The organism is Enterobacter cloacae complex sp. IR5384 (genome assembly GCF_049237265.1).
Classification (GTDB): Bacteria; Pseudomonadota; Gammaproteobacteria; order Enterobacterales; family Enterobacteriaceae; genus Enterobacter; species Enterobacter cloacae.
This window is the reverse complement of sequence record NZ_JBMKHJ010000015.1, coordinates 56223-113261: the sequence shown is the minus strand read 5'-3', so window position 1 is coordinate 113261 and position 57039 is coordinate 56223. Positions and strand designations below refer to the sequence as shown.

The 57039-nt window shown below is 54.8% G+C and carries 49 protein-coding genes and 4 pseudogenes (1 of these 53 cut by a window edge); 34 read left to right on the top strand and 19 right to left on the bottom strand.

Annotated features, from left to right (window positions below):
- The 3 genes and pseudogenes from ACOTX3_RS14310 to ACOTX3_RS14300 form a co-directional block, all read left to right on the top strand.
- A pseudogene (locus ACOTX3_RS14310) lies at window positions 1–116 on the top strand (primase-like DNA-binding domain-containing protein); its annotated part reaches 400 nt to the left of the window's first position; the annotation flags it as partial.
- A 93-nt stretch (window positions 117–209) separates the two neighbouring features.
- Complete coding sequence (locus ACOTX3_RS14305) at window positions 210–1307, top strand: hypothetical protein (RefSeq protein ID WP_058678407.1); 1098 nt, start codon at window positions 210–212, stop codon at window positions 1305–1307.
- Window positions 1308–2218: 911 nt separating this feature from the next.
- Entirely contained in the window at window positions 2219–2533 is a 315-nt protein-coding gene (locus ACOTX3_RS14300) for a hypothetical protein (protein ID WP_058678408.1), read from the top strand.
- Here ACOTX3_RS14300 and ACOTX3_RS14295 read toward each other — a convergent pair.
- The 6 genes from ACOTX3_RS14295 to ACOTX3_RS14270 all read right to left on the bottom strand — a co-directional run bounded on the left by ACOTX3_RS14295 (window position 2530) and on the right by ACOTX3_RS14270 (window position 7910).
- Window positions 2530–3339 carry a DUF4225 domain-containing protein gene (locus ACOTX3_RS14295; protein WP_058678409.1) on the bottom strand — a complete coding sequence of 270 codons (810 nt, stop codon included), beginning with the start codon at window positions 3337–3339 and terminating at the stop codon, window positions 2530–2532. The genes ACOTX3_RS14300 and ACOTX3_RS14295 overlap by 4 nt on opposite strands.
- A 234-nt stretch (window positions 3340–3573) precedes the next feature.
- Window positions 3574–4320 carry an SAM-dependent methyltransferase gene (locus tag ACOTX3_RS14290; protein WP_058678410.1) on the bottom strand — a complete coding sequence of 249 codons (747 nt, stop codon included), beginning with the start codon at window positions 4318–4320 and terminating at the stop codon, window positions 3574–3576.
- A gap of 10 nt (window positions 4321–4330) precedes the next feature.
- A complete protein-coding gene (locus ACOTX3_RS14285; protein WP_013095761.1) occupies window positions 4331–4588 on the bottom strand; it encodes a YjhX family toxin in 258 nt (85 codons plus the stop codon).
- A 398-nt stretch (window positions 4589–4986) separates the two neighbouring features.
- Complete coding sequence (locus ACOTX3_RS14280; protein ID WP_058661767.1) at window positions 4987–5658, bottom strand: hypothetical protein; 672 nt, start codon at window positions 5656–5658, stop codon at window positions 4987–4989.
- A gap of 218 nt (window positions 5659–5876) precedes the next feature.
- On the bottom strand, window positions 5877–7091 hold the full coding sequence (locus ACOTX3_RS14275) for an L-dopachrome tautomerase-related protein (protein WP_058678411.1): 1215 nt from the start codon (window positions 7089–7091) through the stop codon (window positions 5877–5879).
- A 24-nt stretch (window positions 7092–7115) separates the two neighbouring features.
- Window positions 7116–7910 (bottom strand): SDR family NAD(P)-dependent oxidoreductase, encoded by a 795-nt coding sequence (locus tag ACOTX3_RS14270; protein WP_023620951.1) that lies wholly within the window; start codon window positions 7908–7910, stop codon window positions 7116–7118.
- Window positions 7911–8009: 99 nt separating this feature from the next.
- Here ACOTX3_RS14270 and ACOTX3_RS14265 point away from each other — a divergent pair, with 99 nt between their 5' ends.
- Window positions 8010–8909 carry a LysR family transcriptional regulator gene (locus ACOTX3_RS14265; protein WP_029882445.1) on the top strand — a complete coding sequence of 300 codons (900 nt, stop codon included), beginning with the start codon at window positions 8010–8012 and terminating at the stop codon, window positions 8907–8909.
- Window positions 8910–8925: 16 nt separating this feature from the next.
- Window positions 8926–9435 (top strand): hypothetical protein, encoded by a 510-nt coding sequence (locus ACOTX3_RS14260; protein WP_058678412.1) that lies wholly within the window; start codon window positions 8926–8928, stop codon window positions 9433–9435.
- A gap of 31 nt (window positions 9436–9466) precedes the next feature.
- Here ACOTX3_RS14260 and ACOTX3_RS14255 read toward each other — a convergent pair.
- The 4 genes and pseudogenes from ACOTX3_RS14255 to ACOTX3_RS14240 all read right to left on the bottom strand — a co-directional run bounded on the left by ACOTX3_RS14255 (window position 9467) and on the right by ACOTX3_RS14240 (window position 14979).
- Window positions 9467–11250: pseudogene (locus ACOTX3_RS14255) on the bottom strand (diguanylate cyclase).
- Window positions 11251–11370: 120 nt separating this feature from the next.
- Window positions 11371–12480 (bottom strand): AI-2E family transporter, encoded by a 1110-nt coding sequence (locus tag ACOTX3_RS14250; protein WP_013095768.1) that lies wholly within the window; start codon window positions 12478–12480, stop codon window positions 11371–11373.
- Window positions 12481–12598: 118 nt separating this feature from the next.
- Window positions 12599–13780 carry an amidohydrolase gene (locus ACOTX3_RS14245; protein ID WP_058678414.1) on the bottom strand — a complete coding sequence of 394 codons (1182 nt, stop codon included), beginning with the start codon at window positions 13778–13780 and terminating at the stop codon, window positions 12599–12601.
- A gap of 11 nt (window positions 13781–13791) precedes the next feature.
- Window positions 13792–14979, bottom strand: coding sequence for an MFS transporter (locus ACOTX3_RS14240; protein ID WP_058678415.1), 1188 nt, complete (start codon window positions 14977–14979; stop codon window positions 13792–13794).
- A 127-nt stretch (window positions 14980–15106) separates the two neighbouring features.
- Between ACOTX3_RS14240 and ACOTX3_RS14235 the strand changes: the two are divergent.
- From ACOTX3_RS14235 to tauD, 7 genes and pseudogenes are all read left to right on the top strand, one after another.
- Window positions 15107–16013 (top strand): annotated as a pseudogene (locus ACOTX3_RS14235) (LysR substrate-binding domain-containing protein).
- Between the two features lie 237 nt (window positions 16014–16250).
- Complete coding sequence (mmuP, locus tag ACOTX3_RS14230) at window positions 16251–17651, top strand: S-methylmethionine permease (RefSeq protein ID WP_013095772.1); 1401 nt, start codon at window positions 16251–16253, stop codon at window positions 17649–17651.
- The gene (mmuM, locus tag ACOTX3_RS14225; protein ID WP_013095773.1) at window positions 17638–18570 is read left to right on the top strand and encodes a homocysteine S-methyltransferase; all 933 of its coding nucleotides are present in this window, start codon (window positions 17638–17640) and stop codon (window positions 18568–18570) included. The genes mmuP and mmuM overlap by 14 nt, the downstream gene beginning before the upstream one ends.
- A gap of 177 nt (window positions 18571–18747) precedes the next feature.
- Window positions 18748–19710, top strand: a complete 963-nt coding sequence (gene tauA / locus ACOTX3_RS14220) for a taurine ABC transporter substrate-binding protein (RefSeq protein WP_058678417.1) — start codon at window positions 18748–18750, stop codon at window positions 19708–19710.
- Window positions 19711–19720: 10 nt separating this feature from the next.
- Complete coding sequence (tauB, locus tag ACOTX3_RS14215) at window positions 19721–20488, top strand: taurine ABC transporter ATP-binding subunit (protein ID WP_045901747.1); 768 nt, start codon at window positions 19721–19723, stop codon at window positions 20486–20488.
- On the top strand, window positions 20485–21312 hold the full coding sequence (gene tauC, locus ACOTX3_RS14210; protein WP_058678418.1) for a taurine ABC transporter permease TauC: 828 nt from the start codon (window positions 20485–20487) through the stop codon (window positions 21310–21312). Before tauB ends, tauC begins: the two co-directional genes overlap by 4 nt.
- A complete protein-coding gene (gene tauD, locus ACOTX3_RS14205; RefSeq protein WP_038982868.1) occupies window positions 21309–22157 on the top strand; it encodes a taurine dioxygenase in 849 nt (282 codons plus the stop codon). Before tauC ends, tauD begins: the two co-directional genes overlap by 4 nt.
- 105 nt (window positions 22158–22262) lie before the next feature.
- On the opposite strand, the gene ACOTX3_RS14200 is transcribed toward tauD, so the two are convergent.
- The gene (locus ACOTX3_RS14200) at window positions 22263–23963 is read right to left on the bottom strand and encodes a lysophospholipid acyltransferase family protein (protein ID WP_038418777.1); all 1701 of its coding nucleotides are present in this window, start codon (window positions 23961–23963) and stop codon (window positions 22263–22265) included.
- Between the two features lie 127 nt (window positions 23964–24090).
- Entirely contained in the window at window positions 24091–25065 is a 975-nt protein-coding gene (hemB, locus tag ACOTX3_RS14195; RefSeq protein ID WP_013095798.1) for a porphobilinogen synthase, read from the bottom strand.
- Window positions 25066–25516: 451 nt separating this feature from the next.
- On the opposite strand from hemB, the gene ACOTX3_RS14190 reads away from it, so the two are divergent.
- Window positions 25517–28291: an autotransporter outer membrane beta-barrel domain-containing protein gene (locus ACOTX3_RS14190; protein WP_058678419.1), complete on the top strand. Its 2775-nt coding sequence runs from the start codon at window positions 25517–25519 to the stop codon at window positions 28289–28291.
- A gap of 87 nt (window positions 28292–28378) precedes the next feature.
- Window positions 28379–29002: a helix-turn-helix domain-containing protein gene (locus ACOTX3_RS14185; protein WP_013095800.1), complete on the top strand. Its 624-nt coding sequence runs from the start codon at window positions 28379–28381 to the stop codon at window positions 29000–29002.
- Here the strand turns inward: ACOTX3_RS14185 and ampH are convergent.
- Window positions 28999–30165 carry a D-alanyl-D-alanine-carboxypeptidase/endopeptidase AmpH gene (ampH, locus tag ACOTX3_RS14180; RefSeq protein WP_127869137.1) on the bottom strand — a complete coding sequence of 389 codons (1167 nt, stop codon included), beginning with the start codon at window positions 30163–30165 and terminating at the stop codon, window positions 28999–29001. The genes ACOTX3_RS14185 and ampH overlap by 4 nt on opposite strands.
- A gap of 204 nt (window positions 30166–30369) precedes the next feature.
- On the opposite strand from ampH, the gene ACOTX3_RS14175 reads away from it, so the two are divergent.
- From ACOTX3_RS14175 to ACOTX3_RS14165, 3 genes are all read left to right on the top strand, one after another.
- Window positions 30370–30903 carry an isochorismatase family protein gene (locus ACOTX3_RS14175; RefSeq protein WP_029882454.1) on the top strand — a complete coding sequence of 178 codons (534 nt, stop codon included), beginning with the start codon at window positions 30370–30372 and terminating at the stop codon, window positions 30901–30903.
- Between the two features lie 115 nt (window positions 30904–31018).
- Window positions 31019–32239 carry a peptide antibiotic transporter SbmA gene (gene sbmA / locus ACOTX3_RS14170; protein ID WP_013095803.1) on the top strand — a complete coding sequence of 407 codons (1221 nt, stop codon included), beginning with the start codon at window positions 31019–31021 and terminating at the stop codon, window positions 32237–32239.
- A gap of 14 nt (window positions 32240–32253) precedes the next feature.
- Window positions 32254–33351, top strand: coding sequence for a DUF1615 domain-containing protein (locus ACOTX3_RS14165; protein WP_013095804.1), 1098 nt, complete (start codon window positions 32254–32256; stop codon window positions 33349–33351).
- Here ACOTX3_RS14165 and ACOTX3_RS14160 read toward each other — a convergent pair.
- Window positions 33348–33650 carry a DUF2755 family protein gene (locus tag ACOTX3_RS14160; RefSeq protein WP_013095805.1) on the bottom strand — a complete coding sequence of 101 codons (303 nt, stop codon included), beginning with the start codon at window positions 33648–33650 and terminating at the stop codon, window positions 33348–33350. The two genes, ACOTX3_RS14165 and ACOTX3_RS14160, sit on opposite strands and share 4 nt — an antisense overlap.
- Before the next feature lie 247 nt (window positions 33651–33897).
- Between ACOTX3_RS14160 and ACOTX3_RS14155 the strand changes: the two genes are divergently transcribed.
- Window positions 33898–34134: a DUF2754 family protein gene (locus ACOTX3_RS14155; RefSeq protein WP_020686357.1), complete on the top strand. Its 237-nt coding sequence runs from the start codon at window positions 33898–33900 to the stop codon at window positions 34132–34134.
- Here the strand turns inward: ACOTX3_RS14155 and ddlA are convergent.
- Window positions 34131–35231: a D-alanine--D-alanine ligase gene (gene ddlA, locus ACOTX3_RS14150; protein ID WP_058678420.1), complete on the bottom strand. Its 1101-nt coding sequence runs from the start codon at window positions 35229–35231 to the stop codon at window positions 34131–34133. The two genes, ACOTX3_RS14155 and ddlA, sit on opposite strands and share 4 nt — an antisense overlap.
- A 102-nt stretch (window positions 35232–35333) precedes the next feature.
- Between ddlA and ACOTX3_RS14145 the strand changes: the two genes are divergently transcribed.
- From ACOTX3_RS14145 to adrA, 5 genes and pseudogenes are all read left to right on the top strand, one after another.
- On the top strand, window positions 35334–36017 hold the full coding sequence (locus ACOTX3_RS14145; protein ID WP_058678421.1) for an extensin family protein: 684 nt from the start codon (window positions 35334–35336) through the stop codon (window positions 36015–36017).
- Between the two features lie 169 nt (window positions 36018–36186).
- Complete coding sequence (locus tag ACOTX3_RS14140) at window positions 36187–37401, top strand: multidrug efflux MFS transporter (RefSeq protein ID WP_013095809.1); 1215 nt, start codon at window positions 36187–36189, stop codon at window positions 37399–37401.
- A gap of 211 nt (window positions 37402–37612) precedes the next feature.
- Complete coding sequence (iraP, locus tag ACOTX3_RS14135) at window positions 37613–37873, top strand: anti-adapter protein IraP (protein WP_013095810.1); 261 nt, start codon at window positions 37613–37615, stop codon at window positions 37871–37873.
- A gap of 292 nt (window positions 37874–38165) precedes the next feature.
- Entirely contained in the window at window positions 38166–38486 is a 321-nt protein-coding gene (gene psiF / locus ACOTX3_RS14130; RefSeq protein ID WP_013095812.1) for a phosphate starvation-inducible protein PsiF, read from the top strand.
- 103 nt (window positions 38487–38589) lie between these two features.
- Window positions 38590–39692, top strand: a pseudogene (gene adrA / locus ACOTX3_RS14125) (diguanylate cyclase AdrA).
- A 17-nt stretch (window positions 39693–39709) separates the two neighbouring features.
- Here adrA and proC read toward each other — a convergent pair.
- Complete coding sequence (gene proC / locus ACOTX3_RS14120) at window positions 39710–40519, bottom strand: pyrroline-5-carboxylate reductase (RefSeq protein ID WP_013095814.1); 810 nt, start codon at window positions 40517–40519, stop codon at window positions 39710–39712.
- Window positions 40520–40615: 96 nt separating this feature from the next.
- Here proC and ACOTX3_RS14115 point away from each other — a divergent pair, with 96 nt between their 5' ends.
- The 5 genes from ACOTX3_RS14115 (at window position 40616) to ppnP (ending at window position 43255) form a co-directional block, all read left to right on the top strand.
- Entirely contained in the window at window positions 40616–41077 is a 462-nt protein-coding gene (locus ACOTX3_RS14115) for a YaiI/YqxD family protein (protein ID WP_013095815.1), read from the top strand.
- Between the two features lie 142 nt (window positions 41078–41219).
- The gene (gene aroL / locus ACOTX3_RS14110) at window positions 41220–41744 is read left to right on the top strand and encodes a shikimate kinase AroL (RefSeq protein ID WP_058678422.1); all 525 of its coding nucleotides are present in this window, start codon (window positions 41220–41222) and stop codon (window positions 41742–41744) included.
- A gap of 44 nt (window positions 41745–41788) precedes the next feature.
- On the top strand, window positions 41789–41980 hold the full coding sequence (gene yaiA, locus ACOTX3_RS14105; RefSeq protein ID WP_013095817.1) for a protein YaiA: 192 nt from the start codon (window positions 41789–41791) through the stop codon (window positions 41978–41980).
- Between the two features lie 238 nt (window positions 41981–42218).
- Complete coding sequence (locus ACOTX3_RS14100; RefSeq protein WP_013095818.1) at window positions 42219–42896, top strand: AroM family protein; 678 nt, start codon at window positions 42219–42221, stop codon at window positions 42894–42896.
- Window positions 42897–42967: 71 nt separating this feature from the next.
- Window positions 42968–43255 (top strand): pyrimidine/purine nucleoside phosphorylase, encoded by a 288-nt coding sequence (gene ppnP / locus ACOTX3_RS14095; RefSeq protein ID WP_013095819.1) that lies wholly within the window; start codon window positions 42968–42970, stop codon window positions 43253–43255.
- Window positions 43256–43301: 46 nt separating this feature from the next.
- On the opposite strand, the gene rdgC is transcribed toward ppnP, so the two are convergent.
- On the bottom strand, window positions 43302–44216 hold the full coding sequence (gene rdgC, locus ACOTX3_RS14090; RefSeq protein WP_013095820.1) for a recombination-associated protein RdgC: 915 nt from the start codon (window positions 44214–44216) through the stop codon (window positions 43302–43304).
- 123 nt (window positions 44217–44339) lie between these two features.
- On the opposite strand from rdgC, the gene mak reads away from it, so the two are divergent.
- Window positions 44340–45251, top strand: a complete 912-nt coding sequence (gene mak, locus ACOTX3_RS14085; RefSeq protein WP_058678423.1) for a fructokinase — start codon at window positions 44340–44342, stop codon at window positions 45249–45251.
- A gap of 99 nt (window positions 45252–45350) precedes the next feature.
- Here the strand turns inward: mak and sbcC are convergent, their stop codons facing one another.
- Together sbcC and sbcD are read right to left on the bottom strand one after the other, a co-directional pair.
- Window positions 45351–48482, bottom strand: a complete 3132-nt coding sequence (gene sbcC / locus ACOTX3_RS14080; protein ID WP_058678424.1) for an exonuclease subunit SbcC — start codon at window positions 48480–48482, stop codon at window positions 45351–45353.
- Window positions 48479–49684, bottom strand: coding sequence for an exonuclease subunit SbcD (sbcD, locus tag ACOTX3_RS14075; RefSeq protein WP_038418788.1), 1206 nt, complete (start codon window positions 49682–49684; stop codon window positions 48479–48481). The genes sbcC and sbcD overlap by 4 nt, the downstream gene beginning before the upstream one ends.
- 187 nt (window positions 49685–49871) lie before the next feature.
- Between sbcD and phoB the strand changes: the two genes are divergently transcribed.
- The 5 genes from phoB to malZ all read left to right on the top strand — a co-directional run bounded on the left by phoB (window position 49872) and on the right by malZ (window position 57015).
- The gene (gene phoB / locus ACOTX3_RS14070) at window positions 49872–50561 is read left to right on the top strand and encodes a phosphate response regulator transcription factor PhoB (RefSeq protein ID WP_010428026.1); all 690 of its coding nucleotides are present in this window, start codon (window positions 49872–49874) and stop codon (window positions 50559–50561) included.
- Between the two features lie 21 nt (window positions 50562–50582).
- A complete protein-coding gene (gene phoR, locus ACOTX3_RS14065) occupies window positions 50583–51878 on the top strand; it encodes a phosphate regulon sensor histidine kinase PhoR (RefSeq protein WP_029883416.1) in 1296 nt (431 codons plus the stop codon).
- Between the two features lie 409 nt (window positions 51879–52287).
- A complete protein-coding gene (brnQ, locus tag ACOTX3_RS14060; RefSeq protein WP_013095826.1) occupies window positions 52288–53607 on the top strand; it encodes a branched-chain amino acid transporter carrier protein BrnQ in 1320 nt (439 codons plus the stop codon).
- An 81-nt stretch (window positions 53608–53688) separates the two neighbouring features.
- A complete protein-coding gene (gene proY / locus ACOTX3_RS14055; protein WP_058678425.1) occupies window positions 53689–55062 on the top strand; it encodes a proline-specific permease ProY in 1374 nt (457 codons plus the stop codon).
- 138 nt (window positions 55063–55200) lie between these two features.
- Entirely contained in the window at window positions 55201–57015 is a 1815-nt protein-coding gene (gene malZ / locus ACOTX3_RS14050) for a maltodextrin glucosidase (protein WP_058678426.1), read from the top strand.
- Window positions 57016–57039 lie beyond the last annotated feature (24 nt).

Below are 57039 nucleotides of genomic sequence, written 5' to 3'. Positions count from 1 at the left end.
ATGGGCTGCAGTACGAGAAGCGGCGGACCAATCAGGGAATGCAGACCAATCTGGCACTTAGAGAAGAATGCAATGCTGACTGGCTACCGAAGTGCAGTCTCGAAATCACAAAATAGGTATTTAAACCGGTGGAAGCCGGTTTTTTCTTGACATATGAATAAGCTAATCTTCAAATATCTGACCGCAGAATATAATTTAAGAGGTTGTGGATGAAAACTGTATTTGTGCTTGGCGCTGGATTTTCAAAAGAAGCTGGCGCGCCTATGCAGGCGGAAATAATGGGTGAGATATTTAAAATACACCAAGAGGATTCAAACTATTTTAATGGTTCAGATTTTCAGCTTTTTGAAAACTTACTTACTGAACAATTATATTATAAACGTGAGCAATTTAAAGATGTTCAGATTGAAGATATGTTCACTCCTTTAGACCGGTGCTTGGCGGATAATATCCAGTTTAGAGGTCTGTCTATTGAGCAAATGACAAAGACAAGGGATGCTGTTTTTAATATCATTGGTTTGGCCATTAGGAGGATCTTGGAAAGAAAAGGGAATAGTAAGGAATATATTGACCACTTTGCTGAGTATTTAGTGAGGACATGTAGCGAGAGGCTGGGTGGTAATTATAGACAGCATGATCCTGTAAGCGTTATTAGTACCAACTGGGATATTCTACTAGATAATTCATTGTATGATTATATCCAAAGGAACTACCACGGACGTGCAGTTGTTGATTATTGCTGTTATATAAGCTCCTTAGAAGAAAGGGACGAAACGGTAAAGCCGGGTCTAGAAATGTTAGGAGCAGGTGGTTTTAATGTGAAACTGCTGAAGATTCATGGTTCACTTAACTGGCTACAATGTTCGCGATGCATGCGCCTTTATGTCGGGTTTAATAAAAAAATAGGGGTTGCGAGAGGGGCAACATGTAGGCATTGTGATAAAAATCATGACGCAGTAAATAAAGAGAATAGACTGATATCAAATCTTATTATGCCTACCTTTCTCAAGGATCTATCAAATCCTCAATACAAAATAATTTGGCAGAACGCTGGTATTGAATTATCTGAAGCTGACAAAATAATCTTCATAGGTTATTCGTTGCCGAATGCCGATTTTGAAATGAGACAACTTTTATCTCGAATGATTAAACGAAGTGTTAAAATTGAAGTCGTAACATATGAAAGAGATAAAGAAAAAGAAAAGGATATAAAAAAATATTGGCAGGCATTTTTTGGTGAGCGTGAGGTTAAAGTTCATTTATGTGGTGCCAGTCAGTTCATTGAGCAATCCTTATATCTTGAATAAATTTAATAGGTTAAGGATGGGGCTAACTTCACAGCCCTGTTCTTTTGGAATAGGTTAAATTTAGGAAAAGATAGTTTTGACCTATCATAAATTTTATGCGAGTGGACCACAAACCCGGCGAATGCTGGGTTTTATTATGGTCTAAGATCAAATGTAGGGTTTGCTGTTCACTCTTCACTTAACGGTTAACTTCTATCATATTGATATTTCATATAAAAATATGATGGTGAATAGTATGTACGCTTTTCATAAGAAAAAGTATTTTGTTGTGCGATGAGGTGGACGAGTTTTGAACGCTTCCGCCAATGTGTATAGCCATGTGTATAGGATTATTTGTCGACAAGAATAAATTCTTGAAAAACAATGAGTTAAGTTGATTTGATTTGTTTGTTCCTATTATCTGACCAACAGTTGCCGCTATGGTTAACTGTGGCTATTCAGGGATGTCAGCACGTAGCGGCCTGTAGGCCTGTAGTTGTAAAGCTCGAACAGGTACAAAGTGTGAACACTCCCCACGAACCGCTATCAACTCAAAGCTGACGACGTTGCCAACGTCTCTAAACTATCCCGAAACAGATTTATCACACGTATTTAAGCCCGATGTGTGGCCTGTGAGCCACGTAAACAGGTGAATAGTGGTAAACGTACCTGCACACAATACGCAGGCAGCGCTTCGCTCACGCTCCGAAAGGTACACGAGCACCCTGATAAGGTGTGATCCTTCTGAACACTGATGTAGTCGCTACGCTCCGCTTGTTGCTTGCACCACTAACGGGGCTTTATGGCTTCTATTGTCTGAAATCTGATACATTGCGCAAACATCAAGTGGATTGCTGTAAAGTTCATCAGTATGATTATTTTCACAATCAGCGGTTGAGAAAACACTTCTGGGAGCTAAGGGACGAGACGATATGAAAGTGACTGATGAGGCTTTGTTACGTTCAGGGTTTACGCAGCCCGAATTGCAGAAGATAAAAAGCAATATTGAAAAATATGGAGGAACGCTTGGAGAGGCCATAAATGACCTCGCCAGACGATTTGTTACCTTGGCGGGAGTGGTGGCTGTTTGTACCTTTATCCTATTACTACTTATTGTCTTCAGCTCACCTGATAGAGTAATTGCATGGGGGCTGGCGATGATCTTTGGGGTTGCCATTATGTCCTTTGCACAGCCGCCGGTAATTTCCTATAAATCCTGGCGTTACCGAAAAACTATCAAAGATTAATTGGTTCCATTTTCTGTTGTCACCAGGTCGAAAATCACTTTTGCTTTAACACCATAACCGACAATCTTCATTGTTAGCGTAGGAGTGCTCATTGTGCTGACTTTGCGATAGTAATCGTGTTGAAGCCAGCGGAATAATCTCCAGGCTCCAGTTTTTCGAGCGAGTCCTACAATGCTGTACACACTGGCTCCAAGAGTAACTCCATTATAGAGAGCCAGGCCCGTGTTACGATTGAATCCCATAAATTGGGCTGTATGCATCGCGGAGTCAGCAATGATACCTTGCGAGGGTTTATGTCCTGCTGGCTGATCAAAGTTGAGCACTTCTTTCGTTAATCCGTTCATACCATCGGCAATCAGGACTGCCCCAGCCAGCATACCAATTGGCCCCATAGTGGATAACATCATAAAGCCACCAAAGAAAACCATCCCTGAAAGCACCACATTCACAGCTGAAATAACATATCCGACTATCTTGTTATTTTCTCTGACAAACTCGACCTTCGCATAAAGCTGAGCGGACCTGGTCCTTAACAAGCGCTCTTGCTCAAGAAGATTCTCTTTTTCAGCACGCAGATTTTTGAGGCATTCAATGCATTCTTCATCGGTTTTCGACCGCCGTGCTGTCGCGAACTCTTTTTCTACGACCTGTTTTATTTCCTCAACAAACTTGATACGTGTTAGACCATCTTGTAAATAGTAAGCTGACAGTCGATTTGCAGTTTCGATGACCTTTCGGGCTTCCAGATTCACCATCGTATCTGACCAGGTTCTATTCCATCCCCTGTTAAGCAGCGCAATATCCATCATGCTTCCTTCATTAATGTGCCTGGCTGTTTTACGGGCAATATATTCGCCTCATCGGTTTTTCTCAATAGACGATCCCCTGGTATTCATCTCGCGCCAGTAAAAGAATAACAACCTGTAATTACGATGACGAATAAAGGGAATGATTAACAATAATAAAGTACGACAGGCGTAATATTGTGCGCTCCCTGCAAAAAGGCGATATAACCTTTGGGTTATATCGCCTGCTCCTTTTTATCGTGCGATTAACGCAAACACGCCCCAGCCAAAATACTCCCGCGTATATGTCACATGGCGTTTAGGCGCATTCGTCAGCTCTGCCCGAACCTCATGCGCAAAGTTATCGTCAGGGTTCTCCTCCAGCCAGCGGCGCATGGTCAGCCATTTAGCCGCTTCATACCGATCCCAGCCTTCCTGGTCTGCCAGTACCATTTCGACCAGGTCATAGCCCTGTTCATCGAAAGAGGCGACAAGGTCGGGCAGGGGGAGGAAATCGGCCACCGATGAAACGCCACAGGCCTGGGCAATCTCTTCCGTTGCAGGCAGTTGACACCAGTACGGTTCGCCGATAAGCACCAGTCCGCCTGGTTTAAGGCTCTTTGCCAGCAGTTCGATCGTCCCGGCGACGCCGCCCGCAATCCAGGTGGCCCCTACGCAGGCCGCCACGTCACATTTTTCATCCGCGACGTAGCCCGCCGCGTCGTTATGAATAAAATGAACGCGTTCACTGACGCCAAGCTTTTCCGCGCGCAGCTTTGCCTGAGCGGTGAAGAGCGGGCTCATGTCGATGCCGGTACCGGTAATGCCATAGTCACGTGCCCAGGTACACAGCATCTCTCCCGAGCCGCTGCCGAGATCGAGAATGCGCGCGCCTTGCTTCATGCGTAACACGCGGCCCAGCGTGGCGTACTTCTCTGGCGTGAAGGGGTTGTGAATGCGGTGTTCACTTTCGCTGATAGTAAAAATACGTGGGATATCCATAATCCTCTCCTTATCGATTATCAGGCTGGGCGCGAACGTTGTTCAGCCCGGTGGTATTGATGCGGTAGGGTTGACCGTTGACGGATTTGATCAGCTTTTTGGTTTTGAGTTTTTTAAAGACGGCGAGTGTGCAGTCGGTGAGCAGAAGCCCTTCCCGGCTGTAGCATTCAACGGAAGTGACGCGGCCAGATGCATCGCGGACGTGCACAATACGTCCACCTTTAGCGAGAACGTGTAAGGTACGTTGTTCCTGACGGGATAAATTCATACTGGAAAACCTGTTTAATCATCATGTGCAAAACGTGCAAACACACAACGGTGTCCGCATTCGATTTCGGCGCATTGATAATCAGTCCGGCCTGAAAGGTCGGGGGGCTGATTATCAGATGATTACATTCTCCAGCATCAAAGCCTCGGGTAGAGTTGAAAGGTATTTACGAAGTGAATGATAACACCGCTTTTTGGTAAGTGAATAGCCAGGGATAAAAAGTGTGATCACGAAGGGTAGGGTGCGGCGCCAGAATGTTGTATTCCCGGCAGGCTGGAAGTGAAAAGGTAAGCCTGTTGTCCGGCTATCTAGCTTTTTCATCCTGAAACCTCATGGTATTTCAGGATGAGCGTACTCCCACACAAGCCCGCACGAAGCGGGCCGTACTGCACATCACATTACAGCTTCAGCAAACGCGGCAGCTGGTTATCCAGCTCAAGCAGGCAGCTTTTCATGTAGCTTTCAGTTTGGCTGGTCACTTTTTGGTAATTATTTGCACTCCACTCGCTCAGTGGCGCTTCAACTGGCGTAGGGGCGCATTCCGCTACCGTAAATGCAGAGAACATATTTCCGCTTTCCGGGCGCTTATAGAAGAGGACTTTATATTTCAGCTGATAGAGAGGCGTGGTCGCGGTGGCGTCTTTATAGATCAGCGCCCAGGTTGCTTTACCAATATAGAGCGGCTGCTTGTAAACGTGGCCATTGCCTTTTTCGTTCAGCCACTTGCTGATATTTTGTTTCGCTTTAGGAACAAACCAGCTGTTCGTCGGGTTTTGCAGGGTTTCGATCGCTGTCCCTTTATAGTTCTCTTTATCAAAGTCACCGGAGTTAATGTTACCGGTTAACGCGCCGAGAACGGCAAGCCCCATACCGGCTGCGGCATGCGTCGGGGTCACTTCGCGCAGCGTGTTGTCGGCGATACGGTTGTCATTCAGTTCCGGCAGTGCTGATACGCTATAAATATCAATTGCGCTGCCATTTGCCGCTTTCACGGTGTCGGGTTTTACCGAGCCAGCACAGCCCGCAAGAATTAAGGATGCAGATACAATCGCTAGAAGACGAACTTTCATTTTCTCTCCATGAGATAATTTTATTTAGGTGGCTGCGTGGATGTTCCTGAGCCGAAAAGGGCCGTTTATCTTGCCCGGCAGAGTTGCCAGCCTGCAGACACAGACTGACAACTACCCAGATAAATATCGACTCCCTGACCCTGTTCTTTAGTCAATCAGCCACATTCCTTTGACCCGCATCAATAATCGTTCGCGATTATCCAGCCACGGGTATTTTATTATTCGCCCGTATTATGTGATGCACCGAGAGGCAAACGCCACAAATCATAGCGTTCCTCTCCGGGTTTAACGGCTCCCGCGAAGTGGTCATTGAGGCGACTCGAGGTAAAGATCAAATCTCCGTCCGGACGGATTGCCGGTGTGTCTGGCCAGTAAACGTCTTCGCTGGCGGCGATAAGCGACATAGCGCGGTGCTTCGGATCAAACCGGACAATTCCGTTGCGGGTGACATCCGTGATATAGAGGTTGCCCTTTGCATCGGTTACAAGACCGTCGGTGTTACCGCCCACCACGCCGAGATCCTGGATACTGGCGGCAATCTGCGCATCGGTTGATCCTGCCTGTCTCAGCAATGCCGTGGGCACTGCCCAGGCATGGGTTCCCGTTGTGACCGTCCAGTACAGCGTGCCCGCATCCGGGGAGAGCGCAATACCGTTGATGCCAATTAATAAGGGTTTACCCGGCCAGACCTCCGCACCGTGTGAAACCACGTTGACGCCTGGCTCAATCTGTAGCGCAGGGTGACGGTCGAGCACGCGTCGCGCCGTGCCGGTGGTGAAATCTACGACGATAAGGCCCACGCGGTTTTCCGGTGCGCTCCGCGAGCCGCTATCGGAGATATAGGCGACACGGCGTTTCTCATCGACAACCACATCGTTCAGGAAGCTGGCTTTGCGGTCCGCCACGCCATCCAGGGCGATACGTTTAAGGGGGCGGCCCGTGTTGAGATCCAGTACGACCAGTTTCTGCGAGCCCACGGGCGACTCCGTTTCGCCTGCGACAAACCCCATGTCCAGCGCCCATAGCCAGCCATTTTGACGATCAATATAAAAGCCAAGCACGTTGCGCAGGTTCTGCGCGGGATCGGTGTTTACCGCGTTCCCCTCGCGTGACGGAAACGCCGTCAGGCGGGCAGGGCCGGACTGAACAGTCGTATCCAGAATGCTCAGCGTGGCGGGGGCGGCGGCAGAAACCAGCCGGGGCGTACTGACAAAGGTCCGGCCCTTTGCATCAAAATGGATACCGGCAATGGGCGCGTTAACCGAGCCGGAAAACCGCGTCGGCGTTTGCCCATTCTGAGAGGTATCCCAGCTCACGCCAGCATAGCTGCGCCAGCGTTCAAGGGGCTGGAGCGTCGCCGCACTGGCGAGACTCGGGAAAGCGATCAGCGCCGCCAGCGCAATGGCGGACAGACTACGGGTGCGAATGAACATGAAAAGGCTCCGGTGAGTTCAGCATTAAAGGATGGAACGGAACGTGCCGCCCTCGACGCGTACAGCCGCCCCGTTGGATGCCGCGCCCAGTGGGCTGGCTAACAGAGCGACCATCGCCGCGATCTCGTCTGCCTCAATCATTCTGGCTATCAACGAGCTGGGGCGGTAGGTCTGGAAGAAATGCGCTTCGATCTCCCGATCGGTCATATCCGGGGCAGGCGCGGTCTGGCGAAGGTACTCAATAATGCCGTCCGAGCGCGTCGCCGACGGCAGCACGCTGTTAACCGTCACGCCGGTTCCCCGGGTCAGTTCGGCCATACCGCGCGAAACAGCAAGCTGCGCTGATTTGCTGACGCCGTAATGCACCATGTCTGGCGGCGTAAAGGCGCCCACTTCGCTGGATATAAAAATCACCCGTCCCCAGTTCCGTTCCAGCATGCGCGGGAAGTAGTGGCGTGAGAGGCGGACGCCGGACATCACATTGGTGTTGAACATGCGCAGCCAGTCTTCGTCGTTAATATCCGCGAAAGCTTTGGCTTCGTAGAACCCCAGGTTATTAATCAGAATATCGGTATCAGGGCAGGCGGCGAACAGGGCTTCTGCGCCCTCCAGGGTACCGAGGTCAACGACAACGGTGGAGACCTGTGCGTCAGGCGTCGCGTCGGTGATGGTGGCCGCGGCTTTTTGCAGCTTTGCCGGGTCGCGTCCGGTAAGGGTGACGGCAACCCCTTCTTGAGCGAGCGTGCGTGCGATGGCCAAACCAATGCCTGCGGTTGCGCCCGTAACCAGCGCGGTCTTACCGGTGAGTTGAAGATCCATAGTGTTTACCCTCTGGTGATGAATGCAGCTCACTTTACTCATCACTCCGGAGGGGATAAATTAGCCAGATTGAAAAACATTTGTTCCTGAAAGAGCAAAATGAGCCGCAAATTCGATTATCTCGGAGACGTTGAAGTCTTCATTACTGTCGTTGAACACGGCTCTTTTACTGCCGCAGCGGTTGTCCTTTCCACCACACCCTCTGTCCTGAGTCGCGCGGTTTCCCGCCTGGAAGCGCGGCTTGGACGGCAGTTATTACAGCGAACGACCCGCCGCGTGGGGCTGACGGAGGCCGGACGCGTTTATCTGGAACAGGCGAGGTCTGCGTTTGCACTGCTTGATGACGCCGAACGCGAGGGGCGGGGCCAGGAAGGCGATCTGACCGGTCGCGTGCGAATGAGCGTTCCAACCACCTACGGGCACTACCGTCTGCCGCCGCTGCTGGCGCGCTTTGCCCAACACTACCCACGCGTTCAGGTGGAGCTGAACATCACCAATCGCAACGTTGATCTGATTGCGGAGGGATTCGATCTGGCGATTCGCCTGGGGCAGTTGCCCGACAGTGGGTTAGTCGCGCGCAAGCTGGAGGACGCAGCGCTGCTGCTGGTTGCATCGCCTGATTACCTGCACCGCATGGGGAGCCCGCAGACGCTGGAGGAGTTGCATCGTCACACCTGTCTGCCCTTTATCATGCCGCGTACCGGACGCATTGCCCCCTGGGTGTTTCGTGATGAGGAACGTGATATTGACTGGCTGCCGGGTTCAACTATCGAAATCTCAGACGATGTACTCGGCGTGGTTTCGCTGGCGGAACAGGGGATGGGGATCTGCCAGAGCTATGAATTTATCGTCCGCGACAGGATACAGCGCGGTCAGTTAGTTGAGGTGCTGCCACACCTGCGTGGACGGTCGCGGCCGTTCTCCGTGCTCTTCGCGCCACATCGACGCCAGTCGGCGGCCACCCGGGCGATGATTGATCTTCTCACCACCCAAAAATGACAAGGATATGTCCACCATGAAAAAAGAGACTTATACCTTTTGGCTCCCACTCATCGCGGGCGGTATAGCCCTGCTATCTGGTTTTGTGGTCTGGTCAGTTAACGTTTATCGCGTGACATACCTTACGATCCGCGGGGAGCAGTATCTGGCCGGAGGGGCGTTGCTGCTGGCGCTGGTGCCGATGGTTATTTTTATCAGAAAGGGACGACTCAAAGGCAAGCGTGTTGCTGGCGCGATAAAACTATACCTTGGCTTCTTCATTTGCAGCCTGCCGGTTGCCATGTTCGCGATTTTTACAACGGCCTGGCTACTGGAGGGAGACTATTCCTCATGGAGCAAACCTTACCGGTATGAATCCAGTACCCGCCACAGCTGCTCGGGGGCAGAAGTCTACGAGCCGGAGTTAAAAAAAGAGATCCGCATCTGTAACCCGAAGGGTAACGTCTATTCCAACTCTACCCTGTACGTGGAAAAGCGGAGTAATCCGCTGGGGATTGTGGTGCTCTGGGCGATCACGCGCGCCTGAATCGGTGAAGCTCAGGGCGCGAAAATCACCGTCAGCCCGCCTCCAGCATCCCAAAGCTCACAATACGCGAACGGCCCAGCTCTTTCGCCCGGTATAAGGCCACGTCGGCAGCGCGCAGCAGGTTATCGCTCTGAGCGTGCTGCGGATAGCTGGCGACGCCAATCGACACATCCACAGGGCCAATCTCTGAAAGCCCATAGCGCAGCGACAGTTCATGCACGCCGTTATAAATCTCTTTGGCGCACGCCTGCGCCGCCTCTTCATCGACGCCGGAAAGCAACACCAGAAACTCTTCGCCGCCATAGCGGAATGCCAGCCCGCTGTCGTGTACGGCGCGTTGTATGATGGTGGCCACGCTTTTGATGACCTGATCGCCCGCTTCATGACCAAAGCGGTCATTGATGCTTTTGAAGTGGTCGATGTCGATCATCAGGCAGCTTACCGGCTCTTCATTGCGCACCGCCTGCGCCATTTGGGTGCGCAGGGTATCTTCCAGATGATGGCGGTTACGCAAGCCGGTGAGCGGATCGAAGAGGGCTTTTTCCAGCAGGGCATCGCGCAGACGTTGGTTGGCCAGCGCCAGGCCAGCGCTTCAGCCATCAGCTCCAGATAGGCGCGGGAAGGGGCATTTTCCGCAGTGATGTTCTGGAAGGAGAGCAACCCAATGGCTTCGCCCTGGGCAATCATAGGAACGCAGAGCGACGTATGCGTGTGCGACGCCGGCAGATGGTAGCAGGCGATATCCGGCTCGCCATTCACCGGAGGATGGCTTTGCCCACGTCTGACCGCCCAGCACTCATCGGGATGAAAAGGCGTATCCTCTCCTGGCGGCGAAAGCCACTGCGCGACGCAGCGCATCTGCCACGGATCGCGGTCGAGGATATAGAGCCGCCCGGCAATTCCCGGCGCGATATTGGGGGCGAACAGCTCCGCTACGTTAATCACGTCCGCAAAGTTTTCACACCCCTGCAGCCGCTGGGTCATGCGCGCCAGCAGCTCGCGGATGGCCCAGTCGGCGTCGCGCTCTTTTTCCAGACGCTGCCGCGCAAGGCCATTTTCACGAAAGATACGAATCGCCTGCGCCATATCGCCAATCTCATCGATCTGGTTGAAATTGGGTGTTTCTACGGCATAGTCCTGCGACGCCAGGCGATGCACCACATCGCTCAGGCGTACCACCGGGCGCAGCACGCGCCGTTTTAAGATAAAGCCAAGCACAAACAGGAACAGCAGGGCGGTCAGGCCAACCATCATTTCAGAGATTGTCCGCAGCGTTTTCGATTTTTTGGTTGCCTCCTGAACGGAAGCGATCACCCGCTTGTCGAGTATCTGGCGGAAGTGTTCGATCTGATTCTGGGCGCGTTCCAGCTCCTGCTCATAGGGCGCACCGTAGAGCAGGGCGATGGCCTGCGCATCTTCTCCCTGCGCCGTGTGGGTGAGGGCGGCCTGCTGTTCGTCCTGTAGCTCATCGACGATTTTTATCCCTTCATGCAGCAGAGACAGCTCATCATCTGACGCGCCGACATCCTGCAGTTTTTCCAGCCGGAGTTCGGTACTCTTCAGCTTGTTCTCTGACTGGTTGTATTCCCTGAGAATTTGCGGATCTTTTTTAATCACGTACAGGCGGGCTAAATCAGACTGCGCCCAGATATCGGTTTCGATATCTTCCGTAAGTTGATCAAATATCTGCCGCTGTTCAACGGCCTGACGCTCAAGGGTGTCGGCATTGGACGCCATCAGCATGATGATGCCGGAAGCGAGGGTCAGGCAGACCGTGGCACCGTAGGCCCAGTTTGTTATCGTCGCGATTCGCACCTGGTGATCCTTTTACGACCAAAGAAGGATGGCGTTCTTTCAAATTATAGAAAACGTTTGATTTAAGGCGAAAAAAAAGGCGGCACAGCGCCGCCTGTTGGGAAGGTTATCGTCAGCGGTTTATAAATCTGGAGGATTTTTCCCTTCTTCAATAAACGCGGCATCCAGCTCTTCGGCGTTACCCGCGTGATCTCGACCGGAGAAGAGGTTCCAGCAGGCGATAAACAGCGCGGCAATCAGCGGGCCAATCACGAAGCCGTTAATGCCGTACAGCTCCATGCCGCCAAGCGTTGATATCAGGATCAGGTAGTCCGGCATTTTGGTATCTTTGCCTACCAGCAGCGGGCGCAGGATATTATCTACCAGCCCGACGATAATCACGAAGAAGCCGACAATGAACAACCCCTGCCAGATCTGATGCGTCGCGAAGAGGAAAATGGCGGCCGGAACCCAGACAATCGCCGACCCCACCGCAGGCACCAGGGAGAGGAAGGCCATCAGCGCTCCCCAAAGGATGCTGCCGTCGATACCGGCAATGGCAAACGCAATCCCGCCGAGCGTGCCCTGAACCACCGCGACAACCGCCGTGCCTTTTACCGTCGCCCGCGAGACGCCGACAAACTTGGCGAACAGGTGCTGCTTGGCGAAATCGGACAGAGGCAGGGAGTCGAGGATCTGGCGCACCAGGAACGGCCCGTCTTTCAGCAAGAAGAACAGCAGATACAGCATGATGCCGAAGCTAATGGCAAAGCCGAACGTCCCTTTGCCGATCAGAAACGCGCTGCCCGCCAGATACTGCCCGCCCTGCAGGGCGACATCGGAGAGTTTTTTCTGGATCTGCGCGGCGTTGGTCAGGTTGTGATCCGCGAGGAAACCGCTGGCCCAGTCCGGCAGATGGTTAAAGATGCTCGCCACCACCTCCGGGAACTGGGTGTTGTTCTCCTGCAGTTTGGTGTACACCACGTTCAGCTCTATGGCGAGCGAGGAGAAGATCACCATCAACGGGATAAAGACAATCAGGCAGATAATGCCGATGGTCAGCAGCGAGGCCAGCCCGTTGCGATCTCCCAGTGCGGCGCGCAGCTTGTTTTTTACCGGGTTAAAGATAACGGTCAGAATGGCGGCCCACAGAATGGCGGAAAAGTAGGGCGACAGCACGTCGAAAAACGCCCACGTCACGAGGGCGAGAATAAAGATAAAGAAACCTTTGGTCAGTCCGTTAAAGCGCATCAGTCAGTCCTGGTTACTAAGAAACTGTGACGACTATAGAACTGATTGACGGATTTACCAACCATTGCGCCGGCCTGCGCAGGCGACGCGCCGCCGGGCAATGTCAGGATGGGAGGGGTCAAATCTCCTCAAAAAGAGGGCTCACCAGCGCAACGTGCGTTTTCACGCCCACTGCCAGCGCGGCCTCGTCGATGCGAAAGTGTGGATTGTGGACGTTCCAGACCGCGCCTTTTTCCTCGTTGCCGCAGCCGATGAACAGAAACGTTCCCGGGACTTTCTCCTGATACGAGGAGAAATCTTCGCTGCCAAACAGGGCCCGATCGGCAAGCTGCAGCGTTCCTTCTTCGAAGTGCGCTGCAATCGCCGCTTTGGCGATGGCATTGGTGTCGGCATGGTTGTTGCCAACGGCGTAACCCTGCTGCCAGCGGATCTCACAGCGCGCGCCGTGGGCACTGACGACGCCCTCGACAATACGCTGCACCAGCTGCGGTACCTGCTCGCGTACCTGCTGATTATGAGTACGCACCGTTCCGGCCAGGCGGGCGCTGTCCGGAATCACGTTATAGCTGTCACCGGCCTGGAAGGTCGCGATGGTCAGCACCGGGGCGTTAATCGGGTCGAGATTACGCGCCACCACGTTTTGCAGCGCGGTGACAACTTCAGCGCCGATTACCACCGGGTCGATGCAGAACTGCGGCATTGAGCCATGTCCGCCCCGGCCGAAGATCGTGATATCAAAATTATCGCTGGAAGCGACATACACCCCTTCTTTCAGCGTAATGTTACCGGTAGGACTGGTCGGGAAAACGTGCAGACCGAAGATCTTCTCGACATCGTCAACCTCGCCTTTCTCCACCAGTTCGCGCGCGCCGCCCGGCGGCACTTCTTCGGCAGGCTGGAAGATAAACTTGATGCTGCCGCACAGCTGGCTGCGCAGGTGGCAAAGCACTTTCGCCGCGCCCATCAGCATGGCGGTGTGGGCATCGTGACCGCAGGCGTGCATTACGCCGGGTTTGGTTGAGCTGAATGCTTCACCGCTCTCTTCCTGCAGCGGCAGGGCGTCGATATCAGCACGCAGTGCCCACATCGGGCCGGGTTTTTCACCCTGTAATACCGCCACCACGCTGTTCTCCAGCGGGCGGCTAATCGTCAGCTCCGGCAGATTCGCCAGTTCACGGGCGATAAAATCTGCGGTCGGCTTTTCCTGAAATGAGAGATCCGGGTTGGCATGAATATGCCTGCGCCAGCGGATCACCTCGTCGTGAACGTCGCGGATAAGGTTTTCAGTGCTACTTTTCATGACAGTCTCCTTCAGTCAGTCACCGGCAGTGAGGGCGCAGGTTTTTTTATCAGTGGCACTATCGCCACGCCCGCGCACACCATTGCCAGTGACAAGAAAATAAATGCGCTTTCATAACTGTGGCTTTTTCCAACGAGATAGCCAATAACAACCGGTGAAACGAAGCCCCCCAGCGTCCCTCCGGTGTTTATCAGCCCGATGGCCGAGCCCATGATGTTCTCCGGCAGGCGTTTCATTGGCAGGGTAAACGCGGTCACAAAGGTGGCCATCAGGAAGATCTCCCCCACAAACAGCAGGATGCTGGCACTCATCGCCGTGGCGGTGTGGAAGATGCCGAGAATGGCAGCAGCGCTCACCAGTGCGCAGATCAAAATCACCTGTGGCTCGCGGTGGTGGAAGTATTTTCCGACCAGCCAGCCGGTGCACAACGACGAAAGCCAGATCCCCGCGCCGCCAGCCGCCACGATATAACCGGACACCTCAATCGGCATGCCCATGCTCTGGACAAAGAATTTTGGCAGCCAGGCCAACAGGCCATAGCTTGGGATATTGATGCAAAACACCGAGAAAAACAGCAGCAGCACCGTGGGGTTACGCCACAGCGCCTCGCGTTGCCCATGTGTGGCCTGGCGTGGCGCGGGTTTCTGATACGGCACGCGCAAGGCGATCAGCATGGCAATGGCGCAGGCAACGATCCCTAATGCCACAAAGGAGGCGTGCCAGCCCAGGTGTTCCAGCGCCGAGACGGCCACAATCGGCCCGACGGTCATCGCCAGCCCGGCGGAGGAGAGCAGGACCGACTGGGCGAAGGTGCGTTTTTCCAGCGTAAAATTGCTGACCACCGCTTTCGCGCAGGAGCAGGGATAGCCGGAATGCCCCACGCCGGAGAGAAAGCGAAACACCAGCAGCAGGCCAACGCTCATACCCAGCGCGCCAAAGCAGAGGGCGAAGATCCCCAGTGCACACAGAGAAAGGATCAGCATGGTTTTGTAGCCGATTCGGTCGTTTAGCCAGCCAGCAGGCACCTGAAAGAGAGAGTAGGCGAGAAAGAAGATCCCGGTGATATAGCCCAGCTGCGCGGTGGTAAGCCCGAACTCTTTTTCGATCGGCAGCAGGGCAAAACCCATTACGGTTTTATCGATGTAGACCACGACATAGCCGATAAAAAGTAAAAAAATCATCTGTGACTGGCTTTTCATTGTGTTTTCCGCCTGACGTCAGAGTGTGATGAGAATGGTTGTGTGCACTCTGAATCTAGGGGTTTACCAGACAGGCGGGAAGATATAATTTTGCTATAGGTGATGCTTTTTTGTTATAGGGCGAGCGATGAAATATCTGCCAAAACTCGGCCATCTTCAGGCCTTTCGTCAGGTGGCGCGCAGCGGCAGTATCCGTTCGGCCGCACGGGAACTGGGCGTTTCGCAGCCCGGTTTGAGCCGTACATTGCGTGAGCTTGAGCAAACTTTAGGCACCCAACTTTTATTGCGCAGCAAAGAGGGGATTGCCCTTACCGAGGCGGGAATGGCGTTTTCCCAACGGGCGGAGTGGGTGCTTGAAGAGCTGCGGCGTGCGGCGGATGAAGTGGAGCAGATTAACCATTTTACTCACGGGCGTCTGACGGTGGGGTTCTCTTCGCTTATTGCGCTGACCGTCTTTCCCGATGTGGCCGAGGCATTCAAGAAAACGCTGCCCCAGGTCTTGCTGACGGTGAAGGAGGGGCAGCTCTCCTCGCTCCTGCCTGGCGTACGAAACGGTGAAATAGATATGGCTATCGGCTCGGTGGATCCGATGGCGCCGCCGGAAGGGGTGATGATCGAACCGCTGTTTACCTCGCCGTTTTGCATCATCGCACGCAAGGGGCACCCACTGGCAGAAGCCCGCGATCTGATGGCGCTGCGTCAGGCCAAATGGCTACTGCCGGAGTCATCCATGGGCTACTACCAGCAGCTACAAAATGAGCTCAGCCATTTTTATCGACAGGTGGATATCACCCCACTGCGCACCGATTCCGTCATCACGGCTAAATATGGTGCTTAACGCGGACTATCTGACGGTGGTCGCGCGGGCGATGTGTCAGCCGCTACAGCTTGATGACAAGCTGGTGGCGTTGCCCATCACCCAACTGCCGTCGGCGCAGTATTGCGCGGTGTGGTCGCAAAAGTCGGCGATGACCACCAACGCGCGCCAGTTTTTGATTCGCCTGCGCGAAGCATGCAGAGGGTTTAGCTGGTAGGGGAAAGATACAACTTTTGTCTGAGCCAGAATCACAGCCGTCCGCGCCATGCTGTAAGTATCTGCTTGCGGAGGTGCTTATGGCCTGGCGTCCGATTCTGTATGTGATCCTCACAACCCATCCCCGACTCAGTGCGCGACGCGCCCGGTTGCGTCTGGTCGTCTAGCTTTTTTATGTTAATCGCGGTATAACACACCTTCTTTGGATGTTTAGATGTCCATACGTATAGAAGGTAATATGCAAACACAACAAGAAAATGGGCAGCTAAAGCGCACCATGAAAACACGCCACCTGATTATGCTCTCGCTGGGTGGCGTGATTGGCACAGGGTTATTCTTTAATACCGGTTATATCATTTCGACAACCGGGGCCGCAGGCACGCTGCTGGCCTATCTCATTGGCGCACTGGTAGTCTGGCTGGTGATGCAGTGTCTGGGCGAACTGTCGGTGGCGATGCCGGAAACCGGTGCGTTTCACGTCTATGCCGCTCGTTACCTCGGCCCGGCGACAGGCTATACCGTGGCGTGGCTGTACTGGCTCACCTGGACGGTGGCGCTAGGGTCGAGCTTTACCGCCGCCGGGTTCTGTATGCAGTACTGGTTCCCACAGGTGCCCGTCTGGGTATGGTGCGTGGTCTTCTGCGTGGTGATTTTTGGCCTTAACGTCATCTCCACGCGTTTCTTTGCCGAGGGCGAATTCTGGTTCTCGCTGGTGAAAGTTATCACCATCATCGCTTTTATTATTCTTGGTGGCGCGGCGATCTTTGGCTTTATTCCAATGCAGGACGGTTCGCCTGCGCCGGGTCTGAGCAACATTACCGCTGAAGGCTGGTTCCCGCATGGCGGCCTGCCGATCCTGATGACCATGGTGGCGGTGAACTTTGCCTTCTCCGGCACCGAGCTTATCGGCATTGCGGCGGGCGAAACGGAAAACCCGCATAAGGTTATTCCGGTGGCGATCCGCGCGACCATTGCCCGACTGATCATCTTCTTTATCGGCACCGTGTTTGTGCTGGCGGCGCTGATCCCGATGCAGCAGGCCGGGGTGGAAAAGAGCCCGTTTGTGCTGGTGTTTGAAAAAGTCGGGATCCCGTATGCGGCAGATATCTTTAACTTTGTGATTTTGACCGCGATCCTCTCGGCGGCAAACTCTGGCTTGTACGCCTCAGGGCGCATGCTGTGGTCGCTTTCTAACGAGAAAACGCTGCCGCGCTGCTTTGCCCGCGTCAATAAAAACGGCGTGCCGCTGACGGCGCTCTCCGTTTCCATGCTCGGTGGCGTGCTGGCGCTCTTCTCAAGCGTGGTTGCGCCAGACACGGTGTTTGTGGCGCTGTCGGCCATTTCCGGTTTTGCGGTGGTGGCGGTATGGATCAGCATCTGCGCGTCGCACTTTGTCTTCCGTCGTCGTCATCTGCAGTCCGGACAGCCGCTGTCTGCTCTGCACTATCGCGCGCCGTGGTATCCGCTGGTGCCGGTGCTCGGGTTTATCCTCTGCGTGGTGGCATGTATCGGCCTGTGGTTTGATCCGAGCCAGCGCATTGCCCTTTATTGTGGCCTGCCGTTCGTCGCCCTGTGTTATGGTGCCTACTACCTGACCCGAAACCTGACATCGCAGGAGCCTGAACATGTCGCAGAATAATCCGCTTACCGCCCTCCTTGAAAAGCAGCCGTTTGTGGTGCTGGATGGCGCAATGGCAACTGAACTGGAAGCGCGCGGGTGCAACCTGGCAGACAACCTCTGGTCTGCCAAAGTATTGATGGAAAACCCGGAGCTTATCCGTGAAGTCCACCTCGACTACTACCGTGCGGGTGCGCAGGTGGCGATCACCGCCAGCTATCAGGCCACGCCTGCGGGCTTTGCGGCGCGCGGTCTGGATGAGGCGCAGTCCCGCGCGTTGATCGGCAAAAGCGTGGAGCTGGCGCGTAAGGCGCGTGAAGCGTATCTGGCGGAAAATCCGCATGCGGGCACGCTGCTGGTGGCGGGGTCCGTTGGGCCGTATGGCGCCTATCTGGCGGATGGCTCTGAGTATCGCGGAGATTATGTGCGTCGCGCCGAAGAGTTTACCGCGTTTCATCGTCCGCGCATTGAGGCGTTGCTGGATGCGGGGGCGGATCTGCTGGCTTGCGAAACGCTACCCTCCTTTGAGGAGATCAAGGCGCTGGCAGCACTTGTGGCTGAGTATCCCCGCGCCCGGGCATGGTTCTCGTTTACCCTGCGCGACAGCGAGCACCTGAGCGACGGGACACCGCTGCTGGAAGTTGTCGCGGCCCTGAAAGATAATTCGCAGGTCGTGGCGCTGGGCATCAACTGTATCGCGCTGGAAAACACCACCGCGGCGCTGAAACACCTGCACAGCCTGACGGCACTGCCGCTGGTGGTCTATCCGAACTCGGGCGAGCATTATGATGCGGTGACCAAAACCTGGCACCATCACGGTGAAGCGTGCGAGACGCTGGCGGGGTATTTGCCCCAGTGGCTGGAGGCCGGTGCCAGATTAATCGGTGGATGCTGTCGCACCACGCCGAAAGATATTGCTGAGCTTAACGCGCAGCGCTGATGCCCTCACCCTGACCCTCTCCCACAGGGAGAGGGAAAAAAACAACCGCACAAAACCAACTATCCTTTCCCGCTTTTTTTCTAAAAACGAATCGTTATTAGCGATTCGTTTTAATTCCTTTATCAAAATTCCCGCGCCGGAAATACTGCCCTCATAACAACAAGGGGAGCAGACAGGATGGCAATTACATCGCGAATTACATTACTCGGCGCGCTGGCGCTGTGGGCATTTCAGGCGCAGGCGGTGGACGTCACCGTCGCGTATCAGACCTCCGCAGAGCCTGCGAAAGTCGCGCAGGCGGATAACACCTTTGCCAAAGAGAGCGGCGCAAACGTCGACTGGCGTAAGTTCGACAGCGGGGCGGCCGTGGTGCGTGCGCTTGCGTCCGGCGACGTGCAGATTGGTAATATCGGTTCCAGCCCGCTGGCGGTAGCGGCCAGCCAGCAGGTGCCGATTGAAGTTTTCCTCCTCGCTTCACAGCTGGGTAACTCCGAAGCGCTGGTGGTGAAGAAAAACATCACCAAACCGGAAGACCTGATCGGCAAGCGCATCGCCGTGCCGTTCATTTCGACCACTCACTACAGCCTGCTGGCGGCGCTGAAACACTGGGGCATCAAGCCAGGCCAGGTGCAAATCATAAATCTGCAGCCACCGGCGATTATTGCGGCCTGGCAGCGCGGCGATATTGATGGTGCATACGTCTGGGCACCGGCCGTTAATGAGCTGGAAAAAGACGGCACCGTGCTGACCGACTCCGAAAAAGTGGGCCAGTGGGGCGCGCCAACGCTCGACGTGTGGGTGGTGCGCAAAGATTTTGCTGAGAAACATCCTGAGGTCGTGAAGGCCTTTGCCAAAAGCGCCCTCGACGCTCAGCAGCCCTATATCAGCAACCCGGATGCATGGCTGAAGCAGCCTGCCAATCTCGAAAAACTGTCCCGTCTGAGCGGCGTGCCGCAAGCGGACGTTCCAAGGCTGGTGAAAGGTAATAACTATCTCACGCCTGCCCAGCAGGTACAACAGCTGACCGGGCCGGTAAACAAAGCGATTGTCGATACCGCCACGTTCCTGAAAGAGCAGGGCAAAGTGCCTGCGGTGGCGGCGGACTATAGCCAGTACGTGACCGATCGCTTTGTGAAATAGGGGGGCAGCGATGCTGACTATTACAAATCTGTCTGCTGATTACGGTGGCAAACCGGCCCTGGAGAACATCAACCTGACGCTGGAGAGCGGTGAGCTGCTGGTTGTGCTTGGCCCGTCCGGGTGCGGGAAAACCACGCTGCTGAATCTGATTGCCGGGTTTGTGCCATATCAGCATGGCTCCATTCAACTGGAAGGGAAAAAAGTGAAGGGCCCGGGCGCTGAGCGCGGGGTGGTCTTTCAGAACGAAGGTCTGCTTCCCTGGCGCAACGTGCAGGAAAACGTGGCGTTTGGGTTGCAACTGGCGGGCGTAAGCCGCGAGCAACGGCTGGCAACAGCACGGGACATGCTCAAAAAGGTCGGTCTTGAAGGGGCTGAAAAACGGTTTATCTGGCAGCTTTCCGGCGGCCAGCGTCAGCGGGTTGGTATTGCCCGCGCGCTGGCGGCCAATCCGCAGCTTTTGCTGCTGGATGAGCCGTTCGGGGCGCTGGATGCCTTTACCCGCGAGCAGATGCAAACCCTGCTTTTACGCCTGTGGCATGAAACGGGTAAACAGGTGCTGCTGATCACCCACGATATCGAAGAGGCGGTGTTTATGGCGACCGAGCTGGTGCTGTTGTCCCCTGGCCCGGGGCGCGTGCTGGAGCGGCTGCCGCTTGAGTTTGCCCGTCGCTATGTCGCGGGGGAGCCGGTACGCAGCATCAAATCCGATCCGCGGTTTATCGAACAGCGTGAATACGTCTTAAGCCGCGTGTTTGAACAACGGGAGGCCTTCTCATGAGCATCGTCTTCAGCGAGAAAACGCGACGCGCGCGCCCGGCCTTACGCTGGCCTTTCTCGCGCCAGATAACACTCAGTGTCGGCACGTTGCTGGTGTTGCTGGCGGTCTGGTGGCTGGTTGCCGCGCAGGCATGGATCAACCCGCTGTTTCTGCCGCCGCCGGGGCAGGTGCTGGCAAAACTCATCACCATTGCCGGGCCGCAGGGCTTTATGGACGCTACGCTCTGGCAGCACTTAGGTGCAAGCCTGGCGCGCATTCTGGTGGCGCTACTGGCGGCGGTGATAATCGGCATTCCGGTCGGGATCGCGATGGGCTTAAGCCCGACGGTGCGCGGCATCCTCGACCCGCTGATTGAGCTTTACCGTCCGGTGCCGCCGCTGGCCTATCTGCCGCTGATGGTGATCTGGTTCGGCATCGGTGAAACGTCAAAAATCCTGCTGATTTATCTGGCGATTTTCGCCCCGGTTGCCATGTCGGCTCTGGCGGGTGTCAAAAGCGCTCAGCAGGTGCGGATCCGCGCGGCGCAATCGCTGGGAGCCAGCCGGACACAGGTGCTGCTGTTTGTGATTTTACCGGGCGCACTGCCGGAGATTTTAACCGGATTACGCATCGGCCTTGGCGTGGGCTGGTCAACGCTGGTGGCGGCAGAGCTGATCGCCGCCACCCGAGGGTTAGGGTTTATGGTGCAGTCGGCGGGGGAGTTTCTGGCGACTGACGTGGTACTGGCCGGGATTGCGGTTATCGCCGTGATCGCCTTTGGATTAGAACTGGGGCTGCGCGCGCTGCAGCGTCGTCTGACGCCCTGGCATGGAGAAATACAATGAGTGAACGTCTGACCATTACCCCGCTGGGGCCATATATTGGTGCGCAGGTGTCGGGCCTGGATGTGACCCGTCCGCTGAGCGATAACCAGTTTGAGCAGCTTTATCATGCGGTGCTGCGCCATCAGGTGGTATTCCTGCGCGAACAGGCAATCACCCCGCAGCAGCAACGCGCCCTGGCACTGCGCTTTGGCGATCTGCATATCCATCCGGTTTATCCGCATGCGGAAGGGGTGGAGGAGATTATTGTGCTCGACACGCATAACGATAATCCGCCGGACAACGACAACTGGCACACGGATGTGACGTTTATCGAGACGCCACCTGCAGGGGCGATTCTTTCGGCGAAGCTGCTGCCGGAGACGGGCGGCGATACGCTGTGGGCCAGCGGCATTGCGGCCTTTGAGGCGCTGTCCGCACCCTTCCGTACCCTGCTGAGCGGCCTGCGGGCGGAGCATGACTTTAAAAAATCATTCCAGGAGTACAAGTACCGCAAAACAGAAGCGGAGCATCAGCGCTGGCATGAGGCGGTTGCGAAACATCCCCCGCTGCTCCATCCGGTCGTGCGCACCCATCCGGTAACCGGCAAGCAGGCGCTGTTTGTGAATGAGGGATTCACGACGCGGATTGTGGACGTGACGGAAAAAGAGAGCGAGGCGCTGTTACGTTTCCTGTTTGCGCATATCACCAAACCGGAGTTTCAGGTGCGCTGGCGCTGGCAGGAGAACGATCTGGCGATCTGGGATAACCGCGTGACGCAGCACTATGCGAATGCGGATTATCTGCCACAGCGTCGGATTATGCAGCGGGCGACAATTTTGGGAGATAAGCCGTTTTACCGTCCTTGAACCATCGCTCCCTTAGGCCGGGTAAGGCGTAGCCGCCACCCGGCAATTGTGCACCGTTCTTGCCGGGTGGCGCTGCGCTTACCCGGCCTACAAATAACCGCACAGTTAAAGGTGCGCCTCAATATACCGCTGATAGCGGTTTGCCTTGAGGTAGCACAAGTCCACCAGCACCAGCCCGTCGATGCAGTTGTTGAACGCCGGGTCGCTGCCAAAATCGATAAACTGCACGCCGCCGGGTTCACACAGCTCGGAATACTGTTTGTAGAGCGGTGGAATACCGCACCCCAGATTACCGAGCAGGGATTTCAGCTTCGTCAGGTCATCCACGTAATCGACCCCGCCAAACTGCGCCAGCACGTCCGGCAGGGAGGCCGGATAAGGCTGACGTGACGCGGCTAAGGGATGTGTCGCCGGGAACCAGAGGCGGTAAAACGCCACCAGCAGATCCCGTGCGGCAGGCGGTAAGCCACCGGAAATCGAGACCGGGCCAAAGAGGTAGCGGTAGTGCGGATAACGCGCCAGATAGGCACCAATACCGGACCACAGATAGTCCAGACCGCGACGACCCCAGTAGCGCGGTTGAATAAAGCTGCGCCCCAGTTCAATACCGTGTTCCAGCACGTCCTGCATTTTATCGTCATAGTGGAACAGACTGTAGCTATAAAGCCCTTCCAGACCGCGTTGCTCGACCTGTCTGGCAGTGGGCATAAAGCGATAGGCGCCGACGATCTCCAGATCGTCTTCATCCCACAGGATCAGGTGCAGATAGTCATCGTCGTAACTGTCGGTGTCCCGACGTTTACCGCTCCCTTCCTCTACGGCGCGAAACGCAATCTCGCGCAGGCGTCCCAGCTCGCGCAGCAGGGGAGCCTCTTCCTGCCCGTTGCGTTGCCACAGATAAATGGTTTTGCCATCGCTGGTTTTGCCCAGACATTCGGCCTGGGCCAGCTCGCGCTTCAGCGTGGCCCGGTCTTCCGGACGGGCAATGGCGCATTGGGTTTTAAAGACGCCAGGCACTCCCTTGCCAAGACGTATCACGTGCTGACGGCACTGCTCGGCCATCTCACGCGATGAAAGGGTTGTGCTATACCAGTGATGCCAGGCTATCTGCTGGCCGATCTTTATCGGTAGCTGGCTGTGGCGGCGGCGGAACATCTGCTGCATCAGCAAGAGCATCGATACGGTGGGGGACACCAGCGTGCTGGCATAAAAGAGCAGGCTGTTGTGTGCCTGAATATGCACCGGCAGCAGCGGTACGCGCAGCTTACTGGCGAGTTTAATAAAGCCGGGGTGCCATTTTTTATCGCGGATCCCTTTGCGCGTAGGACGGGACACTTCTCCCGCCGGGAAGAAGATCAGCACACCTGCGTTTTGCAGATGCTGTTCCATCTGCATCAGGGACGTTTTTGCCGTTCTGCCGCCCATATTGTCCACCGGAATAAACAGCGAGCTAAGCGGTTCAAGGTGGGTCAGCATCCGGTTAGTGACGACTTTCACATCGCGCCGTACACGGGAAACGGCATACATCAGCGCCAGCCCGTCCAGCGTTCCGGTTGGGTGGTTGGCAATAATGACCAGCGGGCCATGTTCAGGGATTTGTTCGAGATCGCGGGCGGAAACGGTGCAGAGAATATCGAGGTGCTCCAGAACTTGCTCCACCATATCCAGGCCTTTCAGATGGCGGTGTGTCGCGGCAAATTGCTGGAATTCTTCTTCGTAGAACAGTCTTTTTAACAGACTTTTTTGCCAGGGTGCAGGCCTCGCCTGAGGCCAAAGGTCGTCGAGAACGCTATCGAGACTAAACATGGTTACTCCTCCTGCCGTCTTGCTCAGACAGTAGAAGGGAGAGATGTCGGTTGTATTGCAGTTTGGTGAAGATTAGCGCAGAGAGGAGGCCGGGTAAGGCGAAGCCGCCACCCGGCGCTAAAGCGGATTAACGCAGAATTTTCTTCTCGGCCAGATCCAGCGCAAAGTAGCTGAAGATCAGATCCGCGCCAGCACGTTTGATTGCGCCCAGGCTTTCCAGGATCACTTTCTCTTCGTCGATGGCACCCGCCTGCGCGGCGAATTTGATCATCGCGTACTCGCCGCTCACCTGGTATGCACCCAGCGGCAGCTCGGTGCGCTCGCGAATGTCGCGCAGGATATCCAGATACGCGCCAGCTGGTTTCACCATCAGGCAATCTGCGCCCTGGGCTTCATCCAGCAGTGATTCACGGATGGCTTCACGGCGGTTCAGCGGGTTCATCTGATAGGTTTTGCGATCGCCTTTCAGCGCTGTACCGGCCGCTTCACGGAACGGACCGTAGAACGAAGAGGCAAACTTGGTGGAGTAGGACATGATGGCGGTATCAGTGAATCCGGCCGCATCAAGCGCCTGGCGGATCGCCTGAACCTGCCCGTCCATGGCAGCGGAAGGTGCGATGAAATCCGCACCGGCTGCTGCAGCTACCACCGCCTGCTTGCCGAGATTCAGCAAAGTGGCGTCGTTATCGACACCGTGATCGCACAGCACACCGCAGTGGCCATGAGAGGTATATTCACAGAAACAGGTGTCCGACATGACGATCATTTCCGGCACGGTCTCTTTGCAGATCCGCGACATCCGGGCGACCAGACCGTCCTCTTTCCAGGCATCGCTGCCGGTAGCGTCAGTGTGGTGGGAGATGCCAAAGGTCATCACCGAGCGGATCCCCGCGTTGGCGATACGTTCGATCTCACGCGCCAGATATTTTTCCGGAATGCGCATCACGCCTGGCATGGCGTCGATGGCTTTGTAGTCATCGATCTCTTCTTCAACAAAAATCGGCAACACCAGATCGTTTAAGGTCAGTGTTGTCTCTTCAAACATAGCGCGCAGTGCAGGTGACTTGCGCAGACGACGGGGACGAGCAATTAAATCGGTCATGATATGCCTGACGTTTGTGGAACAAAGAAGGCTAGTGTACATGAAAGTGGAGGAGAGGGTTTTACGAAAGTAGGCTTTTTGTTAATGCGAAATGGGGTTTGCGATGTTTCACATGGTCAATATATATAACCAACGTCAGCCTGTTTTTCACACGCTCGAGATATTGGTGCGATTTCTAAATTGAAGTAAATATATCATTAATAATGATCTATTATTCTTTATTATATTTTCTATATTTATGTCAGATGATTTTAATTCGCTGTTTTTATAGTGTTTATTTATAATTTTTAATGTCGTTGCATTTTTTTCATGTTATTAGTCTGGATACGGACTTAATGGAATCATTCATTGAGCCTTTTCGAAATGAAAATGCATAATTCCCTCCGCAATACAATGTTGCCAAATGATTTGATGGACAAACTTGCTTACGTCCCTGAGGAGGGATGACCCAATGCAAACATGGAAAAAGAAACTGGTTGTATCACAACTTGCATTAGCCTGCACCCTGGCTATCGCTTCTCAGGCCAATGCGAAAGATATTTCTGGTGCCACATATAATACCTTCGGATATGATAATTCAGCATCAACACCCTGGTATTATGGCTACGCTGACTGGGATTACTCGGATGCCACCCACGACGGTGATATTTATCCGGTGATTAATAAGTCAACGGTGAACGGTGTTATTTCGACGTACTACCTTGACGATGGTGTCAATGGAAGAGCGAATGCGCTGAGCATTTCTAACAGCACCATTAATGGCATGATCACCTCAAAGTGCATGACCACCACGTGTGCTGATGGGGTTGATACGGACGGCACGACCCATACGCAGTACGATCGTTTTAGCCTGACCGTCGATCACTCCACCATTAACGATACCTATGAGCATTATGCGTATGATGTTCTGAATGATGACAACATCGAAACCCACTATCTGGATACCTATGGACTGGGTAATGCGATTACGCTGGATGTGGAATCGGATATTGTTATCCAGAACAACTCCCACGTTGCAGGCATCACGCTGACTCAGGGTTACCATGAGCTGGACAATACCCCGTATGACGGCGTTGAAGGCGTTGCGGATAGCAGTAATGTCTTTACTAACACCCTGGTGGTCAAAGACTCTGTTCTGACCTCTGGCGCATACAGCGATCTGGGTACCAGCGGGTTCTATGGTCAAACCGCGAAGCCGAGCGACTACGGTGAAACCAACGCGACCGGCGCAGATGACGCGGCACTGATCGTCGCGGCCAGCGCGTCTGACAACGCCATGCAAACCACCGCCACCTTCGATCACTCTACCGTTACCGGCGATATCCTGTTCTCCAGCACCTTCGACAATAACTTCTACGAGAATGGCGACCCGGCAACCGATACCACCGAAGACGGTGTGTATAACCCAACCACCAACGGCTGGGATGGTACCGATAAGCTGGATGTTACACTGACCAACGGCAGCAAATGGGTTGGCGCTGCACAATCCAGCGTTGAAGCGATCGGCACCGCGCAGATGTATGGTGAGGGTTACAGCAGTGTTGACTGGAGAACCCTGTCGCCAAACAGCATCTGGCCTGATTCCACCTACGACACCAACGGTCACGTTGCAGGTGAAGAGGTCTACCAGAGCGGTCTGTTCAACGTCACCCTGAACAACGGTTCAGAGTGGGATACCCGCAAACTGTCTAATATCGACACGCTGGCAGTGAATAACCAGTCGCAGGTTAATGTTGAAAACTCTGGCCTGCTGGCGGATTCCATCACCCTGACCAACGCCTCTACCCTGAATATTGGCGACAGCGGTGCAGTGGCGACAGACAGCCTGTATCTGGACAGCTATAGCCGTGCCGCGCTGACGGAAGAAACGGCTGAACTGTATGCCAACACCATCACCGTCGACAACGGTGCGGAACTGGCACTGGGCCTGGGTCAGGTGGACACGCACAACATGGTGCTGACCGATGGCGGTGTGCTGAACGTTGCCAGCCGTGACTACGTGCTGAACAGCGATCTGAACAACGCCCGCTTTATCACCAACGACAAGAGCAAAGCAGATTACGACTATGGCGTCGTGGCGCTTAACTCAGACGGTCATCTGGCGGTGAACGGTGATGTGGCAGGTAACTACACCGTGCGTATCGACGATGCGACCGGCGCCGGTTCTGTTGCTGATTATAAAAACAAAGAGATCATCCGCGTTTATGACAATAACGCAGACACTGCGGCCCGCTTTACGGCAGCAAACAAAGCCGATTTAGGTGCCTATACCTACCAGGCGCAGCAGAAGGGTGACACGGTTGTTCTGCAGCAGAAAGCGCTGACTGACTACGCCAATATGGCGCTGAGCATTCCGTCAGCGAATACCAATATCTGGGATCTGCAGCAGGATACCGTTGGAACCCGTCTGACTAACAGCCGTCACGGTCTGGCCGATAACGGCGGGGCGTGGGTGAGCTACTTCGGCGGCAACTTTGACGCTGACAATGGCGTTATCAGCTACGATCAGGACGTAAGCGGGATTATGGTTGGTCTGGATACGCAGATTGACGGTAACAACGCGAAGTGGATCGTTGGTGGCGCGGCAGGTTTCGCGAAGGGTGATATCAGCGATCGTACCGGTCAGGTTGATCAGGATAGCCAGACGGCGATGATCTATGCCTCTGCGAAGTTTGCCAACGATATCTTCCTCGACAGCTCCCTGAGCTACACCCGCTTCAATAACGATCTCTCCGCGACCATGAGTAACGGTCAGTACGTGGACGGTAATACCACGACAGATGCGGTAGGTTTCGGTATGAAACTGGGTTATGACTGGAAACCAAACCTGTCCGGCTACGTCACGCCTTATGCGGCAGTGTCTGGGCTGTTCCAGTCGGGTGACGACTACCGCTTGAGCAACGACATGCGAATTGATGGCCAGTCTTACGACAGCCTGCGCTATGAACTCGGTGTCGACGCAGGGTATACCTTCAACTACGGCGGCGATCAGGCTCTGACGCCATACGTCAAACTGGCGTATGTGTATGACGATGCTGATAACAATGCGAACGTGAATGGCGACAGCATTGATAACGGCGTTGAAGGCTCTGCGGTGCGTGTGGGTCTGGGCACACAGTTCAGCTTCACCAAAAACTTCAGTGCATACACGGATGCCACTTACCTGGGGGGCGGTGACGTTGACCAGAACTGGGGCGCCAATTTGGGTGTGAAATATACCTGGTAAAGTATAAAAGCGGGGGAATATATCCCCCGCTTTGTCATCTAAAAAAAATAATATTGAACCGACAAATACGGATGTCCAGAGGTCTGCATGAAAGTTAATGCGAAACCACTTTCTGAATTAAGCCGGCTCGAACAGTGTTTGAAAGTAGCCAGTACCCCATTTAAATCTGCTCCCCAGCAGATTATTTCAAATGATGATAATGATGAACCCAGCACCTTTGTATTACAGACCGGCGTAATTGAAATCTATCGCCGTTCAGACGAGTTGCTGATTGGCATTGCTACTGCGCCCTTTATTCTGGGGCTGACTGCAGGCATGCTTGATTACAGCAAGGAATATCGGGTCGTTGCCAAAAATCCGTGCACAGGCTTTTATTTACCTGCTTCGACCTCTCTGCAGCTTATTCAGCAAAGTTCTCTCTGGAAAGAAGCTTTCTGCTGGCTGTCCTGGATTAAATCCATTCTGGAAAAGCGGGACAGGCAACTGGTAGGAAATAACTCCTATCACCAAATCCGCGCCATGCTGCTGAATATGGCCGAATGGGATGAAACCCTGCGCTCAAAAATTGGTGTGATGAATCATATTCAACAAAGCACGCGCATTTCGCGTTCGGTCGTGGCAGAGGTGCTCGCTGCGCTTCGACAGGGTAACTACATCAATATGAGCCGGGGCAAACTGGTTAGCATCAACCGTTTGCCCACGGAATATTAAGGCTGGACGGAGGCGGTAAGCACCTGGGCTTTATTGGCGCTGAGCTCAGCCACTAAGTTATTGATGCCATTGCTCATATTGACGAAACGGGTATTTGGCGAGCGGGTGACCACCACAAAAGCGCCCACGTTGGACTGGGGGATCATTGCCATATAGGTAATGAATCCTCCACCACCCCCCGTTTTCTGAATAATGCCCGGACGGCCATTTTTAGGTGCCATATATACCCAGCCCAGACCGAGGGCGTCGGCTTTGCCCGGCACGTCCATACCGATCACGCGGTGCAACTGGCTGCGCTGGTAAATTAGCGTCTGCATACGGTCGGCCTGATGGCTGCGTGAGTAGAAGTCTGATGAGAGGAACTGCTGCATCCAGCGCATCATGTCGCCAGGGGTGGAATAAACCCCGCCGCTGCCGATGGCTGCCAGCGTGTTGTTACACGGGCTGGCACCTTTTTCGGCGACCATCAGACGGCGGCACTGATCCGGTGATGGGGTGAAGGTGGTGTCCTTCATGCCCAGCGGGCGCGTGATCTGCTCTTCAAACAGCTGCGTATACGGTTTGCCCGCTGCCGTCGACAGCGCATCGGCCAGCAGGTCAAACGCCAGGTTGGAGTAAGAGGCCTGAGAACCGGGCGCGGACTTCAACGTGGCTTTGCTCAGGTAGTTCCAGCGCTGTTCACGCGTTGGCCAGACAAAAACGTCGCGATGCGCCGCACCCCCTGGCTGCTCGCGAGGCAGGGCGCTGGTATGCGTTGCCAGGTTGACCAGCCTTATCGGCGTTCCCTGATACGTCGGGACACGTGCGCCCGGCGGAGCATACTTGCTGAGCGGATCGTCGAGTTTCACCACGCCCTGGTCCAGCAATTTCACCAGCATTTCGCTGGTCATCAGCTTGGTCAGGGACGCGATGCGGATGACGGAATCCAGTTGCGGATGAACATTATTACCGGGACGCGTTTCACCGAAACTGCGAAACACGCGCTGATTACCGTCGATGACGACCATCGCCATTCCCGTCGCGCCGCTGCCGTAATAAATCAGGTTCGCGTAGCGATCGGCAATATCTGATGCCAGAACGGGCGCCGTCAGCGGTTGGGCTGCCTGGGCGGTTGAGAAGCTCACCGCACACAGCGCGGCGAAAAAGAGCAGACAACGTTTCAACGAAAAGCATCCATAGTGTGAATGAGGAAAGTAATGGGTATTTATACTACTAAACCGTACGGTGCAATGCCCCGAATTACATAACGATAACCAGAAAAACGTAACTGCGAGTAAATCAGAAGAATTTACTTACTGTCAGTCTCCCATTTTGTGACATCGGCCTTATGATAGAGGGCTGTGTTACTCAATCTTGCGGAGAAGGGTATGTCCGGAAAGCGTGTGGTTATGGTTGTCGATATGCAGCAGGGGGTGTTCGAAACGCCTCGTCATCAGCGTGAAAAATGTGTTTCATTGATCAATCAGCTTACGCAGGCAGCCGATCGGGTGATTTTTATTCAGCATACTGAGCCTGGCGGTCTGGAAGAGGGCAGTGACGGGTTTGCCTTGCTGCCAGAACTGCATCAGCCTGCAGATGCCCTCTACGTGACCAAGACGGCCTGCGATGCGTTCTATAACACCTCGCTTGAAACGCTGCTCCGCGAGCAGGGGATCCGGGAGTTTGTCATCTGCGGCTGCGCTACTGATTACTGTGTCGATGCCACGTTCAAGAATGGCGTCAGCCGGGGCTACCACATCACCGTGGCGGAGGATGCGCATACCACCGCGAATCGCCCGGCGGCCGAAGCCCGCATTCTGATTAACCACTACAACGACGTCTGGCGCAACTTCATTGCGCCCGCAAACCCGCCCGCGGTGAAACGCACCGAAACAATTCTTGAAAACTGGAAAGCGAACTAATAATAAACCCTCGGGTCTGACCTTTTTGCCTGCGCCAGGCACCTGGCCCAGGCAAGATTTTCGTGTGGTGATGTGTTGAGCACAGCAACAGCCATAACAACAAGAAGGATGTATCATGTTTAAGTCTTTTTTCCCAAAGCCGGGGCCATTTTTCCTGTCGGCATTTATTTGGGCACTGATCGCTGTCATTTTCTGGCAGGCCGGCGGCGGAGCGTGGTTGACGCGCATCACGGGCGCGACGGGCGAGGTTCCCATTAGCGCGGCGCGTTTCTGGTCGCTGAGCTATCTGCTGTTTTATGCTTACTACATGGTCTGCGTAGGGCTCTTTGCCCTGTTCTGGTTTGTCTATTCGCCACATCGCTGGCAGTACTGGTCGATTCTGGGCACGTCGCTGATCATCTTTGTCACCTGGTTTCTGGTGGAAGTGGGGGTGGCGGTTAACGCCTGGTATGCCCCGTTCTACGATCTGATCCAGAGTGCGCTGAGTTCACCGCATAAGGTGACTATCAATCAGTTCTACCATGAAGTTGGCATCTTCCTCGGTATTGCCCTTATTGCGGTGGTGATTGGCGTCATGAACAATTTCTTTGTCAGCCACTACGTCTTCCGCTGGCGTACCGCGATGAACGAACATTATATGGCGCACTGGCAACACCTGCGTCATATCGAAGGCGCCGCACAGCGTGTGCAGGAAGACACCATGCGTTTCGCCTCGACCCTTGAAGACATGGGCGTGAGCTTTATCAATGCCATTATGACCCTGATTGCCTTCCTGCCGGTGCTGGTGACGCTCTCGGCGCACGTGCCGGACCTGCCGATTGTTGGTCATCTGCCGTATGGCCTCGTGATTGCCGCTATTGTCTGGTCATTAATGGGAACAGGGCTGCTGGCCGTGGTGGGGATCAAGCTGCCTGGGCTGGAGTTTAAAAATCAGCGCGTTGAAGCGGCGTATCGTAAAGAGCTGGTGTATGGTGAAGATGACGCCAACCGCGCCTCGCCGCCAACCGTACGTGAACTGTTTGGCGCCGTGCGTCGCAACTATTTCCGTCTTTACTTCCACTATATGTACTTCAACATTGCGCGCATTTTGTATCTGCAGGTGGATAACGTTTTCGGTTTGTTCCTGCTGTTCCCGTCCATTGTTGCGGGTACGATAACGCTGGGTCTGATGACACAGATCACCAACGTATTTGGTCAGGTTCGCGGGTCGTTCCAGTATCTGATTAGCTCCTGGACCACGCTGGTGGAACTGATGTCCATCTACAAACGTCTGCGCAGCTTTGAACGCGAGCTGGACGATCGGGATCTGCAGGAAGTCACCAATACATTTAGCTAAAACAGGGAATTGCTATGTCTTTTGCCGTACCGCGTACATTATCGCTCTCTTTACTCGCCGCACTCGTGCTGGCGGGGTGTGCCGAAAAAGGGGCCGCCCCGCTTAAAAAAGGTGAGAAACCTGTAGATGTGGCGAGCGTGGTGCGGCAAAAAATGCCCTCTACGGTGAAAGACCGCAATGCGTGGGCCGAGGCATTAGCGAAGACCTTTGAAAGTCAGAAAATTGCCCCTACCGAGGAGAATATCTGCTCGGTACTGGCAGTGGCGCAGCAGGAGTCAATGTACCAGTCAGACCCGGTGGTGCCGGGGCTGAACAAAATTGCCTGGAAAGAGATCGACCGTCGCGCGGAATCGATGCATATCCCGGTGTTCCTGGTGCATACCGCCCTTAAAATCACCTCGCCAAACGGCAAAAGCTACAGCGATCGGCTGGACACGGTGAAAACCGAGAAACAGCTGAGCGCCATTTTTGATGATTTCATCAATATGGTGCCGATGGGGCAGAAACTGTTCGGCTCGCTTAACCCGGTGCACACCGGCGGCCCGATGCAGGTCAGCATTGCGTTTGCCGAGCAGCATACGGACGGTTATCCGTGGAAAATCGACGGGACGGTGCGCCAGGAAGTCTTCTCCCTGCGTGGCGGACTGTGGTTTGGCACGTACCATCTGCTGAACTATCCGGCGAGCTACAGCGAGCCGTTGTACCGCTTTGCTGACTTTAACGCGGGCTGGTATGCCAGCCGAAACGCGGCGTTTCAGAGTGCGGTCAGCCGTGCCAGCGGGGTGAAACTGGCGCTGGACGGCGATCTCATCGCCTACGGCAGCAGCAAGGCGGGCACTACGGAACTGGCGGTGCGCAAACTGTCAACAACACTTGGCATGAGCGATAGCGACATTCGCCGTCAGCTGGAGAAAGGGGATAGCCTGGCGTTCGAGAAGACGGATCTCTACAACAAGGTTTTCGCGCTGGCCGAGAAGAAGAGTGGAAAAGCGTTACCGCGGGCAATCCTGCCGGGTATTCAACTGGAAAGCCCGAAAATCACGCGTAACCTGACAACGGCATGGTTCGCCAAACGCGTCGACGATCGTCGGGCTCGTTGCATGGGACGTTAATGGCGACGACGCAGGCGTACGACTAACGCGACAACACCGAGAATCAGACAACCCGCGAGGAAGGGGACAAGGCCAAACAAGGTGCTCACACCCAAACCAATCTCAACCCGCGGGCGTCCGTTATCCTGCACCTGCATCAGATGTTCATAGACGCCAGGCGCGTGAACCAGCATGTTGAGAAGCTGGGAGCCTGCCCAGAAGCAGAACAGGACAAACAGGGCATACGCAATATTACCCGCAGTGGAGGTTTTTGGTGGTGTGCCGCCAAAAATCGGTTTCGACAATGTAAAGTCAGCCATAAAGACCTCCGGAAATATCACTCTGTTAATACGCTTCGCACACGGTGAGTTTGACAGGTCATAGCATTTGTCAATATCAGAATCGTGGTAATTTCCCCTGCGGAATTCTCCTGGATTGTCGATTTCTGCAGCACATCACAAATTCATTACTTAACTGAAATTGCGTCGTGTTTCAGATTTTCCGCATCTGCCACAGACCCGATCGTAAAACTGTGAGAGGATGTCTTTTTTTCCTGCCGGAGTTGTTATGAAGCTCACGTCCAAACTACGCCGTGACTGGCACTACTACGCCTTTGCTATCGGGCTGATCTTTATTCTTAACGGTGTCGTAGGGCTGCTGGGGTTTGAAGCCAAAGGATGGCAAACCTATGCTGTCGGGCTGGTGACATGGGTGATCAGTTTCTGGCTGGCTGGGTTAATTATCCGCCGTCGCCCGGAAGAGACGACAGCGGATGAGACGGAGACGGTGAAAAGAACCGATTAACCGTTTACGGAACTTTTGAGTGCGCTGTCAGCGGCATGACGCTCCAGCGCCAGTTCGATCAGACGGGTGATCAGCTCAGAGTAACCCAGACCGCTGGCCTGCCACAGTTTTGGATACATGCTGATGTTGGTAAAGCCCGGCAGAGTGTTGATTTCATTAATCACCACCTCATTTTCTGGCGTCAGGAACACATCCACACGCGCCATGCCGCAGCAGCCAAGAGCCTGATAGGCGTTGATGGCGATCGCCCGGATCTTATCGTTGATGGCCGGATCGATATTTGCCGGCACGACGACCTGAGCGCCTTTATCATCAATGTATTTGGTGTCGTAAGAGTAGAAATCGCTGTTTAACACCACTTCACCGCAGGTGCTTGCCTGTGGGAAATCATTGCCCAGCACCGCGCACTCAATTTCACGGCCTTTGATACCCTGTTCAACCACGACTTTGTGGTCAAACTCAAAAGCCAGACGAACGGCTTCGGTGAACTGCGCTTCGCTTGTCACTTTGCTGACGCCAACGGAGGAGCCCTGGTTCGCAGGCTTCACGAACAGCGGCAGACCCAACTGGGCGGAAATCTGGCTGAAGGTGTATTTATCGCGGTTGGCGCGGGTGAGCGTCACGAACGGGGCAACGTTCAGCCCGGCATCGCGCAGCAGGCGTTTGGTGACGTCTTTATCCATACAGGCGGCGGAGCCCAGCACATCGGAGCCGACAAACGGCAGGTTCGCCATGCGCAGCATACCCTGCAGCGAACCATCTTCGCCCAGCGTGCCGTGGACGATTGGGAACACGACGTCAATCTGAGCAAGAGCCTGTGCGTTACCGGCGTCGATAAGTTGCCCCTTCACTACGCCAGGGACGGTGGCGACGCTGATTTCAGAAGGATTAAGGGCGATATGTGCCGGATCGTTGGCGTTTAACAGATACTGGCTCGCATCGTTCACATGCCACTGGCCCTGTTTATCGATGCCCAGCAGCACTACGTCGAAACGGTTTTTATCAATCGCATCGACAATATTTTTTGCCGACTGCAATGAAACCTCGTGCTCCGCTGATTTTCCCCCAAAGACAATACCTACGCGCTGCTTTGCCATCTTACTCTCTTCCAGTCTGACGAAAAGCCAATAACATACCACGATGCCCTGCGGGTTTCGCGACCTTCTGCCATAATGTTTTGGGAGTAAAGAGGGGGGAGTGTGAAAGGCAAAACGTTGCTGATCGTTTTCATTCTGGTGGCAGTCGCAACGGTGGGTTACCGCTGGTTGCCGTCTCACTACAACCCTTTTACGCCGCTCTCGCTTGACGACCCGCCAGGCCTAATCACTCAGTACAAACTGCGGCGCCTTACCCCCGAGGCGTGTGCCAGCCTGTTATCGCAGGCCAATCAGAAGGCCCTTATTCGCACACAGCCTGTCGCCGACAGCGCCGGAGCATGCCCCCTTCACAACGTGGTGCGCGTGCGTGACTTCGGACCGGTCAGCCTGAACAGCAGCTTTCTTGCCAGCTGCCCGCTGGCGCTGAGTTCTGCACTGTTTGTCAGCCAGCAGGCCCGGCCACTCACCAGAACCTGGACCGGAAGCGAGCTGGTGCGCATTGAGCACCTGGGCAGCTACGCCTGTCGCAATATTTACCACCGCCCTGATGCAAGACGCAGCGAACATGCCACGGCAGAGGCGCTGGATATCAGCGCGTTTCGGCTGGCGAACGGTGAACGAGTCACCATTCTGCACGGCTGGAGATCGACCAAAACGCAGCCGTGGCTGCAGGCGCTGCTGACAGCGAGCTGCTGCTACTACGGGAACGGCCTGGGGCCGGAGTATAACGCGGCGCACGCCAACCATTTCCATCTGGGAATGCGCGGCTTTGGACTCTGCCGCTAAAGCATAATCTTCCGCCAGAAATTGGATGATTTGTGACATATTTCACAAATATGATGACTGGGAAGATAAAACACCAAAGTCAGCAAGGCCGCATCTCTGGCACGGCGTAGATGCCGGTAACTTGCTAATCTGTCGGCGCATTTGCCTAAAAATGAAGACTATTTCTTTTATGGAATCCTGGAAAGTTAACCTCATCTCGGTCTGGTTCGGGTGTTTCTTCACCGGGCTGGCCATCAGCCAGATTTTGCCCTTTCTGCCGCTGTACGTCTCGCAGTTGGGCGTGACCTCGCATGAAGCCCTCTCCATGTGGTCGGGGCTGACGTTCAGCGTGACGTTTCTGGTTTCCGCCATTGTGTCACCCATGTGGGGGAGCCTGGCGGATCGAAAAGGGCGCAAACTGATGCTGCTGCGCGCTTCGCTGGGAATGGCAATAGCCATCCTGCTGCAGGCCTTTGCCACTAACGTCTGGCAGCTGTTTATCCTGCGGGCGATCATGGGGCTGACATCCGGCTATATTCCGAACGCCATGGCGCTGGTCGCTTCACAGGTGCCGCGTGAACGTAGCGGCTGGGCGTTGAGTACGCTCTCCACCGCACAGATCAGTGGCGTTATCGGCGGCCCGTTGTTAGGCGGCTTTCTGGCCGACCACGTAGGGTTGCGCGCTGTGTTCTTCATTACCGCTATCCTGCTGGTGATCAGTTTTCTGGTGACGCTGTTTCTGATCAAGGAGGGGGGGCGCCCGGTGGTCAGTAAATCTGAACGCCTGAGCGGCAAAGCGGTCTTCGCCTCGCTGCCGTATCCCGGGCTGATGATAAGCCTGTTCGTAACCACCATGGTGATCCAGCTCTGTAACGGTTCGGTGGGCCCGATTCTGGCGCTGTTTATCAAATCGATGGAGCCAGACAGCAGCAATATTGCGTTTCTCAGCGGGATGATTGCTGCCGTGCCGGGCGTATCGGCGTTAATCTCTGCGCCGCGGCTGGGAAAACTGGGCGACAGGATCGGTACGGCGCGTATCCTGATGGCCACGCTGATTTTTGCCGTGGTGCTCTTTTTTGCGATGTCGTTCGTCACCTCACCGCTTCAGCTCGGCGTGCTGCGATTCCTGCTCGGCTTTGCCGATGGCGCCATGTTACCTGCGGTGCAGACCTTGCTGGTGAAATATTCAAGTGACCAGGTGACAGGGCGTATTTTTGGCTATAACCAGTCATTTATGTATTTGGGTAACGTTGCCGGTCCGCTTATTGGCGCATCCGTTTCGGCGATGGCCGGTTTTCGTTGGGTATTTGCGGCCACGGCGATTGTGGTGTTGATCAATATTATCCAGCTGGCGATTGCGCTGAGACGCCGTCGCCAATTAGAGCAGGCGAGAGCAGCGCGTTAATCATTTGCCGTAATGTATTATATATTCTTATGGTTGCCGCATTTTTATATAACTAAATGCGGCTTTTTCTAAAGAGAAAAACGTTTCGCTGCTTGCCATTCATCTTTATTTTGGCAGCAGCATCACTTTTGCATAAGATAATACTTTTCTCCTCTTTGCATTATTCATTCTGAATGCTAAGTTCAGAAAAAACGCATAAGGAAATAGCACGATGAAAAATCTCATTGCTGAGTTGCTGGTCAAGCTTGCACAAAAGGAAGAAGAGTCAAAAGAACTGGTCGCCCAGGTCGAGGCGCTGGAAATTGTCGTTACGGCGTTGCTCCGACAAATGACACAACCGCAGCAACAGGCGTTAATCGATAATGTAGAAAGCGCGCTGGACAAGGCTCGCCCCGATTCGCTGGTCCCTGCTGAAGACGCGGAGATGCTTCAGCAATACGTAAAGAAGCTGTTAAGGCATCCTCGCAGCTAGCCTGCTGAAAGAGAATGGCCTGTCATAGAATGGTCATGCAGGATGCCTGTCGTCGCTCTGTTTTTATTTTTGGCCTTCGCACTGGGAGAAAAGAATTTAAACAGAGCCTCTATTTCATCTCATGCCTCTCGCTATTAAATACCCTAACACGTCAGGCGAAACCGGGTAATGAACAGCGTGCCGCGCCAGAGATGAAATAATGCATAAACCCGAAGAAAATCATTGTCGCAGGGTGGTTTTTTTCCCGCAACGAACCAGACTTAATGTGGAACTTCACATAAAGGATGGTGCAATGAAAACAACAATACTGGTTACCCTGTTTTCCGGCCTGTGCCTGATCGCCTCAGCGCATGCGGAAGAGAAAACCTTAACACCTCAACAGCAGCGTATGACAACCTGCAACCAACAGGCGACAGCAAAAGCGCTGAAAGGGGATGCCCGTAAAACATATATGAGCGATTGCCTCAAAAATGGTGCATCCAAACCAGATGAAAAAAGCCTGACGCCGCAGCAGCAAAAAATGCGTGAATGTAACGCTCAGGCCACGCAACAAATGCTGAAAGGCGACGATCGCAGCAAGTTTATGAGTGGTTGTCTGAAGAAACAGGCATAGTCCTATCGGGTGAGTCCTTACGGTGACTCACCCGAAATTTCATACTTTCTCCGCATCCCCCCTCTCTATAATTTGGGAAAATGTTTCAGAATATTCCCAAAATATGATGAACGACGAAAACTTTTACAATAAAGAGCGTATCGGGGAAGAGTGGCTTCAAAACCTTTCTCAGGATGACGCGCACCGTACCGGCATACGCTTTGCCCGGCGCGTCCGGCTGGGGCGGATTGTGGGTCTGGCGGCGATGTTTTTTCCTGTTGCCGGTGTGCTGGTCACGCATTTTCTGCCCGGCGGCTGGTGGTTATTACTGGTGAGCTGGGTTTTTATCTGGCCGCATCTTGCCTGGCAGTTCACCTGCCGTTCATCTCAACCTTATCAATGTGAAATCTTCAATCTGAAGATCGACGCTATTTTTACCGGCATCTGGATCGGCCTGATGGGCGTGAACGCTCTGCCATCGGCTGCGCTGGTTATGATGATGGGCATGAATATGATGGGATCCGGCGGCTGTCGCCTGTTTCTCGCAGGCATTGCCATAACCACGTTATCCGCTGTCGTGACGCTGAAGCTAACCGGAAATGTTGTGGTGCTCTCTTCCGGAGCGCTGGAGTGGTGGCTGACGCTGCCGGTCTTGATGGTCTACCCAATACTCTTTGCCTGGGTGAGCCATCAGACGGCCATTCGCCTGGCGGAAATAAGCGAAGACTTGAGCTGATGAGTACCCGCGATGGCATGACGGGCGTTTATAACCGGCGCCACTGGGAAACGTTGCTGCGGATGGAGTATGAAAAGTGCCGACGGGATCATTGTCAAACCACGATCCTGCTTATCGATATCGATCACTTCAAGAGCATCAATGATACCTGGGGACATGATGTGGGCGATGAAGCGATCATTGCTATCACTCGTCAACTGCAGATGACGCTGCGGGCAGGGGATTATATTGGCCGTTTCGGTGGCGATGAGTTCGCGATCATCATGTCCGGGACCCCGGCAGAAAGTGCAATTGCGGCGATGTCCCGCGTCCACGAGCGGCTGAAAAAACTGTCGTTACCCTGTGCCCCGAACGAACGGCTTCGCATCAGCGTGGGGGTTGCGCCATGGGGAACACAGTTTGCCCACTACCGCGAATGGTTAAAAGCGGCAGATATCGCGCTTTATAAAGCCAAAAATGCCGGACGCGGACGTACCGAGGTGGCCGCCTGACATCCGGCTTAGTTTGGTCAGGACTTACTCAGCTTCTCTGACTTTTCCATGCATTTCGCCATCGCTTCAATGACCGCCGCACGGAACCCGCGCTCTTCCAGCACCCGCACCGCTTCGATAGTGGTACCGCCAGGCGAGCAGACCATATCTTTCAGTTCCCCTGGATGCTTACCGGTTTCCAGCACCATTTTGGCTGAGCCCATCACCGCCTGTGCGGCAAATTTATAGGCCTGCGCACGTGGCATACCGCCAAGCACCGCAGCATCCGCCATCGCTTCCAGGAACATGAAGACATACGCAGGAGCAGAACCACTCACGCCCACAACCGGATGGATCATCGATTCGGCAATCACTTCCGCTTCGCCGAAGCAGCGGAAAATGTTCAGCACATCGGCCACATCTTCCGTGGTCACCAGCGCATTAGGGGTGATGGAGGTCATCCCGGCGTTGACCAGCGAAGGGGTATTGGGCATTGCGCGAACAATTTTACGGTCATGACCCAGTGCACGGGCCAGCTGATCGAGCGTCACGCCTGCGGCAATCGACACCACCAGCGTGTCTTTATTCAGGCTGGAGGTGATCTCGCTCAGGACTTTGATCATGATATTCGGTTTAACCGCCCCAAAGACGATATCGGCGACCTGGGCCACTTCCTGCGCGCTTTCGGCTGCGTTAATACCATACTCATCACGCAACGCCGCGACTTTATCCGGTGATGGTGTATAGACCCAAATCTGACCCGGCAGGACCTGCCCGCTGGCGATCAGGCCACCCAGGATGGCTTTGCCCATGTTACCGCAGCCAATAAACCCGATTTTCTTATCCATCACGTTTCTCCGTCGTTATGCGTTGTTTTCTCTGATTGATAGCTTAACAACGAAATGCAGGCGACAATAGTCGCCAGTATCAATAGGGGAGACATTATGGCGATTTGGGTTGATGCGGACGCATGTCCGAATGTGATTAAAGAGATTTTGTTCCGCGCTGCCGAGCGTGTTCAGATGCCGCTTACGCTGGTGGCAAACCAGAATATCCGCGTACCGCCTTCCCGATTCATTCGTGCGTTGCGGGTTCCTGCCGGTTTTGATGTGGCGGATAACGAGATCGTACGGCTGTGCAGCGCGGAGGATCTGGTGATCACGGCGGATATTCCTTTGGCCGCAGAGGTACTGGAAAAGGGCGCCGCAGCGCTGAACCCGCGCGGGGAGCGTTACTCACCAGCAACCATCCGGGAAAAACTGACCATGCGTGATTTCATGGATACGCTTCGCGCCAGCGGTGTGCAGACCGGCGGGCCAGACAGTTTATCTCAACGTGACCGCCAGCAGTTTGCCGCAGAGCTCGATAAGTGGCTGCTGGAAGTGAAACGTCGTACTGCTAAATGATAATCATTGTCAATATGTGGTACAGTATGGCAGTGACAGGGTTGTCATTCCGTACCGCTTTGCAGTAAAGTAAACGCAACATCTTCTGCAATTATTTCTTTACACTCTTCAGCCATCCGGCATCAAGGGGAAACACCTGGTTATGACCCAACCCATCTTTTTAGTTGGCCCCCGCGGCTGTGGGAAAACCACCGTTGGCCTGGAGCTGGCGCGTGCCTGTCAACGTCATTTTGTTGATACCGACCACTGGCTGCAGACGCAGGCCGGACAAACCATCGCGGATATCGTCGAAAAAGAGGGCTGGGAGAGCTTTCGCAGCCGTGAAACGGCCGCGCTGGAAGCGGTGACGGCTCCCGATGCGGTAATTGCCACAGGCGGCGGAATTATTCTGGCGGCATATAACCGCCGCTTTATGCGCGAAAAAGGGATTGTGATTTATCTCTGTGCGCCCGTGGCTGCGCTGGTGGGGCGTCTGGAAGCGTTTCCGGAAGAGGGGCAACGCCCTGCGCTGACCTCCAGACCGCTCAGCGAAGAGGTGAGCGAGGTGCTGGCGGAGCGCGATGCGTTATACCGAGAAGCGGCACATCACGTAGTGGATGCTTCCGCGTCGCCCGAAGAGGTTGTGATTCAGATTATTACCGCCCTGCGTTTGGCTTGTGCCAGCTAACCGCCGTCTATACTTATAGCTCTGACATAAAAAAAGGATGAGCTATGCCAACCAGACCTCCCTATCCGCGTGAAGCACGTATTGTTACCGTTGAAAAAGGCAATGGCGATCAAACCGTGACCTGGTATCAACTGCGTGCCGATCACCCTAAACCCGACTCTCTCATCAGTGAACATGAGACTGAACAGGAAGCGCTGGATGCGAAACGGCGCTACGAAGATCCCGATAAGTCATAAATGTTTTCCTAAACGCTCCAATACCGTGCCTGAATCACACTTTTTACTCATCGCTAATGTTAAGCAGGAGTTAATATTTAGTTATTACAGGTAGCTCCGTTACCGGCAGGTGATCTTTACATTTCGGGATGGAGATCACCTGCTACGCTTGGTGCTGTTTTGTTGAAAAAACGAACTGTGCAGCGTAGTGAGCCTGTACCTGTGTAATAAGTTTTTGTAGTAATGGAAGGCGAAGACGATGAAGGCAACGTTGGCGATCATCACTATTGGTGTGGTCCCTGTAAGCGAAGTGTTACCGCTCTTAACCGAGCATGTATCTGAACAACAGATCACGCATCTCAGCCTGCTGGGGAAGATGAGCCGGGAAGAGGTCATGGAGGACTACGCTGTAGAGGCGGGGGAGGATCCCCTGGCGACGTTATTAAGCGACGGTAAACTGGCGCATGTTTCACGACAGAAAATTGAGCGCTCGCTGCAGGCAGTAATAGAAGTGCTCGATAATCAAGAGTATGACGTTATTTTGCTGATGAGTACTGCTCCCATTAAGGGACTCATGGCGCGTAATGCGATTTTACTCGAACCGATGCGAATCATTCCGCCTCTGGTGGCATCCATTGTGGACGGACACCAGGTGGGGGTGATTGTGCCCATTGAAGAACTCATGGACAACCAGGAAGCAAAATGGCACGTGCTTGAAAAAACGCCCCTGTATGCGCTGGCCAATCCCTTCTGGGACAGTGAGGCCAAACTCATTGCGGCCGGGAAGGAGCTACTGGAGCGCGGGGCTGATGTATTGATCCTCGACTGCCTGGGGTTCCACCAGCATCACCGCGATCTACTGCAAAAAGCGCTGGATGTGCCGGTACTGTTGTCCAACGTTCTGATGGCGCGTCTGGCCTCAGAACTCCTTACCTGATGATTTTGCGTGACAGGTCATGAGCATGGCCCCTATAGTGAATTTTTATCTAAAAATATAAGGGCCAGTTCATGCTTCAAAGTAACGAATACTTTTCCGGTAAAGTGAAATCCATTGGTTTTACCAGCAGCAGCACTGGCCGCGCCAGTGTCGGCGTGATGGCTGAAGGGGAGTACACCTTTGGTACGGCCGAAGCTGAAGAGATGACGGTGGTAAGTGGTGCGCTTAACGTCTTACTGCCGGGTGAAACGGAATGGAAAGTTTACTCTGCCGGCGAAGTTTTCAACGTCCCTGGCCACAGTGAGTTTCATCTGCAGGTTGCTGAACCGACCTCTTATCTGTGCCGCTATCTGAAATAATCTTCTTCCCTCTCCCCGTTGGGGAGAGGGGCAGGTTGAGACGAAATTATCTCTGCGCTTCGCCGCCGAGGCCTTCTACCAGATTTTGAATCAACGCGGCCAGCTCGCCGGTCATCAGGATAAAGTCCGCATCAAAGCGCTGGGCGTAATCTTCACGATCGATATCTTCGTTCTGATCGCGCAGTTCATCGCAGAACTTCAGGCGCTTAACAGAGCCATCGTCACACATCACAAACTGAATACGCTGCTGCCAGTCGAGCGCCAGTTTAGTGACCACTTTGCCTGCTTCAATGTGGACGGCGATCTCATCGCTCACCAGATCCTGCTTTTTCGCGCGGATGACACCGCCATCCTCAAGCAGGGCTTTCAGTTCGGCCTCATCGAGGATCTGGAACCCTTGCGCCGCCGTGCCGCTGCGAACCCATTCGGTCAGGGTTAACTCGATAGGCGTTTCCAGCGCCAGTGGAACCACCGGCAAAGAGCCGATGCTCTTACGCAGCAGGGCCAGCGTATCTTCCGCTTTTTTGGCGCTGGCGCAGTCCACCATGATCAGCCCGTTGACGGTATCGATCCACATCATGGTCTGGCTGAAGCGGCTAAACGCGCGCGGCAGCAGGGAGTGCAACACTTCGTCTTTCAGGGAATCTTTTTCGGTCTTTTTCAGCTTGCGGCCCTGTTCGGCTTCAAGCTTAAAAATTTTCGCTTCCAGCGCTTGTTTCACCACCGGCGTGGGCAGGATTTTCTCTTCTTTACGGGCGCAAACGATGATTTGACCCGTGCTGCTGGCGTGGGTCAGGGCATCGCTTTGTGAACCCATTGGCGGAACCCAACCGGTTTTTGCCATATCCTGGCTTCCGCAAGGGGAAAAGGTATAAGCGGCTAACTGTTTTTCCATCTCTTCTGCACGCAGCGAAACGTCGCGGCTGAGACGGTAAACCATCAAATTTTTGAACCACAGCATGATAATTTCCACGGCCTTGTCGTTAAATCAGCGGGCATGATAACGAATTGTCGCATCGCTTGCATTGCTAATCGGGAAGCGTGCTTCTACTCTGTTGATAATCAAAATAATGAGGAGAGTCTTGTGCGTATTGGGATTGATTTGGGCGGCACCAAAACTGAAGTTATCGCACTGAGCGAGCAGGGGGAGCAGCTTTTCCGTCACCGCCTGCCCACGCCGCGCGACGATTATCACCAGACTATCGAGACGATTGCCCGGCTGGTTGAGATGGCAGAGCAGGCGACAGGACAGACCGGCTCCGTCGGGATGGGCATTCCCGGGTCCATTTCGCCTTATACCGGGGTGGTGAAAAACGCCAACTCCACCTGGCTCAATGGCCAGCCTTTTGATAAAGATTTGAGCGCGCGTCTGCAGCGTGAGGTGCGTCTGGCAAATGATGCGAACTGTCTGGCGGTATCAGAGGCAATTGACGGTGCGGCGGCCGGTGCCCAGACCGTTTTTGCTGTCATCATCGGTACCGGCTGCGGGGCCGGTGTGGCGTTCGGCGGGCGTGCGCATATTGGCGGTAACGGTACGGCAGGCGAGTGGGGACATAACCCATTGCCATGGATGGATGAAGACGAACTTAAATACCGTACTGAAGTGCCGTGCTACTGTGGAAAACAGGGCTGTATTGAGACGTTTATCTCCGGCACCGGTTTTGCCACCGATTACCACCGCCTGAGCGGTCAGCCGCTTAAGGGGAACGAGATCATGCGTCTGGTTGAGGAGCAGGATCCCGTGGCGGAACTGGCGTTGAGCCGCTACGAAATGCGCCTGGCGAAATCGCTGGCGCATGTGGTGAACATTCTCGATCCTGATGTGATTGTGCTGGGCGGTGGGATGAGCAACGTTGACCGGCTGTACGCGACGGTGCCTGCTCTCGTCAAACAGTGGGTCTTCGGCGGCGAGTGTGAAACCCCAATCCGCAAAGCCGTCCACGGTGACTCCAGCGGCGTGCGCGGCGCAGCGTGGTTATGGCCAGCAAATTCGTAGGCCCGGTAAGCGAAGCGCCACCGGGCGAATTCAGGCAGCCGCAATAAAAAAGCCGGGTGGCGGCTACGCCTTACCCGGCCTACAGAATGCAGTGGGCCTTTACTGCACCGCAAACTCCTTATCCAGCCTGCTATACCCCAGTCCATTAATCTTCTTCACTTTGATTTGCACCGGAATACGCTCCTTCATAGCCTCGACGTGGCTTATCACGCCGATGGTTTTCCCGGTGGCATTCAGCGCGTCGAGCGCATCCAGCGCGGTGTCCAGCGTCTCGCTGTCGAGCGTGCCGAAACCTTCATCCAGGAACAGCGAATCGATTCGCGTTTTGTGGCTCACCAGGTCGGAAAGTGCCAGCGCCAGCGCCAGACTGACGAGGAAGCTTTCGCCGCCAGAAAGCGTGCGGGTATCGCGTACGGCATCGGCCTGCCAGGTATCAACCACCTCCAGCTCCAGTGCGTCGCTGACTTTACGCTGCAGCAAATAGCGCCCGTGCAGGCGGTTAAGCTGCTGGTTAGCGAGCCAGACCAGATTATCCAGCGTCAGACCCTGGGCGAATTTACGGAACTTGTCGCCAGTGCTGGAGCCTATCAGCGCATTCAGATAACCCCAGTCCTCGGCCAGACGTGAGGCCTCGTCAATTTGCTGCATCAGCGCCAGCTGGTGCTGGCGGTTATCGCTGTCCTGCTTAAGCTGCTGGCGGATCTCCCCCTGATGAGTGGTGTTCTCGCGAAGCTGCTGCGCCAACTGCTGTAGCTGCGCATGCAGGGTTTGCGCGTCGGCGTCCAGCCCTTCCGGTCGCTGATGCTGGTGGGCCTGTAGCTGCTGTTCAGCCTGCCCGCTAAGCGCAATTGCCTGCTGAAGCTGGCTCTCCAGCGTCTGCTTGCGTTGTTCAAGATGGCGGATGGTCTCCTCATCCAGCAGCGCGGCGAGAAAGGCCTCGCGATCGGCGAAGCAGCTTGCCGCCAGCGCGGTGGCAAATTGCGCTGTGGCGTGCTGTAGCCGCTCGCTTTCCAGACTCTCCTGCTGCTGCAGGGTGGCAAGCTGGCTTTGCAGGGAAAGGCATTCGTCGTGGATCTCGCGCCAGTTCTCAGGAATGGCCGGTTCTGCCTCGGTGTCATCGCCTGCCGGAAGCGTGTCGAGCAGCGGTTTCAGGGTATTAATGCGCTCCTGAATCGCAGCATGCTGCGTCTGTTTTTCCTGCCACAGGTTAAATTCCGTTTCCCGGGCGTACAGCCAGGCGGTCTCTTCCCCCTCTTCAGGAACATGCAGCGACAGCGCGAGCAGGGCGTTTTCCAGTGCCTGACGCGTAGCCGACAGCTGCTGCTGGTACTGACGCTCCTGCGCTTGCTGTTCGTTAAGCTGGTTTTGCAGCGTCAGGCGCTGGCTGAGCTGATAGAGCTGACGTTCGTACTGTTCCTGTTCGTTCATCCATGGGGTGATATCTTCCTGAATATTCAATGAGATATTCAGGTCTGCACAGACCTCCTGCCACTCTTTAGTAAGTGCTTGCTCTTCCTGAGAGAGCGCCTGCGCTTCGTCTGTTGCTCGCTGGATCTGCTGCGTCAGGGCATTGACCTGTCCCAGCACCAGCAGACCTTCCTCTTTAAGCGCGGCGACCTCTTTTTCCAGCGCGTCCCGGCGCCGCTGGTTATCGGTGAGCTCAAGCGCCTGATACGTCTCAATCGCGGGATGTTCACTGGAGCCGCACAGTGGGCAGGGTTTTCCGGCCTCAAGCTGCGAGCGGTAGCTTTCCAGCTTTTTGATCGTCGCTTCGCTTTCACACAACGCTTTCAAATCGACATAGTGCTGGTTTTTTTCTTTGTACTGCTGGCGGCGCAGCGTCAGCGTTTCATTGAGTTTTACCTGCTCGGACTGCGCTTTTTGCCGGGTATCCGCGTTCTCTTGCAGCCGTTTTTGCAGCGGCTGATAGCGGGCATGAAGCGTGGTCAGGCGCTGGCGTAAAGGGCGTGACCTGGACTGTTGCTCCATTGCCGCTGCCACGTCATCCGCCGTCAACGTCAGGGGGTTTTCCGGCATCCCGGCGAGCTTCTGACATAATTCAGCAATACGGGCTGCAAGCGTGGCAATCTGATGTTTATCGCGGTTCAACTGCGCAAAATGGGCGCGCCAGCCAGCAATCTCCTGGCCCCACATGCGGTAACGTTCATGCTCCGCCAGCCATGTTGCCTGGATCGTAAGGTCACTCTGCAGTTGCGCATGGGTACGCAGCGCCGTATGACGGATGCGTGAGCGCTGCGCGGCTTTGGCCTGTAAGCGAGTATTTACTTCGACAATGCGCTGCTTTGTCTGCGCGAGGCGCGTGGTTTGTTCTTGCTGGCTATCCCACAGGGGGCGAAGCTGGGCGGCGGGCTGCGCAAGCTGGAGCTTGGCCAGCTCAGGCGCGGCGTCGGTCAGCGCCTGCTGCGCCTGCTGTTGCAGGAGCATAACCCGCTGCTGCTCGCGAATAAGCTCGTCGTTGCGCGTCAGCCACTGAAAATCGCGCTGTTGGTTCTGCTGCTGAGTCAGCAGGGTTTTCTCTTCGTCAGTAAGTGCCTGCAAACTCTGCTGTAACTGCTGCTGTTGCGCTTCGCTCAGTAGCACTACCCCTGCGGCCTGCGCCTCGCACATCTCAAGCGCGTTACGGGCGGCCTTATGTTTCTCGAACACCATGGCTGAGATCTGACCGTAGATCTCGGTGCCGGTCAGCTCTTCCAGCAGTTCGGCGCGATCGCCCGGTTTCGCATTGAGGAAGGCGGCAAACTGCCCCTGAGAGAGCAACATTGAACGGGTAAAACGGCTATAATCCAGCCCGGTGAGCGCGGCGGTTTGCTCCAGTTTGTCCGTCACTTTATCGGCCAGAATTTTACCGTCTTCACAACGCGCCAGTTCAACGCGCGGTGCCTGCAGGTTTCCGTCTGGCTGATTGCGCGCGCGGTTCTGGCTCCAGAACGCACGATACGCTATGCCTTTTACCTCAAACTCCACCTCGGCCAGGCACTCGGCGGTATCGCGGGTCATCAGGTCGTTTTGTGCCTGGGAGACTTTTTGCAGACGCGGCGTTTCGTGGTAAAGGGCCAGACAGATAGCGTCGAGCAGGGTCGTTTTCCCGGCACCGGTCGCGCCGGTAATGGCGAACAGCCCGTTGCTGGCAAACGGCTCGGCGGTAAAGTCAATTTTCCACTCGCCCTTAAGGGAGTTGAGGTTTTTCAGACGCAGGCTCAGAATTTTCATGCGTTTTCTTCCTCATCGCTGAGCGCGTGCAGGGTATGAAGGAACAGCTCGTTAAGCCTTGCGCGCGTGGTGTCGTCAATCTCTTCCTGCGACAGTCGGCGTTCAAATACCTCTTCCACCCTCAGTTCGCTGAGCGTTTCACGCTGTGCACCCAGCAGAATTTTCTCGCGCTGTTCGCGGCTGCGGCGAACCAGTAAGACCTCGACGGGCAGATCTTCCGTCAACGCCTGAATTTTACGCTGCATATCATGCAGGTAGTCGTCGGTCGTGATTTCAATATCCAGCCAGATGGGCGGATTTTGCTCGACACCGCGCCACTGCTCCAGCTGAGCGGTAATCGCCGCCAGATCGCCCTTCAGCACCGCCAGCGGTTGGGTGACGGGGACCTCCAGCGACTCCACGGCGCTGAGTTTGCCCTCATTAAAGCTCACCAGGTGCACACATTTGGCTTTGCCGGTCTCATCAAAACTGAGCGCAATGGGCGAGCCGCAGTAGCGAATGTGCTCGCAACCGCCGATGACCTGCGCCCGGTGAATATGCCCGAGCGCGATATAATCCGCTGGCGGGAAATTTTGCGCCGGGAAGGCGTCCAGCGTACCAATATAGATGTCACGCACCGCGTCACTTTTACTGGCGCCGACGGTAGTAAGATGCCCGGTGGCAATCACCGGAATGGCCTGTTCGCCGCGCAGGGCGCAGGCATCCGTATGTTGCTGGTGATAATAGTCCGTGATGCTCTGCAACAGATGCTGCTGCTTTTCCCCGCCAGACATCCCCGCCTGGCTTTGCACGATATCGCGTGGGCGCAGGAAGGGCACCGGACACAGCACTGCTCCCGGTGTACCGTCACGTTTTTTCAGGATCTGCGGCGCATGACCGGCGCTGGCTACCACGGTCGTGTTAAGGAAGGCCAGGATATCGCGGGATTCATTCAGCGTTGCGACGGAGTCGTGGTTACCGGCGACAATCACCAGATGACAGCCGGTTTTTTGCAGATTTACCACGAAGCGGTTGTAGAGCTCACGCGCATAGCTTGGCGGCGAACCGGTATCGAAAATGTCACCCGCAACAATAATCGCGTCCACCTCGTGCGATCGGGCCGTGTCCAGCAGCCAGTTCAGGAACGCTTCATGCTCCGCTGCCCGGCTTTTGCTGTAAAAGTTTTGACCCAGATGCCAGTCCGAGGTGTGTAATATGCGCATAGCGAATCCGTGGCAAAAAAAGGGAATGGGGATTATAAACTTTCAGAAGCTGGAAAATAACCGCTGTAATAAAACAACAGTTTGCCATTTTACGTGGTACTGTTTTTCATAAATCTGTCATAAATCTGACGCATAATGACGCCGCATTACAAACTTGTAACTTAAATAAGATAAGACAGGGCAAAGTATGGCGAGACGTATTCTGGTCGTAGAAGATGAAGCTCCAATTCGTGAAATGGTGTGCTTCGTGCTCGAACAAAATGGCTTCCAGCCGGTTGAAGCGGAAGATTATGACAGCGCGGTGAACCAGCTGAATGAACCCTGGCCCGATCTGATCCTGCTTGACTGGATGTTGCCTGGCGGCTCCGGACTGCAGTTTATCAAACACCTCAAGCGTGAAGCGATGACCCGCGATATCCCCGTTGTCATGCTTACCGCGCGCGGTGAAGAGGAAGATCGCGTGCGCGGCCTTGAGACCGGCGCGGATGATTACATTACCAAACCCTTCTCACCGAAAGAGCTGGTTGCCCGTATTAAAGCTGTGATGCGCCGTATTTCACCGATGGCGGTGGAAGAGGTCATTGAGATGCAGGGCCTGAGCCTTGATCCCACCTCGCACCGTGTTATGACGGGCGAAAATCCCCTCGACATGGGGCCTACCGAATTCAAACTCCTGCATTTCTTTATGACTCACCCGGAGCGTGTTTACAGCCGCGAACAGTTGCTGAATAACGTCTGGGGAACTAACGTGTATGTCGAAGACCGGACGGTTGACGTACATATCCGCCGCCTGCGTAAAGCGCTGGAACTGAGCGGCCACGATCGCATGGTACAGACGGTCCGCGGCACGGGTTATCGTTTTTCTACCCGTTTCTGAACAATGACAGGAGTGTGACGCGTGCTGGAACGTCTGTCATGGAAAAGGCTCGTCTTTGAACTGATCTTATGTTGTATTCCGGCCTTCATTTTGGGGGCCTTTCTTGGATACCTGCCGTGGTTTCTGCTGGCGTCCGTGACCGGGCTGCTGATCTGGCATTTCTGGAACTTACTGCGCCTCTCCTGGTGGCTGTGGGTTGACAGAAGTATGACGCCACCCCCGGGAAGCGGGAGCTGGGAGCCGCTGCTTTACGGTCTGCATCAGATGCAGATGCGTAATAAAAAGCGCCGTCGCGAGCTGGGAAGCCTGATTAAACGCTTTCGCAGCGGTGCGGAATCGCTGCCGGATGCAGTGATTCTGACCACGGAAGAGGGGACAATCTTCTGGTGTAACGGTCTCGCCCAACAGCTGCTGGGCCTGCGCTGGCCGGACGATAATGGTCAGAACATCCTCAACCTTTTGCGTTATCCGGAGTTCACGCAGTATCTGAAAAAACGTGATTTCACGCGTCCGCACAATCTGAAGCTCAACAATGGCCGTCATCTTGAAATACGTGTGATGCCCTACAGCGATCGGCAATGGCTGATGGTGGCGCGTGACGTCACCCAGATGCACCAGCTGGAAGGGGCACGACGCAACTTCTTCGCCAACGTGAGCCACGAGCTGCGCACGCCGCTGACGGTACTGCAGGGCTATCTGGAGATGATGCAGGAGCAGACGCTTGAAGGTGCGCCGCGTGAGAAGGCGCTGCATACCATGCGCGAGCAGACGCACCGTATGGAAGGGCTGGTGAAACAGCTGCTGACGCTGTCGAAGATTGAGGCGGCTCCGACGCTTGCCTTAAATGACACTATCGACGTACCGATGATGCTGCGGGTAGTGGAGCGCGAAGCGCAAACCTTAAGCCATAAAAAACATCATCTGACCTTTGACGTCGATAACAGTCTGAAGGTGCTCGGGAGCGAGGATGAACTGCGGAGTGCTATCTCTAACCTGGTCTATAACGCGGTTAATCATACCCCGGAAGGAACGGATATTATGGTGCGCTGGCAGCAGACACCAACGGGTGCCGAGTTTAGCGTTGAGGATAACGGGCCGGGCATTGCGCCTGAGCATCTTCCACGTCTGACCGAGCGGTTTTACCGGGTAGATAAAGCCCGTTCCCGGCAAACGGGGGGAAGCGGGCTGGGGCTGGCCATTGTGAAGCACGCGGTGAATCACCACGAAAGCCGCCTCGATATTCAAAGCACGCTGGGCAAAGGAACCCGTTTCAGTTTCGTTATACCGGAACGATTAATTGCCAAAAAGATCGCCTGACGGCGGGTGTGTCATTTTACCTTTCCACGGGCCAGCTATTGCTGGCCCGTTTGCTTTGCAGTAAAGCGAAACGCGAATGAATTTTATACGGCTGGTGCTTTTTTGTTCGCATGATTAGCCATGGCTTTTTCATGATATTAGCGAATTATTCTGGTTGGTGTTTTCATGCTGGCATATTGTTCTGGTTTTACGATCCCTCCTTGCCTTTAAACGTTATAAGCGTTTAAATTGCCCCCCAGATACTGTCAGACCGACTGTATTTGCGTGGTAAATCGAAAAACTATTCTTCTCCACGCCAGGACGGGAGCATATCCCGCTGAAATTGAGCAAAATTTCCGCTGTATCGTCCCATTGGGGATGGCGAAAATCTCAATATATTCAACACCACATCCACAGGCAGTAAGGTTTTATGACCCATCACTTAAAATCGCGTGACATCATCGCGCTGGGCTTTATGACATTTGCGCTGTTCGTTGGCGCAGGCAACATCATTTTTCCCCCAATGGTTGGCTTACAGGCGGGTGAACACGTCTGGACAGCAGCATTTGGTTTCCTGATCACTGCCGTGGGCCTGCCGGTGTTGACCGTGGTTGCGCTGGCGAAAGTTGGCGGCGGCGTTGATAGCCTCAGCACCCCAATTGGTAAAGTGGCTGGCGTCCTGCTGGCAACGGTGTGTTATCTGGCCGTTGGCCCGCTGTTTGCGACCCCGCGTACCGCGACAGTCTCCTTCGAAGTGGGGATTGCGCCACTGACCGGTGACGGTGCGATGCCGCTGTTTATCTACAGCCTGGTTTACTTCGCTATTGTGATTCTGGTCTCCCTCTATCCGGGCAAACTGCTGGATACCGTGGGTAACTTCCTGGCTCCACTCAAAATTATCGCGCTGATCGTGCTGGCGGTTGCGGCCATTATCTGGCCTGCGGGTCCTATCAGCAGCGCGATGGATGCCTACCAAAACGCGGCCTTCTCTAACGGATTTGTGAACGGCTATCTGACCATGGATACGCTGGGCGCGATGGTGTTTGGTATCGTTATCGTGAACGCCGCTCGTTCCCGTGGTGTGACCGAAGCGCGTCTGCTGACCCGCTATACCATCTGGGCTGGTCTGATGGCCGGTGTGGGCCTGACGCTGCTCTATCTGGCGCTGTTCCGCCTGGGTTCCGATAGCGCCACGCTGGTCGATCAGAACGCGAATGGTGCGGCAATTCTGCACGCTTACGTTCAGCACACCTTTGGCGGTGCGGGCAGCATGCTGCTGGCGGCCCTGATCTTCCTGGCCTGTCTGGTGACGGCGGTTGGCCTGACCTGTGCCTGTGCGGAGTTCTTTGCGCAATATCTGCCGCTCTCTTACCGCACGCTGGTATTCATCCTCGGCATCTTCTCCATGGCGGTGTCTAACCTCGGTCTGAGCCACCTGATTCAGGTCTCCATTCCGGTGCTGACGGCCATCTATCCGCCGTGTATCGTGCTGGTGGTGTTGAGCTTTACGCGCCCGTGGTGGAACAACTCCTCGCGAATTATTGCGCCAGCCATGTTTATCAGCCTGATTTTTGGTATCCTTGACGGGATTAAAGCATCAGCGTTTGCTCACATCCTGCCAGCCTGGACACAGCGTCTGCCGCTGTCTGAGCAAGGTCTGGCCTGGCTGATGCCTACCGTTGTTGCACTGGTTCTGGCCATTATCTGGGACCGTGCTGCAGGGCGTCAGGTCGCATCGAACGCCCATTAATCAACGGCAACAAACTGTTTAACCACGGGGCTTAAGGCCCCGTGGTTTTTTGTTTTTTTCGTGTTGAATGGCAAGATTTAAATGGAAAGTACTAACAAACTCAAACGTGGACTGAGCACGCGCCACATTCGCTTTATGGCGCTCGGCTCCGCTATCGGTACCGGTCTTTTTTATGGCTCGGCAGATGCCATCAAAATGGCCGGTCCAAGCGTTCTGCTGGCCTACATCATCGGCGGCGTGGCGGCGTATATCATCATGCGTGCGCTGGGAGAGATGTCGGTTCATAACCCTTCAGCCAGTTCATTCTCGCGCTATGCGCAGGAGAATTTAGGCCCGCTGGCCGGGTTTATCACCGGCTGGACCTACTGCTTCGAAATTCTGATTGTGGCCATTGCCGACGTCACCGCCTTTGGCATCTACATGGGCGTCTGGTTCCCGGCGGTACCGCACTGGATTTGGGTGTTGAGCGTGGTGCTGATTATCTGTGCCGTCAACCTGATGAGCGTGAAGGTCTTTGGAGAACTGGAGTTCTGGTTCTCCTTCTTCAAGGTTGCCACCATCATCATCATGATTGTGGCCGGTTTCGGCATCATCATCTGGGGGATCGGTAACGGCGGCCAGCCAACCGGTATTCATAACCTCTGGAGCAACGGTGGTTTCTTCAGCAACGGCTGGCTCGGCATGGTGATGTCGCTCCAGATGGTGATGTTCGCCTACGGCGGGATTGAGATTATCGGGATCACCGCCGGGGAAGCCAAAGACCCGGAGAAGTCCATTCCGCGCGCCATCAACTCGGTGCCGATGCGTATTCTGGTGTTCTATGTGGGTACGCTGTTCGTCATTATGTCTATCTATCCGTGGAACCAGGTGGGGACCAACGGTAGCCCGTTTGTGCTGACCTTCCAGCATATGGGCATCGCCTTTGCGGCCAGCATCCTGAACTTTGTGGTCTTGACCGCGTCGCTGTCAGCGATCAACAGTGACGTCTTTGGCGTGGGCCGCATGCTGCACGGCATGGCAGAGCAGGGCAGTGCGCCAAAGCTCTTTGCCAAAACCTCCCGTCGCGGCACGCCGTGGGTGACGGTTATGGTGATGACCGTTGCGCTGCTGCTGTCGGTCTACCTGAACTACATCATGCCGGAAAACGTCTTCCTGGTGATCGCTTCTCTGGCGACCTTCGCGACCGTGTGGGTGTGGATCATGATCCTGCTGTCGCAGATTGCGTTCCGCCGCCGTCTGTCCCCTGAGGAGGCAAAAGCGCTGAAGTTTAAAGTGCCAGGCGGGGTAGCGACGACCGTCGTTGGGCTGATCTTCCTGGTGTTTATCATCGGCCTGATTGGCTACCATCCTGATACCCGTATTTCCCTCTACGTAGGCTGTGCGTGGATCGTACTGCTGCTGGTGGGTTGGGTGTTTAAATGCCGCCGCGACCGTCAGCTGGCGCAGGCGCAGTAATATTTTATGCCCTCTCCCTGTGGGAGAGGGAATTTTGTCTCCTCCTCCTTTCTCCTCCCCCAATAAATCACGTCATGGTGAGCTAACCTTAATCACCCTGTGGCAAGGTGACGTCAATTTCATCAAAGGGGATTCGTGATGTTAAACGCCTGGCACCTTCCGGTTGCCCCATTTGTTAAGCAAAACAAAGACAACCTTGTGATTACGCTCTGGCTGGCGGGGGAAAATCAGCCTGAACGCGTGACGCTACGCGCTGAAGTCGATAATGAAGAAACCACGCTGAAAATGCACAAACAGCGCAGCCAGCCGCAGCCTGGCGTAACGGCATGGCGGGCAAACATCGACTTGCGCAGCGGCCAGCCGCGCCGACGCTATAGCTTTAAGCTGCTCTGGAATAACCGCCAGCTGTGGTTTACCCCGCAGGGATTTAGCCGTTTTCCTCCGGCGCGGCTGGAGCAGTTTGCCGTCGATTACCCGGACGCTGGCCCGCAGTGGGTTAACGATCAGGTCTTCTATCAGATCTTCCCGGATCGCTTTGCGCGCAGCGAAACGCGCACCGCCGGGCAGGATAAAGTTTATTACCACCACGCTGCAGGACACGACATTATCCTGAAAGAATGGGATGAGCCGTTAACCGCGCAGGCGGGCGGCTCGACGTTCTACGGCGGCGATCTTGACGGCATCAGCGAAAAGCTACCGTATCTGAAGAAGCTGGGCGTGACGGCGCTGTACCTTAACCCGGTGTTTAAAGCACCGAGCGTGCATAAATACGATACCGCCGATTATCGCCACGTTGACCCGCAGTTTGGCGGTGATGACGCGCTGCTTCGTCTGCGTAAAAATACGCAAATAGAGGGCATGCGTCTGATTCTGGACGGCGTGTTCAACCACAGCGGCGACTCACACGCGTGGTTTGACCGTCATAACCAGTCGATGGGCGGGGCGTGCCATAACCCGGATTCACCCCAGCGCGACTGGTACAGCTTCAACGAGGAGGGTCGCGCGCTGGACTGGCTGGGCTATCCGAGCCTGCCAAAGCTGGATTTCCAGTCGCCAACGCTGGTGAATGAGATTTACGGCGGTGAAAACAGCATTGTGCGCCACTGGTTGAGTGAGCCATGGAATATGGATGGCTGGCGTCTTGACGTGGTGCATATGCTCGGTGAAGCGGGCGGGGCGCGTAATAACCTTCAGCACGTCGCCGGGATCACCCGTGCAGCAAAAGCCGCGCAGCCGGAGGCGTTCGTGTTTGGCGAACATTTTGGCGACGCGCGCCAGTGGCTGCAGGCGGACGCAGAAGATGCGGCAATGAACTATCGCGGTTTTACCTTCCCGCTGTGGGGATTCCTTGCTAACACCGATATTTCCTACGATCCGCAACATATTGATGCGGAAACCTGCATGGCGTGGATGGATAACTACCGCGCCAGTCTTTCGCATCAGCAGCAGTTACGGATGTTTAACCAGCTGGACAGCCATGACACCGCGCGATTTAAATCCCTGCTCGGTAAGGATGTCGCGCGCCTGCCGCTGGCGGTGACCTGGCTCTTTACCTGGCCGGGCGTGCCGTGCATCTATTACGGCGATGAGGTGGGGCTGGACGGGAACAACGATCCATTCTGCCGCAAAACCTTCCCATGGGATCCGGCGAAGCAGGACAATGTGCTGTTCAGCCTGTATCAGCGGCTGGCGAAACTGCGTAAGCAGAGCCAGGCGCTGCGCTACGGCGGTTGTCAGGTGGTTTATGCCCACGACAACGTGGTGGTGTTTGTCCGCGTCTATAACCAGCAGCGCGTGCTGGTAGCCATCAACCGGGGTGAGGCGTGCGAAGTGGTGCTGGATGACTCTCCGCTGCTTAACGTGAGCGCGTGGCAGCTAAAAGAGGGGAAAGGGAGCGTGCAGGAGGGGATCCTCTCCCTGCCGGCGATTTCTGCTTCCGTCTGGTTTGGCTGACGGCGTGATAACAAAAAGGCCCGC

What these genes read in the sequence shown, in the direction of transcription:
- ACOTX3_RS14305 (WP_058678407.1), top strand. Translation starts at nt 210, where the DNA reads ATGAAAACTGTATTTGTGCTTGGCGCTGGATTTTCAAAAGAAGCTGGC.
- ACOTX3_RS14300 (WP_058678408.1), top strand. Translation starts at nt 2,219, where the DNA reads ATGAAAGTGACTGATGAGGCTTTGTTACGTTCAGGGTTTACGCAGCCC.
- ACOTX3_RS14295 (WP_058678409.1), bottom strand. Translation starts at nt 3,339, where the DNA reads ATGGATATTGCGCTGCTTAACAGGGGATGGAATAGAACCTGGTCAGAT.
- ACOTX3_RS14290 (WP_058678410.1), bottom strand. Translation starts at nt 4,320, where the DNA reads ATGGATATCCCACGTATTTTTACTATCAGCGAAAGTGAACACCGCATT.
- ACOTX3_RS14285 (WP_013095761.1), bottom strand. Translation starts at nt 4,588, where the DNA reads ATGAATTTATCCCGTCAGGAACAACGTACCTTACACGTTCTCGCTAAA.
- ACOTX3_RS14280 (WP_058661767.1), bottom strand. Translation starts at nt 5,658, where the DNA reads ATGAAAGTTCGTCTTCTAGCGATTGTATCTGCATCCTTAATTCTTGCG.
- ACOTX3_RS14275 (WP_058678411.1), bottom strand. Translation starts at nt 7,091, where the DNA reads ATGTTCATTCGCACCCGTAGTCTGTCCGCCATTGCGCTGGCGGCGCTG.
- ACOTX3_RS14270 (WP_023620951.1), bottom strand. Translation starts at nt 7,910, where the DNA reads ATGGATCTTCAACTCACCGGTAAGACCGCGCTGGTTACGGGCGCAACC.
- ACOTX3_RS14265 (WP_029882445.1), top strand. Translation starts at nt 8,010, where the DNA reads ATGAGCCGCAAATTCGATTATCTCGGAGACGTTGAAGTCTTCATTACT.
- ACOTX3_RS14260 (WP_058678412.1), top strand. Translation starts at nt 8,926, where the DNA reads ATGAAAAAAGAGACTTATACCTTTTGGCTCCCACTCATCGCGGGCGGT.
- ACOTX3_RS14250 (WP_013095768.1), bottom strand. Translation starts at nt 12,480, where the DNA reads ATGCGCTTTAACGGACTGACCAAAGGTTTCTTTATCTTTATTCTCGCC.
- ACOTX3_RS14245 (WP_058678414.1), bottom strand. Translation starts at nt 13,780, where the DNA reads ATGAAAAGTAGCACTGAAAACCTTATCCGCGACGTTCACGACGAGGTG.
- ACOTX3_RS14240 (WP_058678415.1), bottom strand. Translation starts at nt 14,979, where the DNA reads ATGAAAAGCCAGTCACAGATGATTTTTTTACTTTTTATCGGCTATGTC.
- mmuP (WP_013095772.1), top strand. Translation starts at nt 16,251, where the DNA reads ATGCAAACACAACAAGAAAATGGGCAGCTAAAGCGCACCATGAAAACA.
- mmuM (WP_013095773.1), top strand. Translation starts at nt 17,638, where the DNA reads ATGTCGCAGAATAATCCGCTTACCGCCCTCCTTGAAAAGCAGCCGTTT.
- tauA (WP_058678417.1), top strand. Translation starts at nt 18,748, where the DNA reads ATGGCAATTACATCGCGAATTACATTACTCGGCGCGCTGGCGCTGTGG.
- tauB (WP_045901747.1), top strand. Translation starts at nt 19,721, where the DNA reads ATGCTGACTATTACAAATCTGTCTGCTGATTACGGTGGCAAACCGGCC.
- tauC (WP_058678418.1), top strand. Translation starts at nt 20,485, where the DNA reads ATGAGCATCGTCTTCAGCGAGAAAACGCGACGCGCGCGCCCGGCCTTA.
- tauD (WP_038982868.1), top strand. Translation starts at nt 21,309, where the DNA reads ATGAGTGAACGTCTGACCATTACCCCGCTGGGGCCATATATTGGTGCG.
- ACOTX3_RS14200 (WP_038418777.1), bottom strand. Translation starts at nt 23,963, where the DNA reads ATGTTTAGTCTCGATAGCGTTCTCGACGACCTTTGGCCTCAGGCGAGG.
- hemB (WP_013095798.1), bottom strand. Translation starts at nt 25,065, where the DNA reads ATGACCGATTTAATTGCTCGTCCCCGTCGTCTGCGCAAGTCACCTGCA.
- ACOTX3_RS14190 (WP_058678419.1), top strand. Translation starts at nt 25,517, where the DNA reads ATGCAAACATGGAAAAAGAAACTGGTTGTATCACAACTTGCATTAGCC.
- ACOTX3_RS14185 (WP_013095800.1), top strand. Translation starts at nt 28,379, where the DNA reads ATGAAAGTTAATGCGAAACCACTTTCTGAATTAAGCCGGCTCGAACAG.
- ACOTX3_RS14175 (WP_029882454.1), top strand. Translation starts at nt 30,370, where the DNA reads ATGTCCGGAAAGCGTGTGGTTATGGTTGTCGATATGCAGCAGGGGGTG.
- sbmA (WP_013095803.1), top strand. Translation starts at nt 31,019, where the DNA reads ATGTTTAAGTCTTTTTTCCCAAAGCCGGGGCCATTTTTCCTGTCGGCA.
- ACOTX3_RS14165 (WP_013095804.1), top strand. Translation starts at nt 32,254, where the DNA reads ATGTCTTTTGCCGTACCGCGTACATTATCGCTCTCTTTACTCGCCGCA.
- ACOTX3_RS14160 (WP_013095805.1), bottom strand. Translation starts at nt 33,650, where the DNA reads ATGGCTGACTTTACATTGTCGAAACCGATTTTTGGCGGCACACCACCA.
- ACOTX3_RS14155 (WP_020686357.1), top strand. Translation starts at nt 33,898, where the DNA reads ATGAAGCTCACGTCCAAACTACGCCGTGACTGGCACTACTACGCCTTT.
- ddlA (WP_058678420.1), bottom strand. Translation starts at nt 35,231, where the DNA reads ATGGCAAAGCAGCGCGTAGGTATTGTCTTTGGGGGAAAATCAGCGGAG.
- ACOTX3_RS14140 (WP_013095809.1), top strand. Translation starts at nt 36,187, where the DNA reads ATGGAATCCTGGAAAGTTAACCTCATCTCGGTCTGGTTCGGGTGTTTC.
- iraP (WP_013095810.1), top strand. Translation starts at nt 37,613, where the DNA reads ATGAAAAATCTCATTGCTGAGTTGCTGGTCAAGCTTGCACAAAAGGAA.
- psiF (WP_013095812.1), top strand. Translation starts at nt 38,166, where the DNA reads ATGAAAACAACAATACTGGTTACCCTGTTTTCCGGCCTGTGCCTGATC.
- proC (WP_013095814.1), bottom strand. Translation starts at nt 40,519, where the DNA reads ATGGATAAGAAAATCGGGTTTATTGGCTGCGGTAACATGGGCAAAGCC.
- ACOTX3_RS14115 (WP_013095815.1), top strand. Translation starts at nt 40,616, where the DNA reads ATGGCGATTTGGGTTGATGCGGACGCATGTCCGAATGTGATTAAAGAG.
- aroL (WP_058678422.1), top strand. Translation starts at nt 41,220, where the DNA reads ATGACCCAACCCATCTTTTTAGTTGGCCCCCGCGGCTGTGGGAAAACC.
- yaiA (WP_013095817.1), top strand. Translation starts at nt 41,789, where the DNA reads ATGCCAACCAGACCTCCCTATCCGCGTGAAGCACGTATTGTTACCGTT.
- ACOTX3_RS14100 (WP_013095818.1), top strand. Translation starts at nt 42,219, where the DNA reads ATGAAGGCAACGTTGGCGATCATCACTATTGGTGTGGTCCCTGTAAGC.
- ppnP (WP_013095819.1), top strand. Translation starts at nt 42,968, where the DNA reads ATGCTTCAAAGTAACGAATACTTTTCCGGTAAAGTGAAATCCATTGGT.
- rdgC (WP_013095820.1), bottom strand. Translation starts at nt 44,216, where the DNA reads ATGCTGTGGTTCAAAAATTTGATGGTTTACCGTCTCAGCCGCGACGTT.
- sbcC (WP_058678424.1), bottom strand. Translation starts at nt 48,482, where the DNA reads ATGAAAATTCTGAGCCTGCGTCTGAAAAACCTCAACTCCCTTAAGGGC.
- sbcD (WP_038418788.1), bottom strand. Translation starts at nt 49,684, where the DNA reads ATGCGCATATTACACACCTCGGACTGGCATCTGGGTCAAAACTTTTAC.
- phoB (WP_010428026.1), top strand. Translation starts at nt 49,872, where the DNA reads ATGGCGAGACGTATTCTGGTCGTAGAAGATGAAGCTCCAATTCGTGAA.
- brnQ (WP_013095826.1), top strand. Translation starts at nt 52,288, where the DNA reads ATGACCCATCACTTAAAATCGCGTGACATCATCGCGCTGGGCTTTATG.
- proY (WP_058678425.1), top strand. Translation starts at nt 53,689, where the DNA reads ATGGAAAGTACTAACAAACTCAAACGTGGACTGAGCACGCGCCACATT.
- malZ (WP_058678426.1), top strand. Translation starts at nt 55,201, where the DNA reads ATGTTAAACGCCTGGCACCTTCCGGTTGCCCCATTTGTTAAGCAAAAC.